59 protein-coding genes (2 of these 59 running past the window's edge) are annotated in these 57,671 nt (G+C 40.6%); all 59 read right to left on the reverse strand.

From position 1 onward, the window contains the following. Positions 1 to 1,401, reverse strand: the 5' portion of a protein-coding gene (gene infB / locus WAX46_RS00660) for a translation initiation factor IF-2 (protein ID WP_336493195.1). 720 nt of this gene lie to the left of the window's left edge; the window shows 1,401 of its 2,121 coding nt (coding positions 1-1,401); the start codon lies at positions 1,399 to 1,401; its stop codon lies beyond the left edge, outside the window. Positions 1,402 to 1,420: 19 nt separating this feature from the next. Continuing rightward, positions 1,421 to 1,723: a YlxQ family RNA-binding protein gene (locus WAX46_RS00665; protein WP_226566375.1), complete on the reverse strand. Its 303-nt coding sequence runs from the start codon at positions 1,721 to 1,723 to the stop codon at positions 1,421 to 1,423. After that, entirely contained in the window at positions 1,716 to 2,000 is a 285-nt protein-coding gene (rnpM, locus tag WAX46_RS00670; protein ID WP_226566376.1) for an RNase P modulator RnpM, read from the reverse strand. Before rnpM ends, WAX46_RS00665 begins: the two co-directional genes overlap by 8 nt. 15 nt (positions 2,001 to 2,015) lie before the next feature. Beyond that, positions 2,016 to 3,131 carry a transcription termination factor NusA gene (gene nusA, locus WAX46_RS00675; RefSeq protein WP_226566377.1) on the reverse strand — a complete coding sequence of 372 codons (1,116 nt, stop codon included), beginning with the start codon at positions 3,129 to 3,131 and terminating at the stop codon, positions 2,016 to 2,018. Positions 3,132 to 3,163: 32 nt separating this feature from the next. Further along, positions 3,164 to 3,637 carry a ribosome maturation factor RimP gene (gene rimP / locus WAX46_RS00680; protein WP_226566378.1) on the reverse strand — a complete coding sequence of 158 codons (474 nt, stop codon included), beginning with the start codon at positions 3,635 to 3,637 and terminating at the stop codon, positions 3,164 to 3,166. 521 nt (positions 3,638 to 4,158) lie between these two features. Then, positions 4,159 to 4,671 (reverse strand): ABC transporter permease, encoded by a 513-nt coding sequence (locus WAX46_RS00685; protein ID WP_336493196.1) that lies wholly within the window; start codon positions 4,669 to 4,671, stop codon positions 4,159 to 4,161. 548 nt (positions 4,672 to 5,219) lie between these two features. Beyond that, positions 5,220 to 9,533, reverse strand: a complete 4,314-nt coding sequence (locus tag WAX46_RS00690; protein WP_442895645.1) for a PolC-type DNA polymerase III — start codon at positions 9,531 to 9,533, stop codon at positions 5,220 to 5,222. Between the two features lie 88 nt (positions 9,534 to 9,621). Then, positions 9,622 to 11,316, reverse strand: coding sequence for a proline--tRNA ligase (locus WAX46_RS00695; protein WP_226566380.1), 1,695 nt, complete (start codon positions 11,314 to 11,316; stop codon positions 9,622 to 9,624). An 80-nt stretch (positions 11,317 to 11,396) separates the two neighbouring features. Continuing rightward, positions 11,397 to 12,662 (reverse strand): RIP metalloprotease RseP, encoded by a 1,266-nt coding sequence (gene rseP / locus WAX46_RS00700; RefSeq protein ID WP_226566381.1) that lies wholly within the window; start codon positions 12,660 to 12,662, stop codon positions 11,397 to 11,399. Between the two features lie 6 nt (positions 12,663 to 12,668). After that, a complete protein-coding gene (gene dxr / locus WAX46_RS00705; RefSeq protein WP_226566382.1) occupies positions 12,669 to 13,820 on the reverse strand; it encodes a 1-deoxy-D-xylulose-5-phosphate reductoisomerase in 1,152 nt (383 codons plus the stop codon). Positions 13,821 to 13,859: 39 nt separating this feature from the next. Beyond that, on the reverse strand, positions 13,860 to 14,654 hold the full coding sequence (locus tag WAX46_RS00710) for a phosphatidate cytidylyltransferase (RefSeq protein WP_226566383.1): 795 nt from the start codon (positions 14,652 to 14,654) through the stop codon (positions 13,860 to 13,862). A 12-nt stretch (positions 14,655 to 14,666) separates the two neighbouring features. Further along, positions 14,667 to 15,449 carry an isoprenyl transferase gene (locus WAX46_RS00715; RefSeq protein WP_226566384.1) on the reverse strand — a complete coding sequence of 261 codons (783 nt, stop codon included), beginning with the start codon at positions 15,447 to 15,449 and terminating at the stop codon, positions 14,667 to 14,669. 128 nt (positions 15,450 to 15,577) lie between these two features. Beyond that, positions 15,578 to 16,135, reverse strand: a complete 558-nt coding sequence (gene frr / locus WAX46_RS00720) for a ribosome recycling factor (RefSeq protein ID WP_336493197.1) — start codon at positions 16,133 to 16,135, stop codon at positions 15,578 to 15,580. 1 nt (position 16,136) lies between these two features. Then, entirely contained in the window at positions 16,137 to 16,859 is a 723-nt protein-coding gene (gene pyrH, locus WAX46_RS00725) for a UMP kinase (RefSeq protein WP_008354464.1), read from the reverse strand. A gap of 134 nt (positions 16,860 to 16,993) precedes the next feature. Next, entirely contained in the window at positions 16,994 to 17,875 is an 882-nt protein-coding gene (tsf, locus tag WAX46_RS00730) for a translation elongation factor Ts (protein ID WP_336493198.1), read from the reverse strand. A gap of 91 nt (positions 17,876 to 17,966) precedes the next feature. Then, positions 17,967 to 18,701: a 30S ribosomal protein S2 gene (gene rpsB / locus WAX46_RS00735; protein WP_226566387.1), complete on the reverse strand. Its 735-nt coding sequence runs from the start codon at positions 18,699 to 18,701 to the stop codon at positions 17,967 to 17,969. Positions 18,702 to 18,855: 154 nt separating this feature from the next. Further along, a complete protein-coding gene (locus tag WAX46_RS00740) occupies positions 18,856 to 19,395 on the reverse strand; it encodes a Swarming motility protein SwrB (protein ID WP_336493199.1) in 540 nt (179 codons plus the stop codon). A 21-nt stretch (positions 19,396 to 19,416) separates the two neighbouring features. Next, complete coding sequence (locus WAX46_RS00745; protein WP_226566389.1) at positions 19,417 to 20,184, reverse strand: FliA/WhiG family RNA polymerase sigma factor; 768 nt, start codon at positions 20,182 to 20,184, stop codon at positions 19,417 to 19,419. Positions 20,185 to 20,208: 24 nt separating this feature from the next. After that, positions 20,209 to 20,709, reverse strand: coding sequence for a chemotaxis protein CheD (locus tag WAX46_RS00750; RefSeq protein ID WP_336493200.1), 501 nt, complete (start codon positions 20,707 to 20,709; stop codon positions 20,209 to 20,211). Then, on the reverse strand, positions 20,709 to 21,335 hold the full coding sequence (locus tag WAX46_RS00755; protein WP_226566391.1) for a chemotaxis protein CheC: 627 nt from the start codon (positions 21,333 to 21,335) through the stop codon (positions 20,709 to 20,711). Before WAX46_RS00755 ends, WAX46_RS00750 begins: the two co-directional genes overlap by 1 nt. 12 nt (positions 21,336 to 21,347) lie before the next feature. Further along, positions 21,348 to 21,800: a chemotaxis protein CheW gene (locus tag WAX46_RS00760; protein WP_226566392.1), complete on the reverse strand. Its 453-nt coding sequence runs from the start codon at positions 21,798 to 21,800 to the stop codon at positions 21,348 to 21,350. A gap of 24 nt (positions 21,801 to 21,824) precedes the next feature. Beyond that, entirely contained in the window at positions 21,825 to 23,843 is a 2,019-nt protein-coding gene (locus tag WAX46_RS00765; RefSeq protein WP_226566440.1) for a chemotaxis protein CheA, read from the reverse strand. A 5-nt stretch (positions 23,844 to 23,848) separates the two neighbouring features. After that, positions 23,849 to 24,922, reverse strand: a complete 1,074-nt coding sequence (locus tag WAX46_RS00770; protein ID WP_226566393.1) for a protein-glutamate methylesterase/protein-glutamine glutaminase — start codon at positions 24,920 to 24,922, stop codon at positions 23,849 to 23,851. Then, positions 24,919 to 25,824 carry a MinD/ParA family protein gene (locus WAX46_RS00775; RefSeq protein WP_226566394.1) on the reverse strand — a complete coding sequence of 302 codons (906 nt, stop codon included), beginning with the start codon at positions 25,822 to 25,824 and terminating at the stop codon, positions 24,919 to 24,921. Before WAX46_RS00775 ends, WAX46_RS00770 begins: the two co-directional genes overlap by 4 nt. After that, the gene (flhF, locus tag WAX46_RS00780; protein WP_226566395.1) at positions 25,821 to 26,936 is read right to left on the reverse strand and encodes a flagellar biosynthesis protein FlhF; all 1,116 of its coding nucleotides are present in this window, start codon (positions 26,934 to 26,936) and stop codon (positions 25,821 to 25,823) included. Before flhF ends, WAX46_RS00775 begins: the two co-directional genes overlap by 4 nt. Next, positions 26,936 to 28,969 carry a flagellar biosynthesis protein FlhA gene (gene flhA, locus WAX46_RS00785; protein ID WP_336493201.1) on the reverse strand — a complete coding sequence of 678 codons (2,034 nt, stop codon included), beginning with the start codon at positions 28,967 to 28,969 and terminating at the stop codon, positions 26,936 to 26,938. The genes flhF and flhA overlap by 1 nt, the downstream gene beginning before the upstream one ends. Before the next feature lie 29 nt (positions 28,970 to 28,998). Then, the gene (gene flhB, locus WAX46_RS00790) at positions 28,999 to 30,087 is read right to left on the reverse strand and encodes a flagellar biosynthesis protein FlhB (protein ID WP_336493202.1); all 1,089 of its coding nucleotides are present in this window, start codon (positions 30,085 to 30,087) and stop codon (positions 28,999 to 29,001) included. Then, positions 30,084 to 30,866 (reverse strand): flagellar biosynthetic protein FliR, encoded by a 783-nt coding sequence (gene fliR, locus WAX46_RS00795; protein WP_226566398.1) that lies wholly within the window; start codon positions 30,864 to 30,866, stop codon positions 30,084 to 30,086. Before fliR ends, flhB begins: the two co-directional genes overlap by 4 nt. Before the next feature lie 3 nt (positions 30,867 to 30,869). Further along, positions 30,870 to 31,139, reverse strand: coding sequence for a flagellar biosynthesis protein FliQ (fliQ, locus tag WAX46_RS00800; RefSeq protein WP_099680563.1), 270 nt, complete (start codon positions 31,137 to 31,139; stop codon positions 30,870 to 30,872). A gap of 16 nt (positions 31,140 to 31,155) precedes the next feature. Beyond that, on the reverse strand, positions 31,156 to 31,821 hold the full coding sequence (gene fliP / locus WAX46_RS00805) for a flagellar type III secretion system pore protein FliP (RefSeq protein WP_226566399.1): 666 nt from the start codon (positions 31,819 to 31,821) through the stop codon (positions 31,156 to 31,158). Continuing rightward, a complete protein-coding gene (fliZ, locus tag WAX46_RS00810) occupies positions 31,814 to 32,473 on the reverse strand; it encodes a flagella biosynthesis regulatory protein FliZ (RefSeq protein ID WP_442895646.1) in 660 nt (219 codons plus the stop codon). The genes fliP and fliZ overlap by 8 nt, the downstream gene beginning before the upstream one ends. Before the next feature lie 18 nt (positions 32,474 to 32,491). Continuing rightward, positions 32,492 to 32,854 carry a response regulator gene (locus WAX46_RS00815; protein ID WP_226566401.1) on the reverse strand — a complete coding sequence of 121 codons (363 nt, stop codon included), beginning with the start codon at positions 32,852 to 32,854 and terminating at the stop codon, positions 32,492 to 32,494. Between the two features lie 27 nt (positions 32,855 to 32,881). After that, complete coding sequence (gene fliY / locus WAX46_RS00820) at positions 32,882 to 34,006, reverse strand: flagellar motor switch phosphatase FliY (RefSeq protein WP_226566402.1); 1,125 nt, start codon at positions 34,004 to 34,006, stop codon at positions 32,882 to 32,884. Between the two features lies 1 nt (position 34,007). Then, positions 34,008 to 34,994 carry a flagellar motor switch protein FliM gene (gene fliM / locus WAX46_RS00825; RefSeq protein WP_226566403.1) on the reverse strand — a complete coding sequence of 329 codons (987 nt, stop codon included), beginning with the start codon at positions 34,992 to 34,994 and terminating at the stop codon, positions 34,008 to 34,010. 32 nt (positions 34,995 to 35,026) lie between these two features. Continuing rightward, positions 35,027 to 35,455 (reverse strand): flagellar basal body-associated protein FliL, encoded by a 429-nt coding sequence (gene fliL / locus WAX46_RS00830; protein ID WP_226566404.1) that lies wholly within the window; start codon positions 35,453 to 35,455, stop codon positions 35,027 to 35,029. Then, the gene (locus tag WAX46_RS00835) at positions 35,452 to 35,667 is read right to left on the reverse strand and encodes a flagellar FlbD family protein (RefSeq protein WP_336493203.1); all 216 of its coding nucleotides are present in this window, start codon (positions 35,665 to 35,667) and stop codon (positions 35,452 to 35,454) included. The genes fliL and WAX46_RS00835 overlap by 4 nt, the downstream gene beginning before the upstream one ends. A 36-nt stretch (positions 35,668 to 35,703) precedes the next feature. Then, positions 35,704 to 36,495, reverse strand: a complete 792-nt coding sequence (flgG, locus tag WAX46_RS00840) for a flagellar basal body rod protein FlgG (RefSeq protein WP_226566406.1) — start codon at positions 36,493 to 36,495, stop codon at positions 35,704 to 35,706. A 21-nt stretch (positions 36,496 to 36,516) separates the two neighbouring features. Beyond that, the gene (gene flgD / locus WAX46_RS00845) at positions 36,517 to 36,960 is read right to left on the reverse strand and encodes a flagellar hook assembly protein FlgD (RefSeq protein ID WP_226566407.1); all 444 of its coding nucleotides are present in this window, start codon (positions 36,958 to 36,960) and stop codon (positions 36,517 to 36,519) included. Next, complete coding sequence (locus WAX46_RS00850; RefSeq protein WP_336493204.1) at positions 36,960 to 38,276, reverse strand: flagellar hook-length control protein FliK; 1,317 nt, start codon at positions 38,274 to 38,276, stop codon at positions 36,960 to 36,962. Before WAX46_RS00850 ends, flgD begins: the two co-directional genes overlap by 1 nt. Beyond that, positions 38,277 to 38,951, reverse strand: coding sequence for a MotE family protein (locus tag WAX46_RS00855; RefSeq protein ID WP_226566409.1), 675 nt, complete (start codon positions 38,949 to 38,951; stop codon positions 38,277 to 38,279). Positions 38,952 to 38,963: 12 nt separating this feature from the next. Continuing rightward, positions 38,964 to 39,407, reverse strand: coding sequence for a flagellar export protein FliJ (gene fliJ, locus WAX46_RS00860; protein WP_226566441.1), 444 nt, complete (start codon positions 39,405 to 39,407; stop codon positions 38,964 to 38,966). Positions 39,408 to 39,415: 8 nt separating this feature from the next. Continuing rightward, positions 39,416 to 40,732: a flagellar protein export ATPase FliI gene (fliI, locus tag WAX46_RS00865; RefSeq protein WP_336493205.1), complete on the reverse strand. Its 1,317-nt coding sequence runs from the start codon at positions 40,730 to 40,732 to the stop codon at positions 39,416 to 39,418. After that, the gene (fliH, locus tag WAX46_RS00870; protein WP_226566411.1) at positions 40,729 to 41,493 is read right to left on the reverse strand and encodes a flagellar assembly protein FliH; all 765 of its coding nucleotides are present in this window, start codon (positions 41,491 to 41,493) and stop codon (positions 40,729 to 40,731) included. Before fliH ends, fliI begins: the two co-directional genes overlap by 4 nt. Next, complete coding sequence (fliG, locus tag WAX46_RS00875) at positions 41,486 to 42,502, reverse strand: flagellar motor switch protein FliG (RefSeq protein WP_226566412.1); 1,017 nt, start codon at positions 42,500 to 42,502, stop codon at positions 41,486 to 41,488. The genes fliH and fliG overlap by 8 nt, the downstream gene beginning before the upstream one ends. Positions 42,503 to 42,513: 11 nt before the next feature. Further along, the gene (gene fliF / locus WAX46_RS00880; RefSeq protein WP_226566413.1) at positions 42,514 to 44,115 is read right to left on the reverse strand and encodes a flagellar basal-body MS-ring/collar protein FliF; all 1,602 of its coding nucleotides are present in this window, start codon (positions 44,113 to 44,115) and stop codon (positions 42,514 to 42,516) included. Positions 44,116 to 44,164: 49 nt separating this feature from the next. Beyond that, positions 44,165 to 44,482, reverse strand: a complete 318-nt coding sequence (gene fliE, locus WAX46_RS00885; protein ID WP_226566414.1) for a flagellar hook-basal body complex protein FliE — start codon at positions 44,480 to 44,482, stop codon at positions 44,165 to 44,167. Between the two features lie 11 nt (positions 44,483 to 44,493). Beyond that, positions 44,494 to 44,946: a flagellar basal body rod protein FlgC gene (gene flgC, locus WAX46_RS00890; protein ID WP_336493206.1), complete on the reverse strand. Its 453-nt coding sequence runs from the start codon at positions 44,944 to 44,946 to the stop codon at positions 44,494 to 44,496. Further along, entirely contained in the window at positions 44,946 to 45,335 is a 390-nt protein-coding gene (gene flgB / locus WAX46_RS00895; protein WP_226566416.1) for a flagellar basal body rod protein FlgB, read from the reverse strand. The genes flgC and flgB overlap by 1 nt, the downstream gene beginning before the upstream one ends. A gap of 285 nt (positions 45,336 to 45,620) precedes the next feature. Continuing rightward, positions 45,621 to 46,400: a GTP-sensing pleiotropic transcriptional regulator CodY gene (gene codY / locus WAX46_RS00900; protein WP_226566417.1), complete on the reverse strand. Its 780-nt coding sequence runs from the start codon at positions 46,398 to 46,400 to the stop codon at positions 45,621 to 45,623. A gap of 34 nt (positions 46,401 to 46,434) precedes the next feature. After that, the gene (gene hslU, locus WAX46_RS00905; RefSeq protein ID WP_226566418.1) at positions 46,435 to 47,835 is read right to left on the reverse strand and encodes an HslU--HslV peptidase ATPase subunit; all 1,401 of its coding nucleotides are present in this window, start codon (positions 47,833 to 47,835) and stop codon (positions 46,435 to 46,437) included. A 16-nt stretch (positions 47,836 to 47,851) separates the two neighbouring features. Further along, positions 47,852 to 48,397 carry an ATP-dependent protease subunit HslV gene (gene hslV, locus WAX46_RS00910; protein ID WP_226566419.1) on the reverse strand — a complete coding sequence of 182 codons (546 nt, stop codon included), beginning with the start codon at positions 48,395 to 48,397 and terminating at the stop codon, positions 47,852 to 47,854. A 14-nt stretch (positions 48,398 to 48,411) separates the two neighbouring features. Continuing rightward, positions 48,412 to 49,329, reverse strand: coding sequence for a tyrosine recombinase XerC (gene xerC / locus WAX46_RS00915; RefSeq protein WP_336493207.1), 918 nt, complete (start codon positions 49,327 to 49,329; stop codon positions 48,412 to 48,414). A 62-nt stretch (positions 49,330 to 49,391) separates the two neighbouring features. Next, positions 49,392 to 50,696, reverse strand: coding sequence for an FADH(2)-oxidizing methylenetetrahydrofolate--tRNA-(uracil(54)-C(5))-methyltransferase TrmFO (gene trmFO / locus WAX46_RS00920; RefSeq protein WP_336493208.1), 1,305 nt, complete (start codon positions 50,694 to 50,696; stop codon positions 49,392 to 49,394). A 70-nt stretch (positions 50,697 to 50,766) separates the two neighbouring features. Then, positions 50,767 to 52,842, reverse strand: a complete 2,076-nt coding sequence (gene topA, locus WAX46_RS00925; RefSeq protein ID WP_336493209.1) for a type I DNA topoisomerase — start codon at positions 52,840 to 52,842, stop codon at positions 50,767 to 50,769. Positions 52,843 to 53,037: 195 nt separating this feature from the next. Further along, positions 53,038 to 53,940, reverse strand: a complete 903-nt coding sequence (dprA, locus tag WAX46_RS00930; protein ID WP_336493210.1) for a DNA-processing protein DprA — start codon at positions 53,938 to 53,940, stop codon at positions 53,038 to 53,040. Between the two features lie 63 nt (positions 53,941 to 54,003). After that, entirely contained in the window at positions 54,004 to 54,906 is a 903-nt protein-coding gene (gene sucD, locus WAX46_RS00935) for a succinate--CoA ligase subunit alpha (RefSeq protein ID WP_336493211.1), read from the reverse strand. 22 nt (positions 54,907 to 54,928) lie between these two features. After that, positions 54,929 to 56,089, reverse strand: coding sequence for an ADP-forming succinate--CoA ligase subunit beta (gene sucC / locus WAX46_RS00940; RefSeq protein WP_336493212.1), 1,161 nt, complete (start codon positions 56,087 to 56,089; stop codon positions 54,929 to 54,931). 166 nt (positions 56,090 to 56,255) lie between these two features. Continuing rightward, complete coding sequence (locus tag WAX46_RS00945) at positions 56,256 to 56,531, reverse strand: FlhB-like flagellar biosynthesis protein (RefSeq protein WP_226566425.1); 276 nt, start codon at positions 56,529 to 56,531, stop codon at positions 56,256 to 56,258. Further along, positions 56,528 to 57,671 carry the 3' portion of a glycosyltransferase gene (locus WAX46_RS00950; RefSeq protein ID WP_336493213.1) on the reverse strand. It continues 581 nt past the right edge of the window, so only the last 1,144 of its 1,725 coding nucleotides appear in the window; the start codon falls outside the window, past its right edge; the stop codon is at positions 56,528 to 56,530. Before WAX46_RS00950 ends, WAX46_RS00945 begins: the two co-directional genes overlap by 4 nt.

Raw genomic sequence — 57,671 nt, forward strand, 5'->3', positions numbered from 1 at the left:
TGTTTTTTCGTCTTTGAATACGAGGAACTGATCCCCTGCATTCGGTACATCATTTAAACCAGTGATTTCAACAGGTGTAGATGGTCCTGCGGTTTTCACGCGGCGTCCGATGTCATTAACCATTGCACGAACACGGCCAAATGTATTTCCGACAACAATTGGATCACCTACATGAAGTGTACCAGTTTGAACAAGAAGGGTTGCAACAGATCCTCTTCCTTTATCAAGCTCAGCCTCAATTACAGTTCCTTTTGCCACACGATTTGGGTTGGCTTTCAGTTCTGCTACTTCGCTGACAAGAAGGATCATTTCGATCAATTCCTCAATGCCCTCACCTGTTTTCGCAGATAGTGGAACGAAGATCGTTTCGCCGCCCCAAGCTTCTGGTACAAGCCCATGCTCAGTTAATTCCTGCATCACACGGTCAGGGTTAGCTGTTGGTTTGTCAATTTTATTGACAGCCACAATGATTGGTACCTCAGCCGCTTTCGCATGGTTAATGGCTTCAATCGTTTGCGGCATCACGCCATCATCTGCTGCAACGACTAAAATTGTTGTATCTGTTACCTCGGCACCACGTGCACGCATTGTTGTGAAAGCTGCGTGTCCAGGTGTGTCAAGGAACGTAATTTTCTTGCCGTTTTCTTCGATTTGGTAAGCACCAATATGCTGCGTGATTCCACCAGCTTCGCCTTCGACGACTTTTGTTTTACGAATGCTGTCAAGAAGCGTTGTTTTCCCGTGGTCAACGTGCCCCATGATCGTAACAACTGGAGGACGTACTTGCATATCTTCTACTTTATCTTCAACTTCATACTTTTCAAGTTCAGTTTCTTCTAAAATGATCACTTCCTCTACTGGAACACCATATTCAGAAGCGATTAATTCCACTGTATCTTTATCCAGCTCTTGGTTAATAGTAGCCATTACACCAAGCATCATCAGCTTTTTGATGATTTCAGCTGTTTCTTTTCCAAGCTCTTCAGCAAGCTGGCCGACTGTCATTGAATTTGTAAATTCAATTTTTTCAGGAAGCTCTTTTTTAGGCTTCACAGGCCTTGCTTGCTGATGCTGCTGCTTGTTATTGCCACCGCGTTTATTTTTGTTTTTGTTTTGGTTGTTGTATTTTTTGTTTTTATTAAATTGATTATTCTGCACGTCATTCTTCTTTCTATCATTGTTTTTGTTAGATGATTGTTTTTTTTGTTCTGCGGGTTTCTCGTTAGCTGTCTCTTTTGCTTTGGGTTTTTTATAGATAGCATCTAGCTTTTTTACAGTGTCGTCTTCAAGCGCCGCCATGTGGTTGTTCACTTCAACGTTCATATCCTTAAGCGCTGCTATTATATCTTTACTTGAAACATCTATGGCTTTTGCGTATTCATATACTCTTACTTTAGCCATTCGTTCACCTCCAAATAAATTAATCGAGCAAGCTTATGAGCTTCTTAGCGAAGCCTTGGTCAGTGACAGCGACAACTACGCGAGATTCCTTCCCAATAGAACGTCCGAGAACGGAACGGTCTTCTACTTTTCTAACCGGAACATTATAAGATCTGCATTTGTCAGATACCTTTTTCTCTGTGTTCGATGAGGCATCTTCTGCAAGAAGAACCAGCTTTGCACGCGCATGTCTAATTTCTTTGATCACCAGATCTTCTCCTGACACGACTTTACGAGCTCGATTTGCTAGACCAAGCAAAGGATACCACTCAGATTCAGTCATTTGGTTTTTTCACCTTTTCAGCTAGTTCTAGTAATTCTTCAAATATGTGTTCGTCAATCTGTGTCTGAAATTGTTGCTGTAAACTACGTTTGTTCTTTGCCGCAAGAATGGTTTCTTTATCGAGAGAAAGGTAAGCTCCGCGCCCGTTCATTTTTCCGGTTGCGTCGACAGACACTTCACCTTCTTTAGAACGAACAACGCGGATCATCTCTTTCTTTGGTTTCATTTCTCCCGTCACGACGCATTTTCTAAGCGGGATTTTTTTTCGGCTTTTCACCTTTTATATCACCTCTTATTCGTCAGATTCCTCAACTACTGGTTCAGCCTCTAAGAAAAGAGATTCAGAGTCTTCAGTTCTTGGGAAAATACCGAGTTCCCTTGCATCTGTTTCGCTTTTAATGTCAATCTTCCAGCTAGTCAGCTTCGCTGCAAGACGCGCATTTTGTCCTCTTTTACCAATGGCTAATGATAGCTGATAATCAGGGACAATCACTGTTGTCGCCTTATCTTCTTCATTCACAATGACATCAAGTACTTTTGATGGACTCAAGGCATTGGCGACAAATTCTACAGGTTCATTGGACCAATGAACAATGTCAATTTTTTCGCCTTTTAGCTCATTGACAATTGCTTGTACACGCTGACCTTTTGGCCCAACACAAGAACCAACCGGATCCACATCCGGATCATCTGTACGAACAGATATTTTAGAACGATCCCCAGCTTCTCTAGCAACGGATTTAAGCTCTACAGTACCATCATAAATTTCTGGCACCTCAATTTCAAATAAACGCTTTAAAAGACCTGGATGTGTTCTCGACACATAAATTTGTGGTCCTTTTGTTGTTTTTTCTACTTTTGTAATGAACACTTTAATGCGATCATGTGGTTTGTAGTCCTCATTTGGCATTTGTTCGTTGACTGGAAGAAGAGCTTCGACTTTGCCAAGTGACACGTAAATGAATTTACTGTCAATTCGCTGAACAATTCCCGTCATAATGTCTTCCTCGCGATCGATGAACTCAGTGTAAATTACACCTCGCTCTGCTTCTCGCACTCGCTGCGTGACCACTTGTTTCGCTGTTTGAGCCGCAATGCGTCCGAAATCTTTTGGTGTGACTTCAATCTCAACGACGTCACCTACCATGTAATTCGGGTTGATGCTCATCGCATCATCTACAGAGATTTCAAGGCGAGAATCATACACTTCATCTACAACATCTTTTCTTGCAAATACGCGAATTGTTCCAGTTTCACGGTTTAAATCAACACGAACATTTTGCGCTTGGTTAAAATTACGTTTGTATGCAGAAATGAGTGCAGCTTCTATCGCTTCAATAATAATTTCTTTACTAATACCCTTCTCTTTCTCAAGAACAGTCAGGGCATCTAACAACTCACTACTCATTTTTATGGTTCCCCCTTATATCAATGAAAAGGTTAATTGAACGAAACTGCTAATCTTGCGTTCGCTATTTTTTCGTATGGAATATTGATCTTTTTCTTTCTTGTCTTAATCTTCACTGTCACTGTTGCAATCTCACCATCAAAGCTTGTAAGCTCACCTTCAAATGCTTTTTCACCATCAATTGGTTCGTATGTTTTCATGAAAACATTTTTTCCAAGTGCTTTTTCAAAATCAGCTTTTTTCTTTAATGGGCGCTCCGCTCCAGGAGAGGACACTTCAAGAAAGTAGTTTTGACTAATCGGATCTGCCTCATCAAGCTTTTCACTCAAGGCTTCGCTCACTTTGGCACACTCTTCGATATCGACGCCTTTGTCAGAGTCAATAAACACGCGAAGGAACCAGTTTTGACCCTCTTTGACAAATTCAACGTCAACGAGTTCAAGCTGTAAGCCATCTAAAATTGGCTGCACCATTTCGCTTACGACATCCACTACTTTTTTGCTCATTCTCTTCCTCCTTGTGAAATTTCGATAAACGCTCTTATCAATCATTCTGCATAAAAACCCTGCTTTATGTGAGCAGGGGGAGCAGAAAACGGATGAATATGTCGAGACAAAAATTGCCTGTTCAATACAAAAGAGCGGGTTTCCCCACTCTTGTCTCGGTAATCGTTAGCATTTCCATAAAAACTATACCATATCCAATTTTTTAATGCAAATGAAGTTCATCCTTATAATAGGTACTCTTTATCGATTACTTTTGCATGTTCACTACCGATTGATGCCTCTTCCTTCCCTTATATAATTGGATTTTAGATAACTCATTAAAACAAGAATTTGAATTTAATTTATTTGCTATAATTTTTATAACCTTATCCCCTAGCTAGCTTTATATATTTTTTATAGCCAACAAACGAAAGAATAAATCCTAACAGTGTATATCCTATAAGGACTACCGTTACTAAGATCAAATTCTCTCCCCCGGGTAACGTTGATACTGAATGCACTAAGCCTTGATGTGCCCAATACTACGGGAAGAGCATACCAATTATTTTTAAATAACTAGGTAATTGATCAAATGGCGTCCATAAACCACAAGCAACCGCTGTCCCTAAAGCTATCATGTTCGTCATCACTAAGCCTGTATTCTCAGTTTTAGCAAATGCGGCGATGGCTACTCCCCATGAAGTGACTTGCATTGATAATAGGACAACTACTAAGAAATACGAGCTGTATTGTGTTATACCATATAAGTAAACACCCAAAATGGTTAACAACAAAACTTGAAATAAAATGATGACAAAAAACGGAACGCACTTTCCAAGAAAAAAATTATGCGGCTGTAAGGGAGTACTTGCTAGCCTTGACACAATTCCTTTCTCTCGATCTTTTACAAAGCTAATTACAATTGAAATAATAACAAATGTGGAAAAAAACACGCTCATTCCTGTAACCGATTGAGAAGCAACTAATGTTTTTTGTGCTTGTGAACTACCTGATGTAAATAATTCTATTAAAAGAATAATTGAAACAACTGGCAACAAAATGGTCCAGAACAACAAAGATCGATCTTTCACTTGTTGTAATATTTCTTAATGCTTGGGAAGTTCTATTTTTTACTGACGTTCTCCATTTTCAACATTTTGGCACTATTTCTTGAATAACCCATTATCCAAATAGGCACCAAATGATAAATAAATACTTGTTTGTTTACAATACTCTGTTTTATAGTTTGTAATGTCTTGATATGAGATAAGTTCTCGAATATTTCTGAATGATCGTATTTTTTATTCGACATAAATAAACTCCTCTTCCACAAAGAACTCTGTAATAAAGAGTAAAGAATGAATTTTCAATTGGTCAATTATTTGGAAATATTTTTTGCGGATTCTCATCAAAAATCTACACATAACCATCTATTTCTTTTCAGGGGAATCAGCAACGAAACACGCCTCAATACTGATAAATGACTTTTGTCTCTTTATCTTTGTTAAAACCTTGATCAATAATCGGCTTCTTGTTAACATAATAAAATTATTGTATTTAAATAAAAAGAACGCCCCTTTGAGAGCGCTCTTCATTTAACACATTAAAATAAAGAAAGTTGGTTTTGATCAGGTAGTGCTTCCAAACATCCTTGACGATCCAAATATTCAAGAATGGTTTTCGACACTTTTCCGCGTTTTTGTAAATCTTCTTTTGAAAGGAACTCACCATCTTGACGTGCGCGTACAATATTTAACGCCACGTTTGTTCCGAGCCCAGGGATGGAGTTAAATGGCGGAATTAATCCGTCTCCATCAATGATAAACTCTGTTGCACTTGAGCGGTATAGATCTACTTTTTTGAAGTAATAGCCTCTTTCGCACATTTCAAGTGCAAGCTCTAGTACAGTTAAAAGGTTCTTTTCTTTCGTTGATGCATCTAAACCTTTTGAATGAATATCATCCATGACCGCTCGTATTGCATTCGATCCTTTTGTCATCGTTTCGATATCAAAGTCATCCGCACGAACGGTAAAGTAAGCCGCATAGTACAGTAGTGCATGATGCACCTTGAAGTAAGCAATCCGAACGGCCATTAATACATAAGCGGCCGCGTGGGCTTTAGGGAACATGTATTTGATCTTTTTACAAGAATCAATATACCAGTTTGGTACGTTATTATTCTTCATTTCTTCTTCCCATTCAGGAGGAAGCCCCTTCCCTTTACGAACAGATTCCATGATTTTAAAGGCAAGTGACGGTTCTAAGCCTTGATAGATGAGATAGACCATAATATCGTCACGACAGCCAATCACTTCACTTAGTTTACACGTTTTATTATGAATGAGCTCTTGCGCGTTTCCTAGCCATACATCTGTACCATGTGATAAACCAGAGATCTGAACGAGCTCTGAGAAGGTTGTCGGTTTCGTATCCTCTAGCATTTGCCGAACAAATCTTGTCCCAAACTCTGGAATGCCGAGTGTGCCTGTTTTACATCCAATTTGCTCTTCTGTTACACCGAGAGACTCTGTTCCTTGGAAAATTTTCATAACTTCTGGGTCGTCTGTTGGAATGGTTTTTGGATCAATTCCACTTAAGTCCTGAAGCATACGAATGACTGTTGGATCATCGTGCCCAAGAATATCTAGCTTAAGCAGGTTGTCATGGATCGAATGGAAATCAAAATGTGTCGTTTTCCAATCTGCTCCTGTCGCATCTGCTGGATATTGAATCGGTGAGAAATCATAAATGTCCATATAATCCGGCACAACGATAATACCACCTGGATGCTGACCCGTTGTCCGTTTGACTCCTGTACAGCCTTGCACAAGCCGGTCTATTTCTGCGCCTCTCATATGAAGATTAAGATCCCCAGCGTAGCCTTTCACGTAACCATATGCCGTTTTTTCTGCCACGGTACCGATTGTGCCTGCGCGATATACGTATTCTTCACCGAACAGTTCTTTTGTATAGTTGTGCGCATGCGGTTGATATTCCCCTGAGAAGTTCAAATCAATATCAGGTACTTTGTCTCCTTTAAAACCTAAGAAGGTTTCAAACGGAATATCATGTCCATCTTTTTTATACGGCGCACCACATTCAGGACAGTTTTTATCAGGAAGATCAAAACCTGAACCAACAGACCCATCATTAAAGAACTCAGAGTGCTTACAGCTTGGACATACATAATGAGGTGCAAGTGGGTTCACTTCTGTAATCTCTGTTAATGTCGCAACAAGGGATGAACCGACAGATCCCCTTGAGCCAACAAGATACCCGTCATCAAGGGATTTCTTTACGAGCTTATGAGAGATTAAATAAATAACGGCAAAGCCATGGCCTATAATACTCTTTAATTCTTTCTCAATACGGTCTTCTACGATTTTCGGTAATTCATCTCCGTAGATGCTGCGTGCCATTTGATAGCTCATTTCCCGTATTTCTTCATCTGCACCTTCAATTTTTGGTGTATAAAGATCATCTTTGATTGGTTTAATACTTTCGACCATTTCAGATACTTTTTTCGTATTCGTTACGACGATCTCTTTCGCCTTTTCGTCCCCTAAGAAGGAGAACGCTTCTAGCATTTCATCGGTCGTTCTAAAATGAACTTTTGGCAGTTCATGACGGTTAAGCGGATTCGCACCACCCTGTGATGAAATTAAGATTTTACGATAAATTTTATCTTCTGGATGCAGGTAGTGCACATTCCCAGTCGCCACGACTAGTTTATTCAGCTTTTCACCAAGCTTCACAATATTTGTGATAATTTCTTTTAATGCACGTTCATCACGAACAAGCTCTAGCTGTAGTAAATGCTGATACACTTCTGGCGGATGAACCTCTAAATAATCATAAAATGCTGCAATGTCTTCAACCTCATCGGGTGACTTTTGCATCATTCCTTCAAAAACCTCACCCTTGTCACAAGCCGACCCAACGATTAAACCTTCTCTATATTTTTCAAGCTGTGAGCGTGGGATGCGCGGGACACGATAAAAATAATGAATATGAGAAAGTGAAACAAGCTTGAATAAATTCTTTAGGCCCGTCTCATTTTGCGCAATCAATGTCGCATGGTAAGGACGTGAGCGCTGGTAAGCATTGGACTGACCCATGTTTTCATTCAATTGATTATGGTAGGCAATCCCTTTTTCAGCCGCGTCTTTTAGCATCTTCAGCATCAGGTAGCCTGTCGCTTCTGCATCAAAAATCGCACGGTGATGCTGCGTGAGTTCAATATCAAACTTTTTACACAGCGTGTTCAGCCGGTGATTTTTAAATTCCGGGTAAAGGAATCGGCCGAGTTCCAGCGTATCAATCACAGGGTTTGAAGCTTTATCTGTTTTAAGCAGTCGTTTATACGCTGCATTTAAAAAGCCCATATCAAAGCTCGCATTGTGCGCGACTAGGATATCTTGCCCAATCCACTCCTTGAAATCCCGAACGACATCGACGACATCTGGTGCATCTCTGACCATATCATCGGTAATACCAGTTAATTCAATAGTCGTCGCTGATAGCGGATGATGGGGATTTGCAAATGCCTCAAAGCGATCAATGATTTCCCCGCCTTTTATTTTCACTGCTGCAAGCTCAATGATCGTATCATAAACAGCAGAAAGCCCGGTTGTCTCTACGTCAAATACGACAAACGTGGCATCCTCTAACAAGCGGTGCTCTGGGTTATATGCAATCGGAACCCCATCAACGACTAAGTTGATTTCAACCCCGTACATCATTTTGATACCATGCTTTTTACTTGCTGCATACGCATCTGGAAAGGATTGGACAACAGCATGATCAGTAAGGGCAATTGCTTCATGTCCCCATATTTTCGCTTGTTCAACAAGTCTGCCGATACCAGTGACAGCATCCATCTGACTCATTGGGGAATGTAAATGAAGCTCGACACGCTTTTCACCCTCAGGTGCTGTATCTTTTTTCAGCTGAGGCTTCATTTCATTGACGTCATTGGCGATCATGACAAGATCTCTGACAAATGTATCGTTTTGAATGCTTCCTCTTGCTTTGACCCACATGCCTTTTTTCAAGGATTTCATGAGCTGGGCATCTTCTTTTTCTCTTGCAAACATTTTGATCAAAATACTGTTTGTGTAATCCGTGATCTTAAAGATACAAAGCGTTCTACCGCTTTTCAGCTCTCGTGTTTCTGCATCAAACACATAGCCTTGAACGGTAATTCTTCTTTCCTCTTCCATAATACTATCAAGCGTTCGAATTTCTTCATTTTCTTTGATTTGATAGCCAATCATTAGAGGGCCAGACGGGGCTTCCTCTTGATCTTCACTTTCCTTCTTCTCCATCTCAGTGAGGGCTTGCATGGCTCTTTCTTGGTCTTCAGCGAGCTTTTGTTCTCTGAACTTCTGAATCTCTTGATTTGATACAAATATCTCTGTATCAAATTGCAGTTCTGGAAAACCAACTTGTTTAAATGCAGCCTGCAGCATTGGGCTGTACTTCTGCTTGATCGCCAAAGCCTCTGTTTCGCTTTTGGTTTTCATGATGATTTTATGTCCAGACAGCGCTGGTTGTTGCTGCTGAAGCAGACTAATGATTGGGGGAGAAATTCCTTGAAGTTCTTCGACACAATGTGACCAATACGATTGAACGAGATCCTCAGATATGTGCGGATCATGGACTTCAATCGTACAGGTGACTTGTGCAATATGAGAAAATGCATTTGTTAGCCTGCTCAGAAACATTGCATATACCTTATAAGGCAGAAGTGCCTTAAATTTAAAAAGGAAATGCCACGTTTTCGTCGCTTTATGCACCGTCAATTTGACAATCTCACCTTCTTCAAAGTAACGACTGAGGTCATCAGCAGTCATTTGAATCTGATTGAGTAATATATGAAATTGCCGCCGGGTGATCGGTAATTGTTCATCCAAGACAGGACCCTCCTTTTATAAATCAGAAAGGTACCTCTTTTCTACAGGAGGTACCTTCATTTTTTTGTTCAAGTATGCATGCTGCGTTTTATACTTGGCGTATGAATGAAATCAGTTCATCAACGGATACTTCCTGTGATTCCCCTGATTTTCTAAACTTCACTTCGACAATCCCTTCTTCTGAACGTTTCCCGCAGCTAATGCGAATTGGCAGTCCAATTAAATCACTGTCTGTAAATTTCACTCCTGCACGCTCTCTGCGATCATCGAAAAGTACATCATAGCCCTCTTCTTTTAAGCGCTCGTACAATGTTTCAGCCAGTTCCTTTTGTGCATCGTTTTTCATATTCAATGCAAGTAGATGAAGATCATATGGCGCAACTGTTTCTGGCCAGATAATTCCTTTTTCATCATGATGCTGTTCAACAATAGCAGAAAGGGTTCTAGAGATGCCGATGCCATAGCAGCCCATGATCATTGGCTGCGCGCGTCCATTTTCATCGAGGTACGTTGCATCCATTGCCTCAGAATAACGCATGCCCAGTTTAAAAACTTGTCCTACTTCAATTCCTTTTGCAAACTGGATCGTGCCTTCTCCATCTGGAGAGACGTCCCCTTCTTGAATCAAGCGAAGATCTGTAAATTCTTTCACTGACACGTCACGTGCAGGGTTTACATTAACATAGTGAAAATCCGATTCGTTTGCACCTGCAACTGCATTTGTCATTCCTTTTACAGCGAGGTCTGCATAAATCTCTACTTCTGCCTCTAGCTTAACAGGTCCAACAAATCCAGGTTCTGTTCCAATGATTTCTAGTACTTCCTCGCGTGAAGCAAGCTCTACAAGCTGTGCTCCTACTAAGTTCTTTAATTTCACATCATTTACTTCGTGATCGCCTCTTGTGAGGACAAGAACATACGCATCGTCTACTTTAAATAAAACAGATTTGATACATGCAGAAGGAGCAACTTCTAAGAATGCAGCAACGTCCTGAATCGTTTTTACTTGCGGCGTGTGTACTTTTTCAAGTTCTTTGAAGGTCGCAGAGTTTGCTTCTTCTTGATACACTACCTCTGCCATTTCAATATTGGCTGCATAAGAAGAGGTATTAGAGTAAGCGATGGTATCCTCTCCTACTTCTGACAGCGCCATAAACTCATGTGTATCTTTTCCTCCCATTGCACCAGAATCTGCAATGACTGGTCTAAAATCAAGACCGACTTTTGAGAAAATATTGGAGTAAGCTGTAAACATTTTATTGTATGTGTCATCTAGGCTCTCTAATGAAGAATGGAATGAATAAGCGTCCTTCATAATAAATTCACGTCCACGTAATAACCCAAAGCGTGGTCTTTGTTCATCGCGGAATTTTGATTGAATTTGATAAAGTGTCAAAGGAAGCTTTTTATACGATTTCAATTCGCTGCGTACTAGTGATGTGATCACTTCTTCATGTGTTGGGCCAAGTGCGAACTCGCGGCCATGACGATCTTTCATACGCATAAGTTCTGGACCGTATGTATACCATCTTCCTGACTCTTGCCACATTTCTGCCTGTTGCATCACCGGCATTAACAGCTCAGCTGCCCCTGCCTTTTCCATTTCCTTGCGAACAATGGATTGAATATGCTGGATGACTTTATGAGCTAGCGGCAGATAATGATAGATACCGCTTGTATTTTGTCTAATGAATCCTGCTCTTACTAATAGCTGATGACTTTTTGCCTCTGCATCTGCTGGCACCTCTCGAAGAGTTGGAATGAAAGTCAGGGATTGTCTCATGTCGTTACACCTCATTTATGAAATAGGACTTCTCACAAAAACTCTTGTTTCCCATGATGAGAAACAAGAGACATTGGTTTTTATAAAAATAATCGCTGGATGTCATTCCACGTAACTACTAGCATTAAGAGCATGAGGAAGGCCACACCAATGAAGACAACAAGTGCCTCTTTCTCACGATTAATGGGTTTGCCGCGAATGGCTTCAACGAATAAGAAAAGTAAACGCCCTCCATCTAATGCAGGAATCGGTAATAAATTCACAATTCCTAGGTTGATACTGAGGAACGCAGCAAACTGCATTAATGTTAACACACCTTGCTTTGCTACTTCTCCTGTCATGTCATATATTCCGACAGGACCTGCAAGCATATCTAGTGAAAATTGTCCTGTGACAATCTTTTGCAAGTTCGTTAAGATCAGCCCTGCTGTTGATATGACAGTCGTTCCTGATGATGAAATGACTTTTAGAAATCCATTTTCCGTTGGCGGATAGGAACCAAAGCGGCCAATGGTTTTTCCATCTGCCTTCACAGCTTCTGGTACAACTTGAACAGTGCTTTCTTTACCGTCTCGGTCAATGATGACATTCATTTTTTTATCAGGATTCTTTTGAACCGTTTGGACAACGTCTGTCCAAGAATTCATTTTATCCCCGTTAATTGAAACGATTTGATCTCCCTGCATGAGTCCAGCTTGCGCCGCCCGGCCATCTTGCGTGAGCTTACCGAGTACAGGATCATCCACGGTTACACCTTGAATAAAACCTAAAGCCACTAAAATCACATATGCCAGAATAAAGTTCATAATCGGTCCAGCTGCAATGGCTTTAATACGCTGCCATACCGTTTTTGAACCAAATTGACGATTGTATGGCGCAATTTGAATTTCTTCACCATCTGCAATATAGAAGCTTGTTTGACTCACATTGTAGCCAGTCAGAATATCTTCATTCCCAGCTTCATATCCTGAGATTCTCATCGAATGATCTAAATCAATCTGTTCGACTTCGATCACAAGTGCATCAGGATATTTCTCTTTATCATTTAAAATGATTTTTTCTACTTCATTTTGCTCATTGAATAAGAGCCCCACTGTATGACCTGGTTTAATTTCAATGACCTCAGGGTCCTCTCCAGCCATTTTGACAAATCCACCGATTGGAAGAAGTCTAATGGTATAAACAGTTTCATTTCGTTTAAAGGAGAAAATCTTCGGCCCAAAACCAATTGCGAACTCGCGGCATAAAATGCCTGCGCGCTGCGCCATAATTAAATGGCCAAGCTCGTGGAAAAAAACGAGCGTTCCAAAAATAATAATAAACGCAATCACTGTATTCACGAACATACCACCTTATGCGAGGATTGATTGAACAAAGTCTCGTGTATCTTTGTCCACTTCATGGATATCTTGCAAACTAGGCTTTGAAATCACATGATGTCTGATCAGTGCCTTTTCAATCAATTCTTCAATTTGCAGAAACGTTACTTTGCCTTTTAGAAATGCATCAACGGCTATTTCATTTGCTGCATTAAGTGCAGTAGGCATTGTTCCTCCTATTTTACCTGATTCGTAAGCAAAATGTAAGCAGCGATACCTGTTAAAATCCGCTTTTTGGAAATTCAATTGTCCAATCTCCCAAAGGTTCAATGATTTTGCTTCTTTTAATGGCGCTCTGTCAGGGTAAGTGAGCGCATATTGAATCGGAACCCTCATGTCAGGTGTACCTAACTGAGCCATGACGCTTTTGTCATGGAATTCTACCATGGAATGGATGATGCTCTCTTTATGTAACAGCACATCAATTTGGTCATATGGTATATCAAACAGCCAATGCGCCTCAATCACCTCGAGCCCTTTATTCATCATGGTCGCTGAGTCAATGGTGATTTTCGCTCCCATGGACCAGTTCGGATGATTCAGCGCTTCTTCAACCGTTACACCTTCAAGTTCAGTTCGTCTCTTATCTCGGAAACTACCACCTGAAGCTGTCACGATTAATCGTTCAATGTTTTTAGCTTGTTCACCTTGCAAAGATTGAAAAATAGCGGAGTGTTCACTATCGACAGGAAGTAAAGGCACTTCATATTTTTTGGCGTACTCTTTTACTATATGACCAGCTGTCACAAGTGTTTCCTTATTTGCAAGTGCGATCGTCTTTTTTTGTTCAATAGCCTTTAATGTAGGGACAAGCCCAACACTTCCTACAAGTGCATTAACCACAACGTCCACTGCATCATAGGTCACTGCCTCAATGTTCGCTTCATCACCAGCAGCCATTTTGACATCGTATGCAAAAGAATGACCTTTTAAGATGCGATAAGTCTCTTCGTTTAGGCACCCGACGAATTCAGGTTGAAATTGTTCAATAATGGGAATGGCCTTGTCTACATTTCTGCCAAACGTCATGGCATTCAGCTTAAATTTGTCTGGGTGCTGCCTCATCACATCTAATGTTTGTTCTCCAATTGATCCAGTTGCGCCTAATAGCGAAATATATTTCAAATTGCCACTCCTTCTCTCGTTCAATTAGTTTCTATGAGGTTAGCTAGCAAACATGGCCAGCAGTAAATATAAAAACGGCAGAACGAATAAAAAGCTGTCAAACCTGTCCAAAATCCCGCCATGACCAGGGAGTATTGTTCCTGAATCCTTCACATGGTAATGACGCTTTAAAGCAGATTCCACAAGGTCGCCAAGCTGTCCAAAAATACTTAACAAAAGGGTAATAAACATAACAAGCAGATATGATGGCAAAAATCCTGTAACCGCCTGAAACACAAGTGACAGCACGACCGCTGTGACGATTCCACCGATAAATCCTTCTACTGTTTTGTTTGGGCTGATCTCTGGCCAAAGCTTTCGTTTCCCCATAGACTTCCCAATAAAATAGGCACCTGAGTCAGTGGACCAAATAATCACCGCTGCGAAGAAGATCGCACTCATGCCATATAAGCCTCTAATTTGAATAAAATAATAGAAACTAACGCCAATATATAATGTGGCTAATATAACAAAAGCAACCTCATCGAATGTGAAAGAGTTTTTGCTCAGAACTGTATAAGTTAAAAGGATTAAGACAGCGAATAAAGCAATCTGCATTTTTGATGCGTCTACGTTCGGGAAGAAGCTATTTTCTCCACCCATTAAAAACCAAAGCAATATTAAGCTGACAATACCAGGAAAGCTGAAAATAGAGATCTTTTTCATTCTAAGAAGCTCAAAAAGAGCGACACTTCCCATTAAATAAATCAGCAGGGTAAATGGCATTTGTCCATAAATCACTGCAAGCAAAAACATTGCAGCTGCCAAAACACCCGTCAAAATTCTTTGTTTCATCTGCACCACCCTCTAAATTCCACCGAACCTCCGGCCGCGGCGCTGGTACTCTCCGATAGCGCCTATGAAATGCTCATCAGAAAAGTCAGGCCAAAGCACATCCGTAAAGACAAACTCGCTATACGCAATTTGCCAAAGCATAAAGTTGCTTAATCTAATTTCTCCACTTGTGCGAATAAGCAAATCCGGATCTTGAAGAGATTCTGTCATTAAATAAGCTGAAAACATCTCTTCTGTGATGTCTACTGCCTTAAGCTTACCTTCTTTGACTTTTTCAGATATTTGTCTGCATGCTGAGACGATTTCTGTGCGCCCTCCATAGTTGAGCGCAAAGTTCAGAACGAGTCCGTCGTTATTCTCCGTACTCTTTATTGCGTTCTCTACCGCTTTTTTTGTATGTTGCGGGAGGCCTTCTGGATCACCTGTTAAACGCACACGGACATTTTCCTCTATGAGTTCAGGCAGGTAGATGTTTAAAAATTCTTCAGGAAGCTTCATTAAAAAATCTACTTCTAATTTTGGACGTTTCCAATTTTCCGTAGAGAAAGCATACAAAGTTAGCACTTTGACATTGAGCTCATTTGCAAGCTTTGTCATGCGCTTGACGACTTTCATTCCTTCATGATGTCCTGCTACCCGTGGAAGAGCACGTTTCTTCGCCCATCTTCCGTTCCCGTCCATGATAATGGCGATATGTTCAGGAATTTCTCCATTTATTATGTCTTCTTTTGTCAGGCTTTCTAAGTTGGAAGCTGCTATTTGCTGATTCTTCCAATTTTTGAGTATATTGAGCATGAGATTCCTCCATCACCCAAAAAGGTTGCGTTCCCGCTAATAATATAGTCATCAACAGTATTAACAAAAAAACCCCCTGTAAACATGAAGAGGGGCTTTCACTATTATCTATTGTACATAGTTTTTTCTTAAACTTCCATGATTTCTTTTTCTTTATCTTTCGTCACGTCATCAATTTTAGCGACATATTCATCTGTCAATTTTTGAACATCCTCTGTAGATGATCTTAATTCATCTTCAGTGATCTCCCCATTTTTCTCAAGTTTTTTCAAATCATCGTTTGCATCACGACGAACGTTACGAACAGCTACTTTTGATTCTTCTGAGAACTTTCTCACAACTTTTACAAGCTCTTTACGTCTTTCTTCAGTAAGTGCAGGGATCGCAATGCGGATCACATTTCCGTCACTTGTTGGCGTGATGCCTAGATCTGACTTTTGGATTGCTTTTTCGATATCACCGATCACTGTTTTATCGTAAGGTGTGATAATAAGCATACGTGCTTCGGGCACTGTGATCGACGCAATTTGGTTGAGTGGTGTTTGTGCACCGTAATAATCAACTGTCACTTTATCTAGTAGTGAAGCATTTGCTCTGCCAGCGCGAACAGTTGCTAGTTCACGTCCGTATGATTGAACGGCTTTTTCCATTTTTTCTTTTGTTTGGTTCAACACTTCTTTTGACACGTTATTTCCCCCTCACGATCGTTCCGATTGATTCGCCACTTACGGCACGTTTAATATTTCCTTCCTCCATTATGGAGAATACGATTAAAGGAATGTCATTGTCCATACATAATGAGGACGCTGTAGAATCCATGACTGCAAGACCTTCTTTTAATACATCAAGATACGATAGCTTATCATATTTTACTGCATCCGCATCTGTACGTGGATCAGCACTATAGACTCCGTCTACATTATTTTTGGCCATTAAAATGACATCTGCTTCAATTTCTGCTGCACGAAGTGCTGCTGTTGTATCTGTAGAGAAATAAGGGTTACCAGTACCTGCAGCAAAAATCACGACTCGTTTCTTCTCCAGATGACGGATCGCTTTTCTTCTTATGTATGGCTCTGCAACCTGTCTCATTTCAATAGAGGTTTGTACTCTAGACTGAATCCCAAGCGTCTCTAGGCTGTCCTGTAATGCCAGCGAGTTCATCACTGTTGCAAGCATACCCATGTAGTCTGCTGTTGCTCTGTCCATTCCTAAATCACTGCCTGTCTTACCGCGCCAAAGGTTTCCGCCACCTACGACGACTGCAACTTCAACATCAAGTTCTGCAATTTCTTTTACTTGCTTTGCAATGGATTGAATGACAGTTGGGTTAATTCCATTTCCAGCATCACCTGCTAGTGCTTCGCCACTTAGCTTCAGTACAATGCGATTATATTTCGGTTTGCTCATGATAACCTCCAAGTGTAAACTATACCGTCTCTTATTATGCGCAAGAAACGGCCTTTTGTAAATCAATATCCTCTAAAAAATAGGGAACACAGTGCTTGTGCTCCCTAAAAAAGCCCCAGAGAGCTTTTCAAACATTACTTTTTCACTTGGCTCATGACTTCTTCAGCAAAGTTGTCTTGACGCTTTTCGATTCCTTCACCCACTTCATAGCGAACGTAAGTTTGAACAGTTGCGTTTTTCGCACCTACAACTTGTTTCACTTTTTCATCTGGGTTTTTAACGAAAGCTTGGTCAAGTAAGCAAATTTCTTCGAAGAATTTGTTTAGACGGCCTTCCACCATTTTAGCTACGATGTTTTCAGGCTTTCCTTCTTGAAGCGCTTGCTGCGTTAATACTTCGCGCTCACGGTTTGCTTCTTCTTCAGACACTTGGTCACGAGAAATGTATTTAGGATTTACAGCAGCAACGTGCATTGCAATGTCTCTTGCAATCTCTTCATCAGTTGTTCCGTTAAGAACAGTTAATACACCGATGCGTCCGCCCATGTGCAAGTAAGAACCAAATGCAGCGTTATCTTCTTTCGTGATGAGAGAGAAACGACGTAGAGTGATTTTCTCTCCGATTTTCGCAATTGCAGATGTGATATGCTCTTCAACTGTTGAACCATTTTCCATTTTAGAGGCATGAGCTTCTTCAATTGTTGCAGGTTTAGCAGCAAGTAAATGATCAGCAAGTTCGTTAAGAAGTGTTTGGAATCCTTCGTTTTTCGCAACGAAATCAGTCTCAGAGTTCACTTCAAGGATGACGCCTGTGTTGCCGTCAGTTTTGATAAGAGTTAATCCTTCTGCCGCAATACGATCTGCTTTTTTCGCAGCTTTTGCGATTCCTTTTTCTCTTAGAAGATCGATTGCTTTGTCGATGTCACCACCAGTTTCTGTTAACGCTTTTTTACAGTCCATCATACCTGCACCAGTTTTTTGACGCAGTTCTTTTACTAATTGAGCAGTAATTGCCATTTTACATTTCCTCCTTCTATGTTAAAACACGGATTAATAGGTGAAAAAAAGGTGATAAAAGGCATTTCCCTCTTATCACCTTTTGAATAGGTTACGCAGTTGTTGTTTCAGTTTCTGTCGTTTCTCCTACAACAGCTTCTTCTTCGCCTTGTTTAGACTCAAGAATCGCATCTGCCATTTTAGCAGTTAGAAGTTTTACAGCACGGATTGCATCATCGTTTGCAGGGATCACAACATCAATTTCATCTGGATCACAGTTTGTGTCAACGATACCGATGATTGGGATATTTAGTTTACGAGCTTCTGCAACTGCAATGCGCTCTTTACGAGGGTCGATAATGAAAAGTGCATCTGGAAGACTCTTCATGTCTTTGATTCCGCCTAAGAATTTCTCAAGACGCTCTAATTCTTTTTTCAGTTGAACGACTTCTTTCTTAGGGAGAACTTCGAATGTGCCGTTTTCTTGCATTTTTTCAATATCTTTTAAACGCTTGATACGTTTTTGGATTGTTTCAAAGTTTGTTAACGTTCCCCCAAGCCAGCGTTGGTTTACATAGAACATACCAGAACGGATTGCTTCTTCTTTCACTGAATCTTGTGCTTGTTTTTTCGTACCAACGAAAAGGATTTTTCCTCCGTCAGCAGCAAGGTTTTTCGTGAAGTTGTAAGCTTCCTCTACTTTTTTCACCGTTTTTTGAAGATCGATGATGTAGATACCGTTACGCTCTGTAAAGATGTAACGCTTCATTTTTGGGTTCCAACGGCGTGTTTGGTGACCGAAGTGAACACCAGCTTCTAGCAATTGCTTCATAGAAATAACTGACATTTTGTTGCCTCCTAATATAATGGTTTTTTTCCTCCGCTTAAATCATGTCCACATAAAACTGCGCCACGGCAGCACCTTCATATGAATCATCAAGCGTGTGTATTTAACACCAAGAAATAATATAACACATGATGGACTGACAATCAAGAATCCTTTACAGCTTTCCGCTAAATTTCAATAAAAGCTCGATTTCTGTCTTACCAGTTTTTAGTTCTTTCGCTATTTCTTCTAGTGTCAGCCCTTGATCATATAAAGCTTTCACTTGTTCTTGAAATGTTTCTTCTATTTCACTTTCAGAAGGTGCAGCAGCTTCTGTTTCAAGACTTGGAACGGGTTCATTTACCTTCTCTTCCTGCACCTCAACTTCGCTAAGAAGAGCCGACAGATGCTCTGGGACTGGATCTTCACTTTCTATCAATCGCTGGGATTCAGTTGGTGGTTGTGGTTGCTTTGGTGTCTGAAGATCCGACATCAGCTCTTCATCAAAAAAATCAGGGGAAGCAGCTGCAGCTTTTGATAGTTTGTCATTCTCTTCTTTGACTTCCATTAAAAATGCAGCCAATGTATTTTCCGTTTCTTCAAGTAGCTCTCGCTGTTTTTGTTCGGTTGCCTTCAGCGAATTCATTCTCGTGTATAAAATAATCACAAAATAAATAAGTGCAGCATGAAGCATGAAGCTGATCAGCCATAACATATTTTTTCACTCACTAACTCTTTAAGATTGAATGGCTTTATCAAGCAAATGCTTAAGCTTGAACAATGCCTTTGAATGAATCTGGGAAATGCGGGAGGTGGATAAGTTAAGCACTTGACCGATTTCCGTTAATGTCAATTCCTCTGTATAGAAAAGACTAATCACAAGCTTTTCTTTTTCCGAAAGCTCTGTGATTTTTTCAGCAAGCTGTTTGATCAATTCGTCTTTTAGCATTTTCTCTTCAGGTGTCACAGACTTTTCGTCCCGAATCATGACTTGGACGTTTTCTCCGTCTTCTTGATCATGCAACTTCTCGTCAATTGAGAGCAAATTCGCAAAGAAGCCTTCATTCATGGTTGTAACAACATCCTGTTCACTCATGCCTAGCTCCTTGGCAACCTCCGTTGGCGTCACATTTCGTAAATAACGCTGTTCAAGTTTTTCAATAGCCGCTTCTACTTTTTTTGTTTTTTCTCTTGATGTACGAGGCAGCCAGTCCTCTTTACGAAGACCGTCGATGATGGCCCCGCGAATTCTGAAGGATGCGTATGTATCAAACTTCAGATCTCTTCCGGGGTCAAATTTTTCAAGGGCATCATATAAACCGAGCATCCCTAGACTGATCAAGTCTTCTTTATGCACTGACTTCGGGAGACCGATGGAAATTCTTCCAACATGATATGTGACGAGCGGCATATAGCGGCGCATAAGATCATCTCCAGCAGCTGGGTCCTTCCACTCTTTCCATCTAGCCCATAGCGCCTGATCTTCGTAATTTAAGGATTGCATCTTTCTCCCCCTATACTTCCTTAGTTATATCTTCATAATCCCTTGCTTCACAGTACGGATCTCAAGCTCTGTCGTAAGCGGATCGAATTCAATCGTACGGCCATTGTTACCGCCCATGTCCTCACTAATGATCGGGATATGGTGAAGAGACAAATGTTCTTTCACAGCTGATACGTTTCTAGGTCCAATTCTCATCAGATCATTGGTTGACTTAAACTTAAACATTTCCGCTCCACCAGCGAGTTTCGCCTTTAGCGCATGTTTGCGCGCTCCTTCTTTTAAGAGCAGATCAATTGTATGCTTGACACCTGTATCTGCATATTTGGCCAAGTTCTCCACTGCCCCTTTTGCAAGAGATGAGTCAGGAAGCATGACATGGACAAGACCTGCCAGCTTTTTCTCTTGGTCAAACAGCACAAGTCCTACGCAAGAACCAAGACCGGATGTCCGAATGCGATCTGGTGATTTGACAAGCTGAACATCCGCTATACCAACCTTTACAACTACCGGAATCTGCACGTTCATTATAGGTTACCTAATGCTTTGAACAGTTTGTCAAACGATTCAAAGTCTGGTAATAGAAACATATTTCCTTTCAGCTCTTGCTTATTTTGATCATCAAAAATCGATGTATCAATCACAATCGCCTGATCCCCAAGAGGACTGAACTGCATTAGCCCTTCACTAATCACAGCCCCAAACATGTCAAGAGTGACATCTGGAACACTTGGATAAAGCTGCAATTTTGTCAAATCTGCAAGGGCGGATAAATAAGAGCCTGCTAAAATATTTCCTAATTCATGCAATGCGGACGTCCCAAGTACATGCTCATGAATGGTATCAATATCAAATGCCGGATCCTGTACAAGCTCTCTCACAAATTGCTCTGCTTGCTCAAACGGCATAATAAAAAAGATAGAACCGGATATATCTCCTTCCATTCGCAGAAAAATGCTTGCAACTGGAAGATCTGCACCGCCAAGGAAATCCATTAGATCTTCAAACGAGAGAACCTTAACAAAAGGAACAGCCATATCGATTTTACGATTTAATAGGTTGGCTAGAGCAGACGCTGCGTGGCCTGCCCCTATATTCCCAACCTCTCTCAATACATCTAGCTGTTCATCTTTAATTTCACTGAAAATGCTCATTTCACATCCCCCTTAATGAACAGGCGCAATATTCTTATCGAGGACCGCACCAGCATGAATGATATTAAATAGACGCTGGTCATGCTTAATGATGCCTGTCACCCATGATTGCCCTTCTTTTTCAGAATCAGGAGAAGATTCTACCTCTTCCTGATTTACCGTGATGACATCGTTTGCCTCATCAACAATCCAGCCGACCTCAATGTCACCCACGGAAACAATAATCATTCTTGTTTCATCCGTAATCTCGTTTTCAGTTGATCCAAGTCTGACTCTGAGGTCAATGACAGGAGTTACCACACCGCGCAGATTAATGACACCACATATATAAGGGGCAACGCCAGGAACTCTTGTCGGCTGCTGCCATTTTTCAATGGACTTTACTTCTGATACTGAAATGGCGTATTCTTTTTTGTTTACGATAAACACAATCATCTTTTCACCAGTTTTGATATCTGTACTCATTTCAGACCGCTCCTCTATTGTTTTTTACTTGATCATTGCATTACAGTCAACGATGAGTGCAACCTGACCGTCACCTAGGATTGTTGCGCCTGATATCGCAAATACGTTTGGTAAATAATCTCCTAGTGATTTCAATACAACCTCTTGCTGACCAATAAATGAATCGACCACAAATGCTGTCAGTTTATCTCCTTTACGGACAACGATGATGTGCAGTTCTTCCTCTAATTCATTCGCATTTGGTACGTGGAACTGTTTCTTCAAGTATACAACTGGTACGATAAATCCGCGGAAGTCAATGACTTCACGATCATGCGTTTGAAGGATGTCGCTTTTCTTAATCACAGCCGTCTCAATAATAGAAGAAATCGGAATCGCAAATGTCTCCTCTTCCAGTTTTACAAGAAGAACGGAGATAATCGATAATGTGAGTGGAAGCTGGATAGAGAACAATGAGCCTTGTCCTTCTGTTGAGTTAATGCTCACAGAGCCACCTAATGATTCTAGCTTGTTTTTCACGACATCAAGTCCTACACCACGGCCTGAAATGTCAGAAATCGTATCAGCTGTAGAGAATCCTGCTGCAAAGATCAGTGAATCAATTTGATGATCTTCAAGGGTTTCCACTTCTCTTTCGGTAATAACGCCGCGCTCTAATGCTTTTTCAAGCACCTTTTTACGGTTAATTCCACCACCATCATCTTCTACCTCGATGAAGACGTGGTTTCCGCTATGATAAGCCTTTAATAGGACTGTTCCTTTTTCTGGCTTGCCTTTTTTCACACGTTCTTCTGGCGATTCAATGCCATGATCTAGACTGTTTCTAAGTAAGTGTAAAAGCGGATCTCCAATCTCGTCGATGACTGTTCGATCAAGCTCTGTCTCAGCGCCTTCAATGATGAGTTCAATTTTTTTATTGAGCTCTTTCGTCAATTGACGGATCATACGCGGAAACCGGTTAAACACAGTTTCTACAGGTACCATTCTCATGTTCAGGATGATCGATTGCAGGTCGCCAGAAATACGTGTCATTCTTTCCACTGTATCGGTAAGTTCGTTGTTTTCAAGCTCTTTGGCAATCTGTTCTAAACGCCCTCTATCAATGACGAGTTCTTCAAATAGATTCATGAGAGAGTCCAGACGATCGATGTTGACACGAATTGTTTTTGTCCCGCCGGGAGCTGCACCGTTATTGCCATTTGCTTTTGGTACATCGTTTGCTAGTGCTTTAGCAGCAGGGATGGATGCTTCTTCTTTTTTCTGTTCAGGTTTTGCTTTTTGTTTTTCAGCAGCGGCAGTTTCTTCAAATGCAGAAACTTCAGAGATTTCAACATTTTCAACCTCTGAGATCGCCGTCACGATTTTTTTCACTTCATCCATCGGCTGTTTAGATAGACAAGAAATGCTAAATTCAGATTCAAAATCTTCTGATTCTAAAAGTTCTGCATTCGGGACCGTTTTGACGACCTCGCCTGCTTCATTCAATCTTTCAAAAATCATATAGACACGAACCGCTTTTAATAAGCATGCGTCGCTTAATGTCACTGTCAGCTCATAGCATTTGAAGCCTTGTTCTCTGGCTTCATCAAGAACCGTTCGCTCAAATTCATTATAATTCAAGTCGTTAACAGCATTAGCTGATGCATCAGCTAATGCTGCCTCTGCATGGCTTCCTGTCACATCTAACTTTTTACTAATCTCTGTGACATCACGTTTACCATCTCCGCCTTCTGCAATAGATTGAACCATTGCTTCAAGATGATCGAGTGCTTCAAACATCGTGTCCATTGACTCGGGAGTGACAATCATTTGTTCAGTCCGGATGGCATCAAACATGTTTTCTAAGTGATGCGTTAACTGAGCCATATCATCAAAGCCCATCGTTGCACTCATGCCTTTCAATGTATGAGCCGCTCTGAATATATCATTTACTAGCTGCAAGTCAGTTGGGTTCTTTTCTAATTCAAGAAGTTTTTCATTACAAGTTTGTAAGTGTTCTCTGCTTTCATCTAAAAAGATATCTAAGTATTGGTTTACATCCAACATATTCACGCCCTCTCTTTATTCATGGAGCTTATAATTGCATGTGCGATATCATCCACATGCCTTGTTTCATGTGCAAGGCCTGCTTTAATGACTGATTTAGGCATTCCGAAAACAACACATGATTCTTCTTTTTCTGCAATGACTTTTGTATGACCGCTTGCGACCATTTTTTTGACACCTTCTGTACCGTCACTACCCATCCCTGTCATAATGACAGCAATCTTCTCATAACCTTTTATGTTACTGATGGATTCAAATAAATAGTTAACAGAAGGTTTGTGGCGGCTGTAAGTGTCCTCTGAGGACAGCCTGATCACTAAAGTCATCCCTTGTTCATGAAGTGACATATTCATTCCACCAGGAGCTATGTAAGCCACTCCATTTTTAACGATGTCTCCATCTTGTGCTTCTTTAATCGTAATTTGTGATAAATGGTCCAACCTAGTAGCAAGTGATGCCGTAAATCCTGCCGGCATATGCTGCACAATCAAAATTGGCGCCTTTATGTCCTTTGGAAGCTTCGTTACAACTCTTTGAAGCGCCCTTGGTCCTCCAGTAGATGTTCCGATTGAAATAATCTTTTGGAGTGAGCCGCTTTTGACTTCTTGTAGACGTGTAGCAGCTACTGGACTTGGCGGCTTGATGACTAGCTTAGGAGAAACCTGTTTCTCAGTGCGTTTCCTAGACAGGCCTGCCGCAAGTACCCGCTCTACAATTTGGCCTCTTACTTTGTGTAAATCGAGCGAAATACTTCCTGAAGGCTTTGTGACAAAGTCAAAAGCACCGAGTTCTAAGCAATGGATGGTTAAATCCTTCCCTTGCTTTGTCTGGCTTGACACCATAATCACAGCAAGGTCGTGATCAGCCAGCATTTGCTTTAATGCTTCTGTTCCATTTAAAACAGGCATTTCCACGTCTAATGTGACAACATCTGGATTCAATTCCTTGATCCTCTTTAAGGCATCTTCCCCATTACGCGCCGTTCCTACGACTTCAATTTCTTGCTCGGCACTTAGAAAATCACTAATGAGCTTTCGTATAAAGGCCGAGTCATCTACTACAAGCACTCTAATCATGAGTCCACCTTCCTCCTTTTAAAAAAAGAGGACAACTTATCTATAAACGTATGCTGCTCTCTCCGTGACTCTCTTATCTGCTGATGATAAAGTGTTTCTGCCAGCATCTTAATGGTTTTACTCAGTCTTGAATGAGGCTGCATGATATAAAATGGGATCTGTTCAGCTACGGCCTTAGGAACCGCAGGATCATCGGGTACAGCCCCAGCAAAAATAAGCTTTCTATGAAGAAATGATGTGACTACTCCTGCTAATTTCCGGTAGGTTTCAGACCCTTCCGACGGAGTTTTACACCGGTTGACGATAATGTGCACAGACTGTTCAAACTGATGAATGGCTAAATGTTTAATCGCGCTGTAGGCATCCATGATGGAAGTTGGTTCCGGCGTTGTCACGACCACCACTTCTCCTGCTGATAAAACAAAAGGCAGTTGATCTTTTGACAAGCCTGCACCCATATCAAAGAATATACAATCGAAATCGCACATCATCCTCTCCATCTCCTCTAGAAAGAATGACCATTGATCCTTATCTAAAGAAAACAACTGTTCGAGCCCGCTTCCGCCAGAAATGTAATAAAGGTTGTCAGTTCCTTTTGTTATGGCCGCTTGAAAGGGTGTCTTCCTGACGAGAAGATCGAATATGGAGCTAATCGACGTTTTCCCTAATAAAATATCAATATTCCCCATGCCAAAATCAAGGTCGATAACGAGCACTTGCTTGCCTGTATTTGCGATAGAGAGCGCCATATTCAGCGTCAAATTCGATTTGCCCACCCCGCCTTTACCGCTCATGACTGCAATGGTTTTCGCTTGTCCGCTAGAACGAAGAGGCATCGGCGTTATCGTCTGACTTTGCTGAACAAGTTTTCTTAAACCTTCCGCTTGGTCAGGCTTCATCATTGTAAAACCATCCTTGTTAAATCAAGGGGAGAGCTCTCGAGAATATCCTCAGGCACATTTTGGCCATTTGTTAAAAAGCCAAGCCCAATTTGGGATTCTACCATGATGTGAAAGATCGTCCCCATCGTGTCTGTTTCATCTACTTTTGTAAAAATGAATTGATGAATTGGAATGTGCGCAAAACGTTTAACTATGGCTTTCATGTCCTGATACTTCGAGGTTGCACTCATGACGAGAAAACTTTGAATGGTTTCGTCAAATGGAATAATAGCTGTCAGCTCTTTGATATATGCTTCTTCTTTAAAGTTACGACCTGCTGTGTCGACGAAAATATGATCATAATCTTTAAAGAGCTGCTGCGCTTTGACAAAATCTTCTCTTGAATAACAAACCTCAAGCGGCGCCTTTAGCAATTCAGCATATGTTTTCAGTTGTTCGATCGCGGCAATTCGGTACGTATCCGTTGTAATAAAAGCGATTTTCTTTTGCTGCTGAATGGCCGTTTTAGCAGCCAGCTTTGCAATGGTTGTCGTCTTACCAGCCCCAGTTGATCCAAACAGCACAATGTATCTCGAACGAATTGTCGGCTCATCTGAGGTGTGAGTTGGTAGCATGTCTGTGAGCAGTTTTTCTAGTTCTTTTTTAATTTGGTCTTCCTTGACAGCACCCTTTGTTAAAAGACCTTTTAAGCATTGATCTCGGGTCGCATCATCAAGTCCTTGATCCTTCAGCTTTTGATCAATCGCCATGAGTGAATCAGGCAACATTCCAACATGGCGCTCGTTCCTTGCATAATCTAAATGGTGAGATTTAGAAGGCGCCGCTTTGATTGCCTCAACAGCATAAGATGGCTCTTGTACCGGCTTTTCAATTAGTTCCTTTTTCGGTAAAACTGGTGCAGGAGGCACTGAGCTTAGCCCTTTACCAGCTCTTTCTTCAAAATCTTGATCTAGCACCGCAATGACCTCTACCATTTGTTGTTTCTTTAAACCAAACAGCTTTCGTTTGACAACGGTTTTTGAATTTAAAATGACGGCATTCTTACCGAGCTGCTGCCTGATTTGAATTGTCGCCTCCTGCATAGAATTCGCTGTGATTTTTTTCATTTTCATTAGATATCCACCACTCCGATGCTCTGTACTTCTACATTTGCTTCTAGTTCGTTATAAGATAGTACCGGTAAATCTGGGAAATACCTTTCTAACAACTGCTTGACGTACATTCTAATAGGAGGAGAGCATAATAGAACCGGCGTTTCCTGACGAAGCGAAAGTTGTTCAATTTCTTTAGCCACTGATTGAATCACACTTTCAGAGGATTCTGGATCTAACGATAAGTAGTTTCCATGCTCTGTTTGCTGTACGCTGTCAGCAATGACCTTTTCGACTCGACCTGAGCATGTCACGACTTTCAATAATTCATTCTCCCTTGCATATTGTGCGGTTATCTGTCTTGCTAGCGACTGTCTGACATACTCTGTTAACAAATCTGTATCAGTCGTTAGTTTTCCATAGTCTGCAAGCGTCTCAAAAATGGTGACAAGGTTTCGGATGGAGACCTTTTCTTTGAGCAGCTTTGCAAGCACTTTTTGGATATCACCGACCGCTAGCGGATTTGGTGTTATCTCATCCACTAAGACAGGGTAACTTTCTTTTAGATGATCGATTAATTGCTTTGTTTCTTGTCGTCCGAGCAGATCGTGTGTATTTTGCCTAATCTTTTCTGTGATGTGAGTAGACACAACAGAAGCTGGGTCCACGACCGTATAGCCAAGCATTTCTGCCTGATCTTTTTCTGCTTCTGATATCCATTTTGCCGGTAGACGAAAGGATGGTTCGATTGTTTCAATTCCTTCAATTGGATCATCATCAGGCGTTGGGGACATGGCTAAGTAATGATCAAGCAATAGCTCACCTTTTGCCACTTCGTTCCCTTTAATTTTCAACCGGTATTCATTTGGATTAAGCGCAATGTTGTCTCGAATCCGTACTACTGGAATGACAAGACCTAATTCGAGGGCCAACTGCCTTCGGATCATGACAATTCGGTCTAAGAGATCACCGCCCTGATTTGCATCAGCGAGTGGGATCAAACCGTAGCCAAATTCAAATTCAATGGCATCCATTTGCAGGAGGTGAATAACACTTTCTGGACTTTTCATCTCCTCTACCTCGGCCTGTTCCTCCAGCACCTCTTCGATTTCTTCTTGATCCTGTTTGTTTTTTGACATCATATATGCACCAAGTGCAAGGAATCCTGCGATTGGTCCAGTCAAAAGCACGCCAATTGGTGTAAATACGCCGAGAAGGAAAATCGTTCCTGCTGTGACGTAAAGCATGGTCGGAAAAGCAAACAACTGTCCAGTAATATCTGAACCAAGGTTTCCGTTAGATGCAGCCCTCGTGACAACAATCCCTGTTGCTGTTGAAATAAGGAGTGCCGGAATTTGTGAAACAATTCCGTCCCCAACCGTTAAAAGGGTAAAGTGGGAAGCTGATTCTTGAATTGACATTCCTTGCTGGAGCATCCCAATAATGATTCCAAAAATAATATTGATTATGACGATGATAATACCTGCGATGGCATCCCCTTTGACGAACTTACTTGCACCATCCATCGCTCCATAAAAGTCTGCCTCTCTCGCTACTTTTTCACGGCGATTTCTTGCTTCACTTTCTGTCAGCATTCCTGCATTTAAATCTGCATCAATACTCATTTGTTTCCCTGGCATCGCGTCAAGCGTAAACCTTGCGGCAACCTCTGATACACGCTCAGCTCCTTTGGTGATAACGATAAACTGAATGATGATCAGAATCAGGAAGACAACTAGACCAACAAGTACATTTCCTCCAACAACAAATGAACCAAACGTTTCCACAACCTTCCCAGCATCTCCTGTTGATAAAATAGAACGTGTTGTAGAGATGTTAAGCCCTAAGCGAAACAAAGTTAAGAGCAAAAGCAATGATGGAAATATGGAAAATTGCAGCGGTTCTTGCATGTTCATTGTGGTGAGAAGCACGATAAGCGCAAGAGAAATATTAATAATGATTAAAATACTTAATAGAATTGGCGGAAACGGTATGACCAGCATCGCCACGATTAAAATAACACTGAATAAAACAGATAAATCTCTTGCTGACATGCCTGTTCTCTCCTTTTAAAACCAAAAATTCATAACATCTTTTGTTTCGTTTTATATACGTAAGCTAAAATTTCAGCGATGGCCTTAAAGTATTCTTCCGGCACCCCCTGATCGATGTCGACTTGATCATAGAGAGCGCGTGCGAGCGGCCGGTTCTCTACAGTCATGACATCGTGCTCTTTCGCAATCGTTCTAATTTTCAAAGCCAAAATATCTGTTCCCTTTGCCACAACAAAGGGGGCGTCCATCTTTTCTTCGTCATATTTCAAAGCAATTGAGTAGTGGGTCGGGTTTGTAATGATGACGTCCGCTTTTGGGACTTCCTGCATCATCCGTCTCATGGCCATTTCCCGCTGGCGCTGTTTAATTTTTGATTTTATGAGCGGGTCACCCTCTGATTTTTTATACTCATCTTTGATGTCTTGCTTGGACATCCGTAAGTTTTTTTCATAATCAAATTTCTGATACATGTAATCAAGCCATGCTAAGATCAGAAGAGCACCTGCTGCATATAACCCCATAATCAAGGTCATATTTGCAACGAAATGGAGCGTTTCCTCCGCTGTTAATAAAGGAAGCCGCAAGATTTCATCAAAGTGCATCCATAGTGCTATAAATGTCGCAAAACCAACAAAACCAATTTTCAAAATGGATTTCAACAGCTCTACGAGTGCTCGAATACTGTATATACGTTTAAATCCTTTAATTGGATCGAGCTTTTCTAATTTCGGTTTGATCACTTCTGTCGAAAAGAGAAACCCAACTTGTAAATAGTTACTGAGCACCCCTGCCAGCATACCAACACCAAGAATCGGCATAAGGAGGAGTCCTGTTTCTTGAAGCAATTCCAAGAATAGTTGATGAATATTAGATGTGCTAATTTTCATTAGCATTTTTGTTGAATAAAAACGTTCAATGAGCGCAATAATACGCTCTTTCATAAAAGGCCCAATAAAAAAGAATGATAAAAAGATTAATAGAAATGAGATGGCTGTATTGACGTCGGTACTTTTGGCAACCTGCCCTTTTTTTCGTGAATCCTGTCTCTTTTTTGGCGTTGCTTTTTCTGTTTTTTCACCTGCGAAAAATTGCAAGTCAAGTCTAAGCTTTGTCATCATGACGAACCACCGACCAATGCTAGGAAATCCCTCATGGTAAGCACAATCGTTTCAAATGTATTTTGGACGACACCAAAGATCACACCCATACAGATGATGATCATAATAAAACTCACACCCATTTTAATAGGAAGTCCGACAACAAATACGTTTATTTGTGGAACTGTACGTGCCACAATCCCTAATGCGAGATCGACTAAAAACAAACTTGCTACAACAGGTGCTGAGATTTGAAAGGCAATGATGAACATTTGGTTGAAGCTCTTTGAAATAAAGTAGGCAAAGGATTCACTGCCGAAATTCAGCGCGTACTGATCAACTTCAATATATTGAAAGCTGTAATATATACCATCTAGCAACAGGTGATGTGCATTAGTCGCAAGCATCAGCAGCAGTGTGACCGTATAAAAAAATTGCCCCATCAGAGGTGTTTGCGCCCCTGTTTGCGGATCAATAATATTGGCGATCGCAAAACCCATTTGAAAATCAATGAATGAGCCGGCAATTTGAACAGCTGTCACCATGATATATGCAATCAGCCCAAGAAGGAGCCCGACTATTGCTTCTTTCACCGCAAGCATCATATAAAGACCGTCTATGTCAAGTGCTGGCGGTTCTTTAATTGTGCTAAAACTGATGACAGCCAGAAAAAGTGAGAATCCAATTCGGTGAACAGCAGGTATTGTTCTATGCGCTAAAAGCGGTACTGTCACAAAGAAAGCAGTAATTCGAATAAAAACAAGAAGAAAAGCAGGGAATAATTCTATAATTGACATCATTCTTTAACCTGCAAATCGATCTAAATTCGAGAACAGCTCTGTCGTAAAGGACACAATTGTTGAAAGCATCCAAGGACCAAACACAACAAGGCCAATGAGCACTGCAACAATCTTAGGAATAAACGCAAGCGTCTGTTCTTGAATTTGGGTTGTCGCCTGAAACACACTGACAATCAGCCCCACAATTAGCGCGAGCGCTAGAAGCGGCCCGCTAATAAGCAATACAACATATACTGATCTTTCAGCCATCGTAATGACAAATTCTGAACTCATGTTTTAAGCACCTACTCTAAAAGCTTTGCAGCAAAGATTTAACAATCAAGTACCATCCATCGACTAAAACAAATAACAATATTTTAAAAGGGAGCGATATCATAACCGGTGGAAGCATCATCATCCCCATTGACATCAGGACACTTGCAACCACCATGTCAATAATTAAAAATGGAATAAAGATCATGAAACCAATTTGAAATGCCGTCTTTAATTCTGAAATTGCAAAAGCTGGTACCATTGTCGTTAACGGAATATCCTTAATCGATTCAGGTGTATCCATTTTTGCGTAACTAAGAAATAAAGCCAAGTCTTTCTGCCTCGTATGTTTACTCATAAACTCTTTGATTGGCACTTCAGCTTTTTCATACGCTTGATTTAACGTAATGTCATCATTTAAAAGCGGCGTAAGTGCCTCTTTATTAATCTCTGAGAACGTGGGTGCCATAATAAAGAATGTGAGAAACAAAGCAAGTCCAACAAGCACTTGGTTCGGCGGCATTGAGTTGGTTGCAAGTGATGTTCTGACGAACGAGAGAACAATCACGATCCGAGTAAAACATGTCATTAAAATGAGAATGCCTGGTGCAACCGAAAATACGGTCAAAAGTAAAAGAAGACGGACAGACGTGCTAATATTTCCTGCACCGCTGGAATTAAATAAATCGATAAACTCATTCATTTTGTTTCGGGCCTTTCTTTCTGACTTCTGATTGGGTCTTTTTCAATTCGGCTAGCTGCGCCTTTAAATTAGCTGAAAAAGAAGAAGTGGTTGGTTGTTCATGCTTCTTCACCTGCGATGTGAATTTTTGAACGATCTTTGGTAAATCTGTTTTGCTTTCCATCGCTTCTTCATATTGTTTCACAATCGCTTCACATTCTTGTTCATCATCAATTTCTTTTAGAAGCTGAATCGAGTCTGCTACGCCGACAACCAATACTCGTTTGCCCACTTTGATAAGCTGGACCGAACGGTTTTGGCCGACCGTGGTCCCGCCAATATTTTCAACATAGAGGAATGGTTTGAGTAGGCGGTTTTGTTTACCAACAAATCTCACCAATCCATAAATGAGCAGGATGACAAAAAGTAAGGCACCAATCATTTTGACAAAATCCATAATGGAGACAGAAGAAGAGGGAACTTCTTCTGTCGGATTCGTTTGATTGTCAGTGGTTTTCTTTTCTGTATCCTTTTTGCTTTCTTTCTCTCCTTTTAGCCAGTCATTCACTGTGCCGTTTTCAGGATCGTTCGATTCAGCGAGCAGTGACGCAGGCTGAATCATCAAGAAAAGCATAAAACTGATCATTGCTATACATATCAAACGTTTTTTCAACAAGTCTTACACCCTTTTTTAGCCCAACGTTTTATTAATTGCTTCAAGTACGCGGTCTGCCTGGAACGGCTTCACGATAAAGTCTTTTGCACCTGCTTGAATGGCATCAATGACCATTGATTGCTGTCCCATCGCAGAGCACATGATGATCTTTGCAGAAGCATCAATTTGTTTAATTTCTTTTAGCGCTGTAATCCCATCCATTTCTGGCATTGTGATATCCATCGTGACAAGATCTGGAGATGTTTCTTTATATTTTTCAACAGCTTGTGTGCCGTTTTCTGCTTCTCCTACTACATCAAATCCGTTTTTTACAAGAATATCCTTGATCATCATTCTCATGAAAGCAGCATCATCTACGATTAATACCTTAGTAGCCATTTACTTATTCTCTCCCTATATGTTTGTTTATGTTAAATTAGAAAGTCTTTCCGACTGACTTAAAATGTCAGTTACACGAACACCAAAGTTCTCATCAATGACAACGACTTCACCTTTGGCGACGATTCGTTTGTTCACCAAAATGTCTACTGGCTCACCCGCAAGTTTGTCCAGTTCAATGATACTTCCAGCTGAAAGCTCAAGTACTTCTTTCACACTGCGCTGCGTTCTTCCAAGTTCCACCGTAATGGAAAGCGGAATATCCATCAGCATTTCAAGATTTCCTAGCTGACTCGTTGTATGCTGAGGCTCATTGAATGCTTCAAATTCAACTGGCGTCACATTTACAGGTTCTGCTGGATTTGGCTTCGCTTGTCTTTTTGGAGGTGCAGCTTGCTGTGCAGGAGCAGACTGTGTTAACGGAGCTGCCTGCTGAGGTTCAGATGCGCTCTGTGGCGTTTCTTGAACTAGTTCTTCTTCTGGTGTCGGATCTGTTAATTCTGCGATCAAATCCTTCGCAAATGTAATAGTGTAAAGCTGCATAATATTTGAATCTATGAGTTCACCTATTTTTAATCTGAAGGATACTTTGACAAGCATTTTTTCAGCTGGAATGCGCTCTGTGCCTTCTCCTTCTTTGAAATCGAGTAATTCGACGCTTGGAGGAGAAATGTCAACCTTTTTGTTAAAGACTGTAGACATAGATGTCGCTGCAGAACCCATCATTTGGTTCATGGCTTCTTGCACTGCACTTAAGTGAATTTCACTTAAAGAAGGGTCAGCATTTGTTCCATCTCCGCCCATCATTAAGTCTGCAATGACTGCCGCATCTGTTTGTTGGATGACGAGCAGGTTACTTGCACTAAAGCCTTCAGTATAATTCACTTCAATAGCGACATACGGATGAGGAAACTCCTCATTCAACTTGCTTTTTTGAATCACTGAGACAGTTGGAGTTGTAATCTCCACTTTTTGATTTAATAGAGTTGAAAGTGCTGTTGCAGAGCTACCAAATGAAATATTTCCGATTTCTCCAATGGCATCTTGCTCCATTGCAGAAAGGACTGTATCAGGCTCTATATCGTCATTGCTGCCTCCTTTAAGGAGTGCATCGATTTCATCTTGTGATAATTTACTTCCATTTTTATCCATATTATTCACCTCTTATGTCGTGATCTAGAATTTGAATCGCCTGTTTCCGATTCATGCGGCCGGCCTGTCCCAAGAATTTCGGTTTATTTCCGACCATAACAGTAAGAGGCGCGTTTACTGGTTTGTCCAAGGCAATACAATCACCAATTTCCAAATTCAAAAACTCTTCCACCGTCATTTCCGATTGTCCAAGCTCTGCGACTACCGGTATTTTGGCCGTCATAATCTGTTTTTCAATGGCCTTCGTTTCTTCTTGTTTCGGTTCATTTCGTTCAGACTGCATCCAGTAGTGTACAGACAGCTTCGGAATGATTGGCTCTAATACAACGTGAGGAATACATAGGTTGATAACCCCGCTCACCTCACCAATCTGTGTATTAAGCGAAATGACGACAACTGTTTCGTTTGGTGACACCATTTGAACAAACTGGGGATTTACCTCAAAATCTGCCATTTCTGGCTCGATGTCGGTTATGGACTGCCACGCTTCTCTGTAATTTTCCAAAGCTCCCTCAAACATGTTTGAGATTATCTTTGTTTCTATTTCTGTAAGTGATTCTGTCTTATTATGACTAATCCCAATCCCGCCCATCAGCCTGTCCATCATGGCATAACCGATTGTTGGGTTCACTTCAAGCATGATTCTTCCTTCAAGCGGGCTAACGTAAAATAAGTTTAATAACGTCATATTAGGAATCGAACGAATAAATTCTTCGTAAGGTACTTGATCAACCGAGCTGACAGAAATTTGAATATATGATCTTAGCTGCGTTGAAAAGTGAGTGGTGAGTAGTCTAGCGAAGTTATCGTGAATCCTTGTTAAACTTCGAATCTGGTCTTTTGAAAAACGCAGTGCACGTTTGAAGTCATACACCTTCACTTTTTTCATCGTTTCTTCTTTTTTCAGCTCTTCTGCATCCATTTCGCCTGTAGATATGGCTGATAATAATGCATCGATCTCATTCTGGGAAAGCACTTCTCCTGACATTTCTTCACCTCCATCGTGTCAATTAATCGCCTCTATTGCAGATTAAAGGAGGTTATATAAACTTCTTTCACCTTGCCATCTTGCAAATAGTTGTTCACTTTATTTTTGACTTGTGTTTTAAATTGTTCTCTACCTTTTTTACCATCAAGTTCCTCAGCATTCGTCTCTGATAAAATGTCAATCACGGCATCTTTTACTTGGAAACTTCTTTTTTCAAGCTCTTCTTTTGCTTTTTCAGAATCCGTTTCAATATTTAGTACAAGTTTGACAGCATTTCCTTCAGATTTTAAATTTGTGATAATCTCAGGAATTTCAACAGAAGCTTTTACGACTTCATCTGCTGTAGGCTCTTTTTCTGCTTTTGCTTTGTCTGACCCATTCAGCAGAAAAAAGACGCCTCCTCCAATTCCGACAATGGCAATAATCATGATTAGCATTACTACGACTAATTTCTTCTTCATTCAAATTCCTCTATTCCTTGATTCAATGAAATGACTTGGATTTTTCTGTAGAAAGAAATAATCTTTTCTTGGAGCTGCTCTTCATCTTCTTTCACAACGAATTTCTTTCCATTGGCTAATGTAATAGTCGTGTCTGGAAAGCTTTCGATTTGCTCGATATGGAGAGCGTTAATCATAAACCCTTTGCCATTTAATCTTGTCACTTCAATCATAATAAGCAGAGAAGCGATAAACGCTCCCCCTACCTCCTATCGTTTCAGATTCACAAGCTCTTGCAGAATTTCATCAGCGGTTGTAATTGTCTTTGCATTCGCTTGGAATCCACGCTGCCCGATGATCATTTCTGTAAACTCGTCTGTTAAATCAACATTTGACATTTCAAGTCTACCTGTTTGAATCACACCAGTTCCTTGTTCACCAGGTACAATAGGATCGCTTGGTGCACCTGAGCTTAACGTTTGTCGGTAAAGATTGTCACCGGCTTTGTCTAACCCTGCTGCGTTACTGAAAGAAACGAGTGATACCTGTCCAACGATTCTCGCTTCATTGTTCTCAACAACCGAAATCGTCCCGTCTGGCCCAACACTTACACTTGAAACACCTTCTGGAATAGTAATTTTTTGACCATCCATTCCAAGCAGGTAGTTTCCATCAGGTGTGACCAAATTTCCTTCTGAATCAGGCTTGAAGTTCCCTGTTCTTGTATAAAGAATTTCTCCTTGCCTTTCGATACGGAAGAAGCCATCACCATTGATGTAGAAATCATACGGGTCATCAGTATTTTGAGCAGAACCTGGTGACATAATTTTGTCAATAGATGATAGAGATGACCCTAAACCTACCTGTTTTGAGTTGATCGAACCAGAATTGTTTGTTGGTCCACCAGCACTTGCAATCGTTTGACTTACCATATCTTTAAAGGTGATACGGCTCTTTTTGTATCCGTGTGTATTAACGTTTGCCACATTATTGGCCACGATATCTAATTTTGTTTGGAAGTTTTTCATTCCGCTAATTCCTGAGTATAGTGAGCGTAACATTTATTTTCCTCCTCGATTTGTTTACGATTTTTCTCCAACAGTTGTAACGTCCCAAGGGCTGATTTTCGTTCCATCCTCTAGATATAAGAAGTATTCATTATCTATGTTTTTCACAGACTTCACAGTGCCCGATATCTCTTTATCATCTTGTTTGCCCTCTACTTCTTTACCAATCCAGCCTACATACGTATTAAAAGGATCTTGGTGTGCAACAAATGTAGACATGACCATATTCAGCTGGGTGATTGATTCGTTCATATTCATTTGCTGCTCTAAAGAAGCAAATGTTGCAAGCTGCGTGACAAACTCACGGTCATCAATTGGGTTTGTCGGATCTTGGTTTTGTAGTTGAGTAAGCAATATTTTCAAGAACTGATCTCGACCGAGCGTGTCATTTTTATTTGCTGCACTTGGAGAAGTGTCCGCTGCTGTGTTTGGTCTAATTGTAGGATCAACGGTTGCCATTAGATCTCCTCCTCTTCATCATCTGACCCAACAAGAGCATCCAGTACATCTTGGAATTCCGCTTCCTGTTTATCAGGCTGCTGAAAACTCTGTCCTTTTGACTGCTGCTTGTCTTCTTCACTAAACTGTCCAAATAACGGCTGTTCATTTGATTGAAGCGGTATATGGAAACGCTCCACTTGAACCGACATATTCGGAAGTGCCTGTTTCAACTGTGGCAGATGCTGCTCTAACAGCTCTTTTGCTGCCTGCGTCGAGGCTGTAATTTTGCTCGCATACACACCGTTTTGTTTCGTTAGTTGAATGGTAATAAATCCAAGATTTTCTGGATTTAATCGAACTGTAAAGCGTCCACTTGATTTGCCGAACGGCGTAAACTTCATTTGCTTCCAAGTGTTTAGAATTTGCTGATCAACCGTACCTGGTTTTTCATCAGTTGTTTGCATATGCTGCACAGGAGCAGCTGATTGCAGTTGAAAAAACTGCTTATCACCTTGGAGAAGCGTATGGGTCATTTTTTTTTCAGAAGCAGGTGCAGCTATACTTTGTCCCTTGACGACTTCTTTTTTTGGGAGCCATTCAAGTAATTCAGCACCTTTTGCTTTAGACGAGAGGGAAGATTGCCTTGGAGAGACTAATTCTTTTAACTCTCCTATGGAAATTTTCCACTCTTTGTCTGACCCTTTCGCATTCGCCATCATATGGTGGATTAACTGGTTAAAGTGTTTCAGTTCACTTTGGGACATAGAGTTCAGCTTTGATGCTGATCCCTGCGAGAAGAACTGCTCTTTTACTTGTTGAATGAGCTTCTCATCTGCCCCGTTTTTCCAAAGAAAACGGATGAATTCTTCACCTTTTTCTTGAATATCCTGCACAAGTTTCGCATCAGAGCTGAGCGGTTGTTGGTTAAGCAATTGATATAACAAAAAGTGGACTTGTATGAGCTGTTCACTATGTTCAGCATCTGGTTTATTAGCTTGATCACCATAAATGGTTAATTCCATTTTTTGAAATAACTCTTCAAGTGACTGTAGTTCAGATGCATCGAGCTTTTGACCTTGAAGCATTTGAAGCGCTCCAAGAAGATCTCCATCGATCCCTTCTTCAGGTGATTGCATCCATTTTTCAATGATTTGCATCGCATCGTTGATAGAAAGAGAGAATTCCGCTGGCTGAGAATTGACTTGGCTGCTTTGAGCCCCTGCACCACTAAGCAATTGTTTAAACAAACCGCGTGCAGAAGATGCGCTGCCTCCCTTCAGTCCAGAAAGACTTTGAGAAGATTGCTGTAAGGCTCCAATATCCAATAGCTTCACTTATTGCCCACCCCCATTTTCACTTTCTTCTTTTTTGGCAAGCTCTTTTGTAAACGTTGCTGCCTTCTGAGGTGTTAGTTTTGATAAAATGTCCGTCAGCTTATTTTTACTAAGCTCCTCAAGAATCTCCAAAGCCTCTTCATCACTTAGTTCTGATAGAATCTTGGAAGATTTTCTAGCATCCATACTTTCATAAATGCTGGCAATCTTCCCTTTTAAAGACGCCGCAGTATAAGAGGATGTGCCCGCTGAATTATTGCTTGACGAACTGTTGGATGAACTGCCATTTGCTGACGTATTATCAGTTTCATTCTCAGATGTTTTTTCAAGTGAACGGATTTTTTGATTCAGTCTTTTAATCTCTTCATCACTTGTTTTCAAGTCTTTTTGTGCAATTTCGAGTTTATTCTTTTGCTCTTTAATGGTCTCTTTCAATTGTTTCAGCTCTTCATCACGTTGATCAATATGTGAAGATGGCATTTTTGAGCTGTTATCTGAACCAACCAAGTTACTAATCACTGGAATGTTTTGGAGTGGTCTCTTTAGATCAAAACCTGCCATATAAAGGATTGTGCCTGTCACAATCACAAACACAACCAATGGGATGATCACAATAAACAAAATCCATTGAAATTTACCGTCGCTTGATTCCTTCGTTTTTTCTTTCTGAGGCATTCATCTCGACTCCTAATGTCCTTGAAACATGAATTGGTTGATAGTGATATCATCCATTTCTTTCATTTCAATTGCCTTATGTTCAAGGGAAAACTTTGCAAATTGCTTTTCTTTCATTTTTTCAAACTTTTTAAACTCAATATTTTTTTCAGTTAAATCAGATTGTTTTTCATTCATTTGATGACGTTTCATGATCACAAGTTGCTGATAATGCTGAATGGTGTTATCTAAGTTGGTCACAAATTGCTGGTAATGACGCATTTCTTGGACACTCATCCCACTTCTCAGCTTTTCTTCTTTACTTTTTTCTATCAGCTCTTTTTTACTCATATTTTCATAGAGTTTTTCAGCGGCTTGTTCAAATGCCGATACGGATTGTTGATACGCTGCGAGTGATTTGTCTTTTTCACTTTCTTTCAGTTCTAAGAGTTTTTGAAATTTGTATTGATATCTCACTGTATTTGTCAATCCTCTCTATTCATCAAACTGAGCAATAAACTCACACTTTCTTCTATAGAGACAGCCTCTTCTACATCCTGCTTCAAAAATGAAATCAGATGAGGATAAGCCTGCATGGCCTCATCAATATCTTTAGAGGAGCCTTTTTTATATGCTCCAATGTTAATGAGGTCTTCAGCGTTTTGATAAGTGGATAAAAGCTGACGGAACCAGTTGGCCGCTTCCTTGTGATCATGACTTGCTATATTGTTCATGACACGGCTAATACTTTTCAGAATATTGACAGCGGGAAATTGTCCTTTGTTGGCTAACGCACGATCAAGTACAATGTGGCCATCTAGGATCCCCCTGACTGTATCAGCGATCGGCTCATTCATATCGTCACCATCAACAAGGACTGTGTAAAACGCAGTGATGGAACCAAGCTGATTTGTTCCAGTTCGTTCAAGCAATTTAGGCAGTATAGCGAACACTGAAGGTGTAAATCCTTTTGTAGTTGGCGGTTCGCCAGTTGCAAGACCTATTTCCCTTTGGGCCATGGCGACCCTTGTGACAGAATCCATCATAAACATGACATTTTTCCCTCTGTCTCTGAAGTATTCGGCAATGGCTGTCGCTGTATAGGCTGCTTTTAGTCTCGTCAGTGCGGGCTGGTCAGAGGTTGCGACGACAACTATCGATCGCTTAAGTCCTTCAGCACCTAAATCCTTTTCGATAAACTCACGAACTTCACGGCCACGCTCTCCAACAAGTGCAATAACATTTAGGTCGGCCTCTGTCTGTTTTGCAATCATTCCCATTAGGGTACTTTTCCCAACACCACTTCCAGCAAAAATCCCGATCCTTTGCCCAGTTCCAACTGTGAGCAGACTGTCGATTACTCTGACACCAACGCCCATCTTTTCTCGAATAGGCGGCCTGTCCATCGGGTTTGGGGGAGATTGATCTGTCGAAACAGGTGCAAGTCCTTTTGGAAGTATACTGCCGTCCAGCGGGTCTCCAAACGCATCAATGACTTCACCAATTAAACCAGTCCCTACTTTGACCTTTAACGACTCACCTGTCGCTTCAACAAGACTGCCTGGCGAAATTTTAGATGCTTCAACATAAGGCATAAGCAGAATGTTTTCTTCTCTAAAACCAACGACCTCTGCTTTAATCGGATGATGTTTACTGCCCTTTTTATGAATGAGGCACACATCTCCGATAGAACTCTCTGGCCCCTTGGACTCGATCATCAGCCCAACAACTCGATTGACTTTACCAAATCGTTTGTAAGGATCGGCTGTTTCAATCGTTTCTTTTAACACATCCAAGTTCATTTGTGATCACCTGAATCAATCACTTCTAATAATTTTTCTTTTAACTGATTCATTTGTGTATCAACACTCGCTTCCACTTTTCCAAAGCTTGTTTCTACGTAACAAGTACCTTTTGGCGCTTTTTCATCCAAATAAAAGGCAAGATGTGTATCCTTTTGAATGATTCTAATCAATTCATCTTTATATGCCATGACATGCTCGTAATGTTCAGGATCGACATAGATGGAAATATCGTCATATTCTTTCACTTCTGAAATAACCTGCTTCACAAGAGTCAAAAATTGATCTTTTGTATCCTCAGCTGCATACCAAACTCGTTTAGCGAGTTCAAAGGCCAGTTCCACAATCTCTTCAGCAGAGCTTTCAATTTTTGCTTCATAGTCCTGCTTCGCAAGGCTGACAATTTCATTCGCTTGATTAAGAATAGATTGGTACTGCACATTCGCATCTGCTTCCCCCTTTTGGAAGCCTTCTTGATAGCCTGTTTGTTTCGCATCTTCAATGAGCTGGATTCTTTCTGCTTCAAAATCGGCTCGTCGCTGATCGATTTCAGCCATTGTTTGTTCTAACTCACTGTTTGCTTGTTCTAAAATACGGATTGCTTGATCTTCTGCATCACTTAGCATAAGCTGTGATGCTTCTGTTTCATTGAACAGCTCTTCTTTATGATGTTCTCTTTTGAACTCTACTTGCTGTAAAGGAATCGTTTGCCGTCCTTGTTCAGGAATAACAGATGTTTCATGTTTGATAATCCTAGACAATAATATCGTCTCCTCCGCCTCGAGCTATGACGATTTCTCCAGCTTCCTCGAGTCGTCTCACGATGCTGACAATACGGGTTTGCGCTTCCTCGACATCTCTAAGCCGGACAGGTCCCATAAACTCCATTTCTTCTTTGAATGTTTCGACCATCCGCTGAGACATATTACGGAAGACAATTTCTTTGACCTCTTCGCTAGCCACTTTGAGAGCGAGCAATAAGTCATCATTTTCAACATCTCTGATCACGCGCTGAATCGCTCTGCTATCAAGAGTAACAATATCCTCAAAGACAAACATACGTTTCTTAATTTCATCAGCTAGCTCAGGGTCTTGAATTTCAAGTGTGTCTAAAATGGTCTTCTCCGTCGCACGGTCTACACCATTTAACACTTCCACCACCGCTTCGATCCCACCCGTTTGGGTATAGTCTTGCGTAAACGTTGAAGAAAGCTTTTGTTCAAGAATGCGTTCCACCTCATTGATGATCTCTGGAGATGTGCGGTCCATTAAAGCAATTCGTCTCGCAACCTCTGTTTGGACTTCCTCACTCAACTCAGATAAGATTTGACCAGCCTGTACTGGATCTAAGTAGGAAAGAATGAGCGCAATGGTTTGTGGATGCTCATGCTGAATAAAGTTTAAAATTTGCTCTGAATCAGCTTTTCTTGCAAAATCAAATGGTTTTACTTGCAGCGAGGATGTCAATCGGTTTAAGATGCTTTCCGCTTTGTCCTCACCGAGTGCTTTTTCAAGTACTTGTCTTGCGTACATAAGACCGCCTTGTGATATGTAGTCCTGCGCGATGGCAATATTGTGAAACTCTTCGATGATTTCATCTTTTTTAGCAGTATCTACACTTCTTACATTGGAAATTTCTAATGTTAATTTTTCTATTTCGTCTTCAGACAGATGTTTGTATACAGAAGCTGACACGTCTAGTCCTAAGGAAATCATTAGGATTGCTGCTTTTTGTCTGCCTGTTAGTCGATTTGGATCTTTTCTCGACATGTGTATTCCTCCTAATCCTCGGACAGCCAGCTGCGTAGCAATTTAGCAAAGTCTTCTGGTTTTTCTTTTGCCATTTTTTCAAGCTGATTTTTTCTCACCATTTCTTCTGTTTCTGGCTCAGTATCGATATCAGGAACATGGATTGGTGTACGTTCATCAAGCTCAAACTCTTCTTCCTCTTCTTCCTCTTCTTTTCTGCGATTACGCACAAGAAGAATAATGAGAGCGATAATTGCAAGTAGTAGCCCACCGCCTACAATATAAACCCAGATCGGAATATTGTTCGAAGGGTTTTCTGTTGTAGTTTGCTGTTTACCATCTAATTTTGATACAGATAGAACGATTTTGTTATCTAAGTCAGCTTGAGTGAGTGCTTGACCATTTGTGTACTCTTTGTCAATTGATGTGCTAATAATTGTTGAAAGAATCTTTTTGATATCATCTTGCCTTTCAGCTGTTAGAGAATTCACATCGTTTGCAGTTGGTGGTTCAACCAATGCCTGAATGCCAATGTCTCTCACTTTATAAGGACTTTCTTTGATATCTTTATGGATGCGGTTTACCTCATAATTGATGCGATCTTCGCTCTTTTCGTAATCTCCGCTTTCATTGGCTCCATCTGCGCCTTGATAATTTGTCACATCATCGGCGCCTGTTCCAGCTGTGCCTCCAGCTGCTGCACCATTCCCTGAATAGGTTTCAGCAATTTTTTCAGCACTGACAGCGATGCCTTGCATGTTTTCTTTATCAACTGGTTCTACAAGGTCTTCTTTTCTTTTTTCTTCAGTAAAATCAATGTCTGTTGTGACCGATACGGCGACCTTATCTTGACCCATCATGGTTCCAAGCAGCTGTTGAATTTTTCTTTGAAGGTTCTTTTCAATTTCTTCTTTTTTCTGCTGCTGTGCATCCATTCCACTTGCATAGGTATCAGAGCTACTGTTTAAGTCGTAGTAGTTGGAATCTTGGTCCATAATGACGATGTTTTCTGTTTTTAAATTTGGCACACTTTTTGAAATAAGATGATAAAGGCCTTTTACTTGTTGCTGAGTAAGCGTGTAGCCAGGCTGAACTTGCAACACAATTGATGTTGATGCATTACTTTGCTCTTCCCCAACAAAAACGGAATCTTTTGGCAGGTTAATCATAACCTTTGAATCTTTAATCCCGTCAATCGTGTTGATCAGATTAGATAGTTCTGTCTGAGTTGCGTCTACTTTCAGAACATCAAATTCATTATCTGTTAAACCGAAGCCGGAATTATTCGCAAAGAAGGAATAATCAATATTTCCTGTCTTAGGGAGTCCCTCTGATGCGAGTTGTACTTTTAAAGAGTCTGCTTGCTTTTCCGGAACTAAAATAGTCGTTCCATTATTTGCAAGTTCGGATTTAACGTTTTTGCCATCCAGTTCCTGTTTAATTTGCCCTGCTTCTGCCTCAGACAAATCTCTAAACAACGGAACCATTTTTTCAGAAGAAGCAAAGATGCTAACAACCGTAATAATGATTGCTAGGGCAGCAACGCCGCCAATCATGAGTATTTTTTGTAATTTTGATCGATTTCGCCAAAACTCAACTGTTTTTGTTCTTAATTGCATTAAAGTACGATTCATCTTAACCCCCGGTCATTCCATTCAGTCTTTTTTTGTCCGCCAGCACCTCCTACATCTGCATTCTCATAATCTCTTGGTACGCTTCGACTGCTTTATTTCGAAACTCCGTCGCAGCTGTGAGTGTCACACTCGCTTTTTGTGAAGCAATCATGACTTCCTCAAGATTGACATCTTTTCCTTGTGCAAGAGCATTAGTATACTGGTCTGATTTCAGCTGTGATTGATTTAATGCCTCAATGGAATTCTTCAGCACATCAGAGAAATCCGTTTGACTTTTAGGTGCAGCCGCCTGCAGTGGCGATGCATTCGTCAATTCATTTGCTTGCTGTGTGGTTTGAAGCTGGAAAGGAGATATTGCGTTAACCAATTCTTTTCACCTTACTTTCCTATTTCTAAAGCTTTCATCAGTATGCTTTTATTCGCATTTAGTGCCGTCACGTTTGCTTCATATGACCTTGAGCTACTGATGAGATCAACCATTTCCTTTAATGGATCAACATTTGGTGTTTGAACAAATCCATTTTCATTGGCATCGGGATTTGTAGGATCATATTGAAGGTTGAATGGAGTTTCGTCTTCTGTAATTTTCGTTACTTTGACACCGTTTCCTAATTTGCCGCTCGAATTCATGCTTGATTTCAATATAGATGAAAATGATTCACCTGACGGCTGTAATGTGACGAGCTTACGTCTATAAGGTTCCCAGTTGCCATCAACCTGTTTAGCTCTTGTTGTATCCATATTAGCAAGATTCGAGGATACAACGTCCATTCTGAGCCTCTGTGCTGTTAATGCTGAGGACGAAGCGTTAACGCCTGAAAAAATCGACATCACTTACCTCCTGTCAAAACTGTTTTAAGAGAATTGAACTTTCCGCTCATTCTTTCCACCAACGCATTATACTGAATTTGGTTTTTAGCGAGTTCACTCATCTCTTGATCAATATCGACATTATTTCCGTTTTCTTGATAAGAAGTGCGGTTACTCGAAATAACTGAATAATTAGACCTTGTTTTCGAAAAATCAATGTGACCTTGGTATGTTTTTTTAGCATCTAATTTGCTTGATGCATCATTTAGCATCTCATGAAATGCTACGTTTTTTGCCTTGTAGTTCGGTGTGTCTATATTGGCGATATTATTGCTTATGACTTTTTGCTTAACATTCGCTCTGCCCAAGGCATTCTCAAGGTTGTTTATCGTTCCAGAAAATATATCCAATACCATATACCTCCAATCATATGTATTTCATTCCATTTAATCATGTCGAGATTTGTAAAACCATATGTTCATTGTAAGAAATAATAGGATTAAAGTCTATGATGTATATGTAAAAAAAACTCGTAATATATATCTATTTTATGAGTAGGCTTAAAGACCTAGATTCAAAGCACTACAGAATTGTAAGGTGTTTCTTAAAAAAAGAGTGTCATTTTTCGGACAAATCCCCTTTTTTTAGATAAAAAACCCCTTTTCAGCATTTTTTAGCCGAAAAGGGGTTTTTGCTTAATGAGACTTTAAGTTTTCAAGTTCAATTAAAAATTTGTTGTTTAACACTTTGATATACGTTCCCTTCATTCCAAGAGAACGAGATTCGATCACACCTGCGCTTTCTAGTTTACGCAAGGCGTTTACGATCACTGAACGGGTGATGCCTACACGGTCAGCAATTTTACTTGCCACAAGCAGCCCTTCGTTTCCATCAAGTTCTTCAAAGATGTGCTCAATCGCTTCAAGCTCACTATATGAAAGAGAACTAATGGCCATTTGGACAACCGCTTTACTTCTTGCTTCTTCTTCGATTTCTTCCGCTTTCTCGCGAAGGATCTCCATTCCAACAACTGTTGCTCCGTACTCAGCAAGAATTAAATCATCATCTGTGAATGTATCCTCCAAACGAGACAGGATTAACGTTCCTAAACGATCCCCGCCTCCGATGATTGGAACAATCGTTGTTAAACCTGATTGGAATAAATCACGATTCTCAATCGGGAAAGCTGTATATTCACTGTTGATGTCAAGGTTTGAAGAAGTTTCAGGGACATTGAATAGACTCTTTGTATATTCTTCAGGGAATTGACGATCTTCAAGCATTTTTTTCATACGTGCATTTTCAATATGTTGATTAATGGAGTAGCCAAGAAGTTTTCCTCTTCTACTTAATACGAAAATGTTTGAGTCAATGACATCTCTCAGTGTTTCTGCCATTTCTTTAAAATTAACCGGTTTCCCCGCTGCATCTTGCAGCATTGAGTTAATAATCCTTGTTTTTTGTAGTAAAGCCATAATAATGATCCTCCTAGATTACTTTATTCATTTGTTAAAGTATAAATTGACTTAAGTCTTTGTTATTTGCAATCTTTCCTAGCTTCTCTTCTACATACTGAGGGGTAATGGTCACTGTTTCCATTGTAATATCGGACGCCTCAAATGAAAGCTCTTCAAGCAGCTTTTCAAGTATGGTATGAAGCCTTCTTGCACCGATGTTATCCGTCTCCTGATTGACATGATATGCCACTTCGGCAATCTTATGAATAGCATCGTCAGAAAATTCAAGAGATATACCTTCCGTTTCAAGTAAAGCCTTATATTGCTTTAATAACGCATTATCTGGTTCCGTTAAGATTTTCACAAAGTCTTCTATACTTAATTTATCTAATTCTACACGGATTGGGAAGCGCCCCTGAAGCTCCGGAATCAAATCTGAGGGTTTCGCCATATGAAATGCACCTGCTGCTACAAAAAGCACATGATCCGTTTTCACTGACCCATATTTCGTCATCACAGTTGAACCTTCTACAATCGGTAAAATATCGCGCTGTACCCCTTCACGAGAAACATCTGCGGATGATGCTCCACCACTTTTGGCAATTTTATCGATTTCATCGATAAAAATAATCCCTTGCTGCTCTGCTTTTTGGACAGCTTCCTGACTGACTTCATCCATATCAATCAGTTTTGACGCTTCCTCAGCAGTTAACGCCTTTCTTGCTTCTCTGACGGTCAGCTTTCTGCGTTTTTTCTTTTTAGGCATGAGATTGCTGAGCGCATCCTGCATGTTTATACCCATTTGCTCCATACCCGAGCCTTGAAGCATATCAAACATGGAAGGTTGCTGCTCTTCCACTTCTATCGTGACGTCATGGTCTTCAAGTTCGCCCATAGCCAGCTGGTGTGCAATACGTTTTCTTGTCGATTCAAGCTCTACTTCTTCATTTGAGTCATCTTGATCACGGTCATCTGCATCAGAACTGCCAAACAGCATCTCAAATGGATTTTTCACAGACTGGCTTTTTTTCCTACCAGGGACCAGTAAATGAACAAGACGTTTGTTCGCTTGTCTCTCTGCTTCTTCTTGAACATCTTTCATCTTTTCTTCTTTGACAAGTCTGATCGCTGTCTCAACTAAATCTCTGACCATCGATTCTACGTCACGACCGACATATCCGACTTCAGTAAACTTCGTCGCTTCCACCTTAATAAAAGGCGCTCCAGAAAGTCGTGCAATTCTGCGGGCAATTTCTGTTTTTCCCACACCTGTTGGGCCAATCATTAAAATGTTTTTAGGAACGACTTCATCCTTTAGCTTATCATGTAAAAGACTTCTTCTGTAACGGTTTCGTAAAGCCACCGCCACTGCTTTTTTCGCATCAAGCTGACCAATGATGTATTGATCAAGCTTTTCAACTATCTCTCTTGGGGTGAACGGCTTTTTCTCCATACGTCTCATGTCCTTTCTATTCAAGCTCTTCTAAAGTGATTTGATCGTTCGTGTAGACACAGATTTCTCCGGCCGTTTCAAGAGCAGCCTTTGCAATCTCTCTAGCTGAGAGGTGATCACCTGCATGTTTCTTGAGTGCTCTCCCGGCGCTAAGTGCATAGTTTCCGCCTGAACCGATGGCCAAAATGCCATCATCTGGCTCGATGACCTCTCCTGTTCCAGATACGAGCAAGATGCTTTCTTTGTTCATGACAATGAGCATTGCCTCAAGCTGTCTGAGCATTTTGTCACTTCGCCATTCTTTCGCCAGTTCTACAGCTGCTCGCTTTAAATTACCACCATATTCTTCAAGCTTTGTTTCAAACTTTTCAAAGAGTGTAAATGCATCTGCTACGGATCCTGCAAACCCTGCCAGTACCTTGCCTCCGAAAAGACGACGTACTTTTTTTGCTGTGTGTTTCATCACGACTGCCTGCCCGAAAGTGACTTGACCGTCGCCAGCCATTGCACTTTTTCCTTTATGTTGAACGGAAAAGATGGTTGTTGCATGAAATGATGACATTAAAAAACCTCCTTTTAGGATCGTTTAAAAGCCCTTGGGTGATGAGACATGTACGTTTTTCTTAAAGAATCTTTTGATACATGTGTATACACCTGTGTTGATGATAAATTTGAATGCCCCAGAAGTTCTTGAACACTTCTCAAATCCGCCCCCTCGTTTAAGAGGTGTGTGGCAAAGGTGTGCCTTAACATGTGAGGATGGATATGTAATGTGACTGACGTCTTTTTCATTAATTCAGTTAGAATGAATCGAACGCCTCGATCTGTAAGAGGAGCTCCTCGCTGATTTAAAAACACATGCGTCTCAGCACGGTTTTTCCCCTTAGCTATCAGCTTCTGCCTTCCATCGTCTAAATAAGGGGCCAGTGCTTCATGTGCGTAAGACCCGAAAGGAACATACCGCTGTTTGCTACCTTTCCCATGAACAAGCACTGTATCCATCGATAAATCAAGATCAGATTCTTTTAATGAACATAACTCACTGACCCTCATACCTGTTGCATAAAGAAGTTCTAAAATGGCTTGATTTCTTTGTCCAAGCGTTGTGCTTAAATCAGAAACTGTAAAAAGCTCTTTTAGTTCCTCTTCATACAAAAATGAAGGAATTCGCTTATCCTGCTTTGGTAAGCTAACGAGCAAAAAAGGATTTTCTTTCACAAGCTGTTCTCTTAATAAAAATTTATAAAAGCTGCGAAGCGCAGAGATTTTCTTACTAATCGTTCTTCTTGTAAGGCCTTTTTCATAAGCTTCTGTTAAATAAATTCTCGTATCTTGATAGGATACCTCTTCAAAACCGTTTATTCCTTGAAAGTTCATAAATCTGACAAACTCTTCAATGGCTTTTGTATATCCTGAGATCGTTAAAGCTGAATAGTTTTTTTCAATTTGTAAATATTCAATGAATAAGTGGACAAGACGCTGTTTATTCGTCATTTTTACACCTCTTTAAGGCTTTTAAATGGTATCACACATCTTGCTTTTCGTGCAATGTTTTACTACAGAGGTTTCTTAATAGTTTGAATAGTTTTGATTGCGCGCTTAGCGTACTCTGCATACCGTTCTTGTTTGTTTTTTATTCGAACGCCAAGATCTTTCAGCAAACCAAAGTTTGCATTCATCGGCTGGAAACTTTTCTTGTTTGTTGACGTGATGTAGTGAGACATACTGCCTATCACCGTTTCCTCAGGAAGTGTGACAAGCTCTTCTCCTTTAACAAAACGAGCCGCATTAATCCCAGCCACTAATCCTGAAGCAGCAGATTCAACATAGCCTTCAACGCCTGTCATTTGTCCGGCAAAGAATAGATCATCTCTGTTTTTAAACTGATAAGTAGGTTTTAAAAGGCTTGGCGAGTTGATAAATGTATTACGGTGCATCACACCATAACGAACAATCTCTGCTTGCTCAAGCCCTGGAATCAGACGGAACACTTCTTTTTGATCGCCCCACTTCAGATGTGTTTGGAAACCAACGATGTTATATAAAGTACCCGCTGCATCATCCTGTCTTAATTGAACAACAGCGTAATGTCTTTTCCCTGTCTTGGGATCTTCAAGCCCTACTGGTTTCATCGGACCAAACAGCATGGTTTTCCTTCCTCTTTTCGCCATGACTTCAATTGGCATACAGCCTTCAAAGAAGATTTCTTTTTCAAACTCTTTTAATGGTACAGTTTCAGCAGAGATTAACGCATCGTAAAAACGATCGAATTCCTCTTCTGTCATTGGGCAGTTTAAATAAGCAGCTTCCCCTTTATCATAGCGTGATTTCAAGTACACTTTATCCATATCAATGCTATCTTTCTCTAATATTGGTGCCGCTGCATCGTAGAAATAAAGATACTCTTCACCTGTTAAAGATTTTAATTTCTTTGAAAGAGCTTCTGAAGTAAGTGGTCCAGTTGCAATGATTGTTGGGTCTTCTGGAATGCTTTGCACTTCTTCGTGAAAGACCGTAACATTCGGGTGATTTTTCACACGATCTGTGACGTTTGCTGCAAATTCATGACGATCTACTGCAAGCGCTCCACCAGCAGGGACTGAGCTTTCATCCGCTGCTGAAATAATCGCCGAATCTAAATGACGCATTTCTTCCTTTAATACACCTACTGCATTTGTCAAAGCGTTCGCACGCAATGAATTACTGCAAACGAGCTCCGCAAATTTATCTGTGTGGTGTGCGGGAGTTTGTTTGACAGGTCTCATTTCATACAGATTGACTTTAATCCCACGCTTGGCAATTTGCCATGCAGCTTCACTTCCCGCTAACCCTGCTCCGATCACATTTACAAATTGACTCATTGTACAACTCTCCTATTTCGTAAGTTCTGTTTGATGACATAAAAAAGCAGGTGAACAAGGCTGCTCACCGCTATTTTTGTTGTTCCTCTTTATAATCACAATTCACACATTGAACTTGAACGCCTTTTTTCAGCTTTTTCTCTAAAAGCATATTTTCGCATTTTGGACACTTTCTTTCAATTGGTTTGTCCCAAGAAACGAATTCACACTCTGGAAAACGATCACAGCCATAAAAAATCCGGCGTTTCTTTGATTTTCTTTCAACGATGTTTCCTTCATGACATGTTGGGCATTTGACACCGATATCTTTAACGATTGGTTTTGTGTTCCGGCAATCTGGAAAATTAGAGCAAGCCATGAACTTACCGTATCTCCCCATTTTGTAAACCATCGGATGACCACACTCTTCACAATCAACCCCGGCGTATTCGGGTTCAATTTCTACTTCTTGCATCTCTGCTTCAGCTTTTTCTACCCGTTTTGCAAAGTCCTGATAGAAGCTGTCGATAATACGAACCCATTCAATCGTACCTTCTTCAACGCTATCAAGTTCTTTTTCCATTTTCGCCGTGAATTCAACGTTAATGATTTCAGGGAAGAATTCAATAATTAAGTTGAGTACAATTTCTCCAAGCTCTGTTGGGGTAAATCGTTTGTTATCAAGTGCGACATAGCCGCGCTTTTGAATCGTATCTAAAGTTGGTGCATATGTAGATGGACGGCCTATACCAAGCTCTTCAAGCGTTTTAACAAGCCTGGCCTCTGTGTAGCGAGGAGGTGGCTGCGTGAAGTGCTGTTCAGGTTCGATATCTTTTGAAAGAACTGTGTCACCCTCTTTTAGATCAGGAAGCATTTTGTCCTTTTCTTCTAGCTGGTCGTCCTTTCCTTCCACATATACCTTCATAAACCCAGGAAATTTCACCTTACTCCCATTTGCACGGAAAGTAAGACCGTTATTTTCAAGATCCACACTCATTGTATCAAGAACAGCTGGTGCCATTTGGCTTGCCACAAATCGTTCCCAAATCAATTTATACAGACGAAGCTGATCTCTACTTAGCACGTGTTTAACATTTGTTGGTTTTCTTAGCGTAGAAGTCGGTCGAATGGCTTCGTGAGCATCTTGTGCCTTTTCATTCTTTTTGGCAGTTCGTTTTGTTGTATTCAAGAAATTCTTACCGTACGTCTGATCAATGAAAGCAGATACTTCTTCAATTGCTGTATTTGAAATACGCGTTGAGTCCGTTCTCATATATGTAATGAGTCCTACTGTTCCTTCTTTACCAAGATCAATTCCTTCATATAATTGCTGTGCAATCATCATGGTCTTTTTCGCACGGAAGTTTAGTTTTCTTGCAGCCTCTTGCTGTAAGGTGGATGTCGTAAATGGAACAGCCGGATTGCGTTTACGCTCTTTCTTCGTGACTTTTTCTACAGAGAATTTGCTTCCCTTTAGTTTCGAAAGGATTTCTTTTACATCTTCTTTTGTTTTCAGTGGGTGTTTTTTGCCATTGACACCAAAGAAACTAGCCTCGAAAGATTCCTTCCCTTTTAAGAACTTACCATCAATTGTCCAGTATTCCTCTGGTTTGAATTCATTAATTTCTTTCTCGCGATCAATTATCAAGCGGAGTGCAACAGATTGAACACGCCCAGCACTTAATCCCTTTTTGACTTTTTTCCATAAAATTGGGCTGATTTTATACCCAACAAGACGATCTAAAATCCGTCTTGCCTGCTGCGCATCAACCAAGTCCATATTGATCATACGTGGATGCTTAAAAGAATCTTTAATCGCATCCTTTGTAATCTCGTTAAAAACAACCCGGCAATCTGAAGAGAGATCAAGGTCAAGGCTGTGTGCTAAATGCCACGCAATCGCTTCTCCCTCTCTATCGGGGTCAGCTGCGAGATAGACTTTCTTTGCTTTTTTCGCCGCTGTTTTTAATTCCTTTAAAACTGGACCTTTTCCGCGAATCGTAATGTATCTCGGTTCAAAGTCATGCTCAGTGTCAACACCTAGCTGACTTTTCGGTAAATCCCTCACATGCCCCATTGAAGCCTTTACTTTATACTTTTTTCCTAAATAACGCTCTATCGTTTTCGCCTTTGCTGGCGACTCAACGATGACTAAATAATCAGCCATACTCAAAATCCCCCTTAAGAGGTGTTCTCTCTTTATCCATTTCAAAATTCATATTATATGTTAATTGCACGTATCTAAAAGGCAATCGTTTAAAAATTCTCTATGATGAATATTATTATAAACACGAAAAACAAAGTGTAAACTTAAATCCTCACTATTATTAAATATTCCTATGTCTTTTGTCAAACGATATTTTTATGAGAGTTCAGTATAATGAATGCCATGAAAGGAGAATTCCTCTAAAATATCATTTGTCGAATGAACAAGCTTTGCTCCCTCCTGAATGAGTCTTGCAGGACCTGTGGAATTAGGATCAAAGATTGATCCTGCAACAGCAAACACTTCTTTTCCTTGCTCAAGTGCTTGGTATGCTGTAATCAGAGAACCGCTCTTTTCTTTGCACTGGATCACGATGGTTCCTTTTGTTAGTGCACTAATCAAACGATTTCTCATGGGAAAGTGCCACTTTTCTGGTTTGATATAAGGCGGGTGCTCTGACAAAAGCAAATGATGCTCTCCCATGTATTGAGCCATTTGCACATGTTCCTTTGGATATACATGCTGAAAGCCACCAGCCACAATACCAATGGTTTTCCCTTGTTTTCTGATGCACTCCTTGTGTGCAAGTCCATCGATTCCTTTTGCCAACCCACTGACAATCATCCAGTTTTCCTTTACAAGTTCACCAACAAATTTCTTCACACATGCTTCTCCGTATGACGATGGCACACGCGTACCTACTACACCTAAACTTTTTTCTTCATTTAAATATGATATGTTTCCTTTTAGAAATAACACGGGGGGTGGATCATAAATGGTTTTAAGTGTGCTGGGATATAAGGGTGATGTGATGGGAATCATGTGAATGTTTTGCTTTAAATAGGCTTGAACGATGTGTTGAAAAATGGGGAATTCATTTTCTTCAGCTTGTTTTAAGCGGATAAAATCGATCGTTTGTAAGGATCGATCCTGTGTGAAATGATGTGTTTCTTCATTTATATATAATTCAGGATCGACCTTCCACCATTTTGTTAACAAAGAGGGTGAGATGAGGCCTTTTAAGCGGTGAAAAATCATTCTTTCGGACACGTTGTACATACCATTCCTCCAATTTAAGATAGAAAGAAGAAGACTTGTCAAAAAACAAGTCTTCTTGTGTCATTAATGCGTTTTACAAGCTTCGAAGAGATTTTTCTCCTTTAACACTTTAATTAAGGTTTCTCCCATGACAGATGGTGTCTCTGCCACTTCAATTCCACATTCACGCATTGTTTTTACTTTTTCATCAGCTGTTCCTTTACCACCAGAAATAATGGCACCAGCATGTCCCATACGTTTTCCTGGAGGCGCCGTCTTACCGCCAATAAAGCCAACAACTGGTTTGGTCATATTTGCTTTCACCCATTCAGCTGCTTCTTCTTCAGCCGTACCGCCAATTTCACCAATCATAATGACAGCGTGCGTATCAGGATCTTCATTAAAGGCCTTTAATACATCAATAAAGTTCGTCCCGTTTACTGGGTCTCCACCGATTCCTACAGCTGTCGATTGTCCAATGCCAGCCTCTGAAAGCTGATGTACCGCTTCATATGTAAGCGTTCCAGAGCGTGAAACAACACCAACATGGCCTTTTTTATGAATGTAGCCAGGCATAATGCCAATCTTACATTCTTCAGGTGTAATCACACCAGGGCAGTTTGGCCCAATAAGTCTTGTCTTCTTGCCTTCCATATACCGTTTTACTTTAACCATATCAAGAACTGGAATATGTTCAGTAATACAAATGACAAGATCCACTTCTGCATCCACTGCCTCTAAAATGGCATCTGCTGCAAATGGTGCAGGTACATAGATAACAGAAGCGTTTGCTCCCGTTGTCTGTACTGCTTCAGATACAGTATTAAATACAGGAACTCCTTCTACTTCAGTTCCACCTTTTCCAGGTGTGACACCGCCAACAATATTTGTTCCATAATCAATCATTTGTTTTGTATGGAACAATGCGGTTGAACCGGTAATTCCCTGAACAATTACTCTCGTATTTTTATTAATAAATACACTCATTTAGGTCCCCTGCCTTTCTGCTCTACTTGACTAAAGATACAATCTTTTCTGCCCCGTCAGCCATAGACTCAGCAGAAGTGATATTTAAGCCTGAATCACTCAGGATTTTCTTCCCTAATTCAACGTTCGTTCCTTCAAGACGTACAACGAGCGGTAATGTTAAGCCGACTTGTTTTGTCGCTTCAACAACACCTTCTGCAATAACATCACATTTCATGATGCCGCCAAAAATGTTTACGAAAATCCCTTTCACATTTTGATCTGATAAGATGATTTTAAATGCTTCCGTTACTTTTTCAGCAGTTGCGCCGCCGCCAACATCTAAGAAGTTCGCAGGGTCTCCCCCGTAATGTTTGATGATATCCATCGTAGACATCGCAAGACCTGCTCCATTGACCATACAGCCAATATTGCCATCTAGAGAAATGTAACTTAGATCATATTTAGATGCTTCAATTTCTTTTGGATCCTCTTCATCAAGATCACGGTATTCTAGAATATCTTTTTGTCTATATAAGGCGTTGCTATCAAAGTTTAATTTTGCATCAAGTGCCATGACTTTACCATCGCCTGTTACAACAAGTGGATTGATCTCAGCAATTGAACAGTCTTTTTCAATAAACGCATTGTAAAGACTTGTCATAAACTTAACAGCTTGGCCAACTAATTTTGTTGGAATATTAATTTTAAACGCGACTTCTCTTGCCTGATAGGCTTGAAGACCAATCGCTGGGTCGATAACCACTTTCACGATTTTTTCTGGCGTTTTTTCTGCTACTTCTTCAATTTCTGTACCGCCTTCTTCAGAAGCCATTAAGACAATTCTTGATGTCGCTCTATCCAAAACAAGTCCAACATAGTACTCCTTTTGAATATCACAGCCTTCTTCAATAAGTAAGCGTTTTATTTCACGCCCTTCAGGCCCTGTTTGATGTGTGACAAGTGTCTTGCCGAGTAATTCCTCTGCAAACCCTTTCACCTCATCTTTTGTTTTTGCAATTTTTACCCCACCTGCTTTACCACGGCCGCCTGCATGAATCTGTGCTTTTACGACATAAACAGAGCTTCCTAGCTCTTCTGATGCTTTGACTGCTTCATCAGATGTAAATGCTACTTTACCATTTGGAACTGAAACCCCATATTTTCTTAGGATTTCTTTTCCTTGGTACTCATGGATATTCATTTTCCATCCTCCCAACATAAGTAGAAACAAAAATTATAAAATAGACTGCGTTTTCATTTTAAAGAATAAAAAAGAGAATGTCTAGGGTTCTATGTAAAATCGCAAAATCCTTCTAAACATCCAAACTTTTATTTTATTAAAAATATAAAATTTTTCAGCAAAATCTCTATTTTTTCATATTTTGATCTAACTTATAGATAAACGAAAATATTTCTGCTACAGTATCGTATAACGCTTCTGGTATTTCCTCATCAAGTGTTAAGTACCGCATAAGCTCTACTAAATTAGGGTCTTCTTGGATGGGAACTCCTGATTTTTTTGCTTCTTCAATAATATGATCAGCCACATAGCCGCTTCCTGTCGCGATGACTTTTGGCGCCTTTTGTTTTTCTTCATCGTAATGTAGAGCGACCGCTCTTCTAAGGGGTTTTGAATCCTTCATACTCGTAAGTCCAGCCCTTCCTCGCTGATTTTATGAAAGTGTTCATCTAGAAATTGAGACAGGTTTATTGGCTCTTGTCTCTTCTTTGCTATAATACCCGTTAAACTATATCCTAGGATATTTAAGTTCTCTCGAACAGCTGGAATCATTGGATTAATCGCCCCTTGCAGTTCATAGGCGGTCTCGACTGTAATCGCCATGACCTTTTGCTGAATCGTACAGTCTATTAATGTTTCTTCAAGATTTTCCATGTTTAAGTAAAACATTAAACGACACTGAGAAATATCAATCGATCCATCTTTTTTCTTGTGTCCTTTTAGAATAAAGGTTAAATCTTGCACACTATGTTTTGAGAAAAGAGGATAAGAGACCATCATTTGACTAACCGTTTGGTTTTCTTGCTGCACAAATAACTGTCCATTTAATCTATGAAACAATTGATCCACTTCTTTTTTTACGTGCTCTGGTAAATCAGCCTGCCTCACATCATTTAAGACGTGCTTTAATTGTTGAAGCTCCTGACTTTTCACATCTTTGCTCGCTTTTTCCAGTAGTTTGAGCATACCGATTTCATCGCGTACACCTATCGCCTTTTTCATCGTCATGAGTAAATCAAGCACGTCTGTTTTATTGCTAAATGTTGGTTCAGTCTGCTGAATGACCTGAGCGAATGCGTTTGCCTCTGTTTTTGAAAGGAACGGAAATTTTTTTTGAAGCACGGATGCCTTTGCATCAGACTGAGATCCTACCTGCTGGAGCCCTTGAATAAGTGATGCGAACTGCTTTACATCTGGCTGCTGATGTTCATCTGGACCTTGATTTGTCATACTTGTCAATATCCGCTCTATTTGCTGAAGCGGGACACTTAGCTGCTTTGGATTTAGCGACTGCTGGTTGGCTGGATCTGTCTGCCGCCCTTGGACAATTGAGTCTTCGTTATTCCCTGTTTGCTGAGACGGATTAAGATTAGGCATTGCTGGCACACTGCCTCCTTGCTTCACTTGGCCTTCTTTCGCTGCTAGAAGCACCGATAAGAGCTTTTCTGCATGGACGTTAGCCTCTGCGTCTATTACAGACAGAATAGCTTGTGTAAGGGCTTGTGTGGCACCTGAGTGCTTCGGGAGTTGTGTTAATCGATCT

The sequence above is a fragment of the Bacillus sp. FJAT-53060 genome (assembly GCF_037104745.1).
Classification (GTDB): Bacteria; Bacillota; Bacilli; order Bacillales; family Bacillaceae; genus Bacillus; species Bacillus stratosphericus_B.

Bases quoted from the DNA above. Each gene is read 5' to 3' on its own strand.
- fliG (WP_226566412.1), bottom strand. From the start codon at position 42,502: ATGTCGAGAAAAGATCCAAATCGACTAACAGGCAGACAAAAAGCAGCA.
- fliY (WP_226566402.1), bottom strand. From the start codon at position 34,006: ATGGATAAAAATGGAAGTAAATTATCACAAGATGAAATCGATGCACTC.
- WAX46_RS00750 (WP_336493200.1), bottom strand. From the start codon at position 20,709: ATGAACGTGCAGATTCCGGTAGTTGTAAAGGTTGGTATAGCGGATGTT.
- dprA (WP_336493210.1), bottom strand. From the start codon at position 53,940: ATGTACAACGTGTCCGAAAGAATGATTTTTCACCGCTTAAAAGGCCTC.
- fliF (WP_226566413.1), bottom strand. From the start codon at position 44,115: ATGAATCGTACTTTAATGCAATTAAGAACAAAAACAGTTGAGTTTTGG.
- WAX46_RS00710 (WP_226566383.1), bottom strand. From the start codon at position 14,654: ATGAAACAAAGAATTTTGACGGGTGTTTTGGCAGCTGCAATGTTTTTG.
- flgG (WP_226566406.1), bottom strand. From the start codon at position 36,495: ATGTTACGCTCACTATACTCAGGAATTAGCGGAATGAAAAACTTCCAA.
- nusA (WP_226566377.1), bottom strand. From the start codon at position 3,131: ATGAGTAGTGAGTTGTTAGATGCCCTGACTGTTCTTGAGAAAGAGAAG.
- hslV (WP_226566419.1), bottom strand. From the start codon at position 48,397: ATGTCATCATTTCATGCAACAACCATCTTTTCCGTTCAACATAAAGGA.
- fliM (WP_226566403.1), bottom strand. From the start codon at position 34,994: ATGTCAGGAGAAGTGCTTTCCCAGAATGAGATCGATGCATTATTATCA.
- WAX46_RS00835 (WP_336493203.1), bottom strand. From the start codon at position 35,667: ATGATTGAAGTGACAAGATTAAATGGCAAAGGGTTTATGATTAACGCT.
- flhB (WP_336493202.1), bottom strand. From the start codon at position 30,087: ATGATGACAAAGCTTAGACTTGACTTGCAATTTTTCGCAGGTGAAAAA.
- fliQ (WP_099680563.1), bottom strand. From the start codon at position 31,139: ATGAGTTCAGAATTTGTCATTACGATGGCTGAAAGATCAGTATATGTT.
- pyrH (WP_008354464.1), bottom strand. From the start codon at position 16,859: ATGAGCAAACCGAAATATAATCGCATTGTACTGAAGCTAAGTGGCGAA.
- WAX46_RS00775 (WP_226566394.1), bottom strand. From the start codon at position 25,824: ATGATGAAGCCTGACCAAGCGGAAGGTTTAAGAAAACTTGTTCAGCAA.
- tsf (WP_336493198.1), bottom strand. From the start codon at position 17,875: ATGGCAATTACTGCTCAATTAGTAAAAGAACTGCGTCAAAAAACTGGT.
- flgC (WP_336493206.1), bottom strand. From the start codon at position 44,946: ATGTCGATTTTTTCAGGCGTTAACGCTTCGTCCTCAGCATTAACAGCA.
- WAX46_RS00745 (WP_226566389.1), bottom strand. From the start codon at position 20,184: ATGCAATCCTTAAATTACGAAGATCAGGCGCTATGGGCTAGATGGAAA.
- WAX46_RS00755 (WP_226566391.1), bottom strand. From the start codon at position 21,335: ATGAGCATTTTCAGTGAAATTAAAGATGAACAGCTAGATGTATTGAGA.
- rseP (WP_226566381.1), bottom strand. From the start codon at position 12,662: ATGTTCGTGAATACAGTGATTGCGTTTATTATTATTTTTGGAACGCTC.
- hslU (WP_226566418.1), bottom strand. From the start codon at position 47,835: ATGGAGAAAAAGCCGTTCACCCCAAGAGAGATAGTTGAAAAGCTTGAT.
- trmFO (WP_336493208.1), bottom strand. From the start codon at position 50,696: ATGAGTCAATTTGTAAATGTGATCGGAGCAGGGTTAGCGGGAAGTGAA.
- xerC (WP_336493207.1), bottom strand. From the start codon at position 49,329: ATGACGAATAAACAGCGTCTTGTCCACTTATTCATTGAATATTTACAA.
- WAX46_RS00695 (WP_226566380.1), bottom strand. From the start codon at position 11,316: ATGAGACAATCCCTGACTTTCATTCCAACTCTTCGAGAGGTGCCAGCA.
- rpsB (WP_226566387.1), bottom strand. From the start codon at position 18,701: ATGTCAGTTATTTCTATGAAGCAATTGCTAGAAGCTGGTGTTCACTTC.
- WAX46_RS00740 (WP_336493199.1), bottom strand. From the start codon at position 19,395: ATGTTATGGCTGATCAGCTTCATGCTTCATGCTGCACTTATTTATTTT.
- WAX46_RS00945 (WP_226566425.1), bottom strand. From the start codon at position 56,531: ATGAAGGATTCAAAACCCCTTAGAAGAGCGGTCGCTCTACATTACGAT.
- fliI (WP_336493205.1), bottom strand. From the start codon at position 40,732: ATGAACTTGGATGTGTTAAAAGAAACGATTGAAACAGCCGATCCTTAC.
- codY (WP_226566417.1), bottom strand. From the start codon at position 46,400: ATGGCTTTACTACAAAAAACAAGGATTATTAACTCAATGCTGCAAGAT.
- fliP (WP_226566399.1), bottom strand. From the start codon at position 31,821: ATGAATGAGTTTATCGATTTATTTAATTCCAGCGGTGCAGGAAATATT.
- WAX46_RS00665 (WP_226566375.1), bottom strand. From the start codon at position 1,723: ATGACTGAATCTGAGTGGTATCCTTTGCTTGGTCTAGCAAATCGAGCT.
- WAX46_RS00770 (WP_226566393.1), bottom strand. From the start codon at position 24,922: ATGATTAGAGTGCTTGTAGTAGATGACTCGGCCTTTATACGAAAGCTC.
- WAX46_RS00815 (WP_226566401.1), bottom strand. From the start codon at position 32,854: ATGGCTACTAAGGTATTAATCGTAGATGATGCTGCTTTCATGAGAATG.
- fliL (WP_226566404.1), bottom strand. From the start codon at position 35,455: ATGAAGAAGAAATTAGTCGTAGTAATGCTAATCATGATTATTGCCATT.
- WAX46_RS00855 (WP_226566409.1), bottom strand. From the start codon at position 38,951: ATGCCTCAGAAAGAAAAAACGAAGGAATCAAGCGACGGTAAATTTCAA.
- topA (WP_336493209.1), bottom strand. From the start codon at position 52,842: ATGGCTGATTATTTAGTCATCGTTGAGTCGCCAGCAAAGGCGAAAACG.
- WAX46_RS00760 (WP_226566392.1), bottom strand. From the start codon at position 21,800: ATGAGTACAGATATCAAAACTGGTGAAAAGATGATTGTGTTTATCGTA.
- flhF (WP_226566395.1), bottom strand. From the start codon at position 26,936: ATGAAAATGAAAAAAATCACAGCGAATTCTATGCAGGAGGCGACAATT.
- WAX46_RS00715 (WP_226566384.1), bottom strand. From the start codon at position 15,449: ATGCTCAATATACTCAAAAATTGGAAGAATCAGCAAATAGCAGCTTCC.
- flhA (WP_336493201.1), bottom strand. From the start codon at position 28,969: ATGTCAGCAAGAGATTTATCTGTTTTATTCAGTGTTATTTTAATCGTG.
- fliR (WP_226566398.1), bottom strand. From the start codon at position 30,866: ATGATGTCAATTATAGAATTATTCCCTGCTTTTCTTCTTGTTTTTATT.
- rimP (WP_226566378.1), bottom strand. From the start codon at position 3,637: ATGAGCAAAAAAGTAGTGGATGTCGTAAGCGAAATGGTGCAGCCAATT.
- flgD (WP_226566407.1), bottom strand. From the start codon at position 36,960: ATGGCAACCGTTGATCCTACAATTAGACCAAACACAGCAGCGGACACT.
- sucC (WP_336493212.1), bottom strand. From the start codon at position 56,089: ATGAATATCCATGAGTACCAAGGAAAAGAAATCCTAAGAAAATATGGG.
- sucD (WP_336493211.1), bottom strand. From the start codon at position 54,906: ATGAGTGTATTTATTAATAAAAATACGAGAGTAATTGTTCAGGGAATT.